The sequence below is a fragment of the Nostoc sp. FACHB-110 genome (assembly GCF_014697425.1).
GTDB lineage: Bacteria > Cyanobacteriota > Cyanobacteriia > Cyanobacteriales > Nostocaceae > Nostoc_B.
In genome coordinates this window covers 1-57671 of sequence record NZ_JACJRU010000042.1, presented here as the reverse complement: position 1 = coordinate 57671, position 57671 = coordinate 1, and the positions used below count along the sequence as shown (strand labels likewise).

The 57671-nt window shown below is 39.3% G+C and carries 61 protein-coding genes (1 of these 61 running past the window's edge); 19 read left to right on the top strand and 42 right to left on the bottom strand.

Going from position 1 to position 57671, the window contains the following annotated elements:
* Both tgt and H6G69_RS27270 read right to left on the bottom strand, forming a co-directional pair.
* Window positions 1-222, bottom strand: partial view of a tRNA guanosine(34) transglycosylase Tgt gene (gene tgt, locus H6G69_RS27275; protein WP_190692252.1) — the 5' end (the start) only. It extends 921 nt beyond the left edge of the window; only the first 222 of its 1143 coding nucleotides appear in the window; the start codon lies at window positions 220-222; its stop codon lies off the left edge, out of view.
* A 126-nt stretch (window positions 223-348) separates the two neighbouring features.
* Complete coding sequence (locus tag H6G69_RS27270; RefSeq protein ID WP_190692251.1) at window positions 349-801, bottom strand: hypothetical protein; 453 nt, start codon at window positions 799-801, stop codon at window positions 349-351.
* Window positions 802-1183: 382 nt separating this feature from the next.
* On the opposite strand from H6G69_RS27270, the gene cobS reads away from it, so the two are divergent.
* On the top strand, window positions 1184-1957 hold the full coding sequence (cobS, locus tag H6G69_RS27265; RefSeq protein WP_397327007.1) for an adenosylcobinamide-GDP ribazoletransferase: 774 nt from the start codon (window positions 1184-1186) through the stop codon (window positions 1955-1957).
* A 66-nt stretch (window positions 1958-2023) separates the two neighbouring features.
* On the opposite strand, the gene H6G69_RS27260 is transcribed toward cobS, so the two are convergent.
* The 4 genes from H6G69_RS27260 to H6G69_RS34540 all read right to left on the bottom strand — a co-directional run bounded on the left by H6G69_RS27260 (window position 2024) and on the right by H6G69_RS34540 (window position 3876).
* Entirely contained in the window at window positions 2024-2479 is a 456-nt protein-coding gene (locus H6G69_RS27260) for a PPC domain-containing protein (protein WP_190692250.1), read from the bottom strand.
* A 70-nt stretch (window positions 2480-2549) separates the two neighbouring features.
* Window positions 2550-3221 (bottom strand): ComF family protein, encoded by a 672-nt coding sequence (locus tag H6G69_RS27255; RefSeq protein ID WP_190692249.1) that lies wholly within the window; start codon window positions 3219-3221, stop codon window positions 2550-2552.
* Window positions 3222-3254: 33 nt separating this feature from the next.
* Complete coding sequence (locus tag H6G69_RS27250) at window positions 3255-3737, bottom strand: GNAT family N-acetyltransferase (protein WP_190692248.1); 483 nt, start codon at window positions 3735-3737, stop codon at window positions 3255-3257.
* A gap of 13 nt (window positions 3738-3750) precedes the next feature.
* A complete protein-coding gene (locus H6G69_RS34540; protein WP_277883476.1) occupies window positions 3751-3876 on the bottom strand; it encodes a hypothetical protein in 126 nt (41 codons plus the stop codon).
* A 47-nt stretch (window positions 3877-3923) separates the two neighbouring features.
* Between H6G69_RS34540 and H6G69_RS27240 the strand changes: the two genes are divergently transcribed.
* The 3 genes from H6G69_RS27240 to H6G69_RS27230 are packed head-to-tail and all read left to right on the top strand — an operon-like array spanning window position 3924 to window position 5031.
* The gene (locus H6G69_RS27240) at window positions 3924-4238 is read left to right on the top strand and encodes a HigA family addiction module antitoxin (protein WP_190692247.1); all 315 of its coding nucleotides are present in this window, start codon (window positions 3924-3926) and stop codon (window positions 4236-4238) included.
* A 53-nt stretch (window positions 4239-4291) separates the two neighbouring features.
* Window positions 4292-4708: a XisH family protein gene (locus H6G69_RS27235; protein ID WP_190692246.1), complete on the top strand. Its 417-nt coding sequence runs from the start codon at window positions 4292-4294 to the stop codon at window positions 4706-4708.
* The gene (locus H6G69_RS27230) at window positions 4696-5031 is read left to right on the top strand and encodes a XisI protein (RefSeq protein WP_190692245.1); all 336 of its coding nucleotides are present in this window, start codon (window positions 4696-4698) and stop codon (window positions 5029-5031) included. Before H6G69_RS27235 ends, H6G69_RS27230 begins: the two co-directional genes overlap by 13 nt.
* A 35-nt stretch (window positions 5032-5066) precedes the next feature.
* Here the strand turns inward: H6G69_RS27230 and H6G69_RS27225 are convergent, their stop codons facing one another.
* From H6G69_RS27225 to H6G69_RS27205, 5 genes are all read right to left on the bottom strand, one after another.
* Window positions 5067-5474, bottom strand: a complete 408-nt coding sequence (locus tag H6G69_RS27225; RefSeq protein WP_190692263.1) for a VOC family protein — start codon at window positions 5472-5474, stop codon at window positions 5067-5069.
* 71 nt (window positions 5475-5545) lie between these two features.
* Entirely contained in the window at window positions 5546-6145 is a 600-nt protein-coding gene (locus tag H6G69_RS27220; protein ID WP_190692244.1) for a tRNA isopentenyl-2-thiomethyl-A-37 hydroxylase MiaE, read from the bottom strand.
* 505 nt (window positions 6146-6650) lie between these two features.
* Window positions 6651-7367 carry an SDR family oxidoreductase gene (locus tag H6G69_RS27215; protein ID WP_190692243.1) on the bottom strand — a complete coding sequence of 239 codons (717 nt, stop codon included), beginning with the start codon at window positions 7365-7367 and terminating at the stop codon, window positions 6651-6653.
* 96 nt (window positions 7368-7463) lie between these two features.
* Entirely contained in the window at window positions 7464-8171 is a 708-nt protein-coding gene (locus H6G69_RS27210) for a diacylglycerol/polyprenol kinase family protein (protein WP_190692242.1), read from the bottom strand.
* 39 nt (window positions 8172-8210) lie between these two features.
* The gene (locus H6G69_RS27205; protein WP_190692241.1) at window positions 8211-8834 is read right to left on the bottom strand and encodes a hypothetical protein; all 624 of its coding nucleotides are present in this window, start codon (window positions 8832-8834) and stop codon (window positions 8211-8213) included.
* A gap of 142 nt (window positions 8835-8976) precedes the next feature.
* Between H6G69_RS27205 and H6G69_RS27200 the strand changes: the two genes are divergently transcribed.
* Entirely contained in the window at window positions 8977-9459 is a 483-nt protein-coding gene (locus tag H6G69_RS27200; RefSeq protein ID WP_190692240.1) for an MEKHLA domain-containing protein, read from the top strand.
* Window positions 9460-9888: 429 nt separating this feature from the next.
* On the opposite strand, the gene H6G69_RS27195 is transcribed toward H6G69_RS27200, so the two are convergent.
* The 12 genes from H6G69_RS27195 to H6G69_RS27140 all read right to left on the bottom strand — a co-directional run bounded on the left by H6G69_RS27195 (window position 9889) and on the right by H6G69_RS27140 (window position 19310).
* Complete coding sequence (locus H6G69_RS27195) at window positions 9889-10119, bottom strand: hypothetical protein (protein ID WP_190692239.1); 231 nt, start codon at window positions 10117-10119, stop codon at window positions 9889-9891.
* Between the two features lie 629 nt (window positions 10120-10748).
* Window positions 10749-11153 (bottom strand): peptidoglycan-binding protein, encoded by a 405-nt coding sequence (locus H6G69_RS27190; protein ID WP_190692238.1) that lies wholly within the window; start codon window positions 11151-11153, stop codon window positions 10749-10751.
* A gap of 267 nt (window positions 11154-11420) precedes the next feature.
* The gene (locus tag H6G69_RS27185; protein ID WP_190692237.1) at window positions 11421-12788 is read right to left on the bottom strand and encodes an NAD(P)/FAD-dependent oxidoreductase; all 1368 of its coding nucleotides are present in this window, start codon (window positions 12786-12788) and stop codon (window positions 11421-11423) included.
* 34 nt (window positions 12789-12822) lie between these two features.
* Entirely contained in the window at window positions 12823-13062 is a 240-nt protein-coding gene (locus H6G69_RS27180) for a hypothetical protein (protein WP_190692236.1), read from the bottom strand.
* Between the two features lie 26 nt (window positions 13063-13088).
* The gene (locus H6G69_RS27175) at window positions 13089-13757 is read right to left on the bottom strand and encodes a heme-copper oxidase subunit III (RefSeq protein WP_190692235.1); all 669 of its coding nucleotides are present in this window, start codon (window positions 13755-13757) and stop codon (window positions 13089-13091) included.
* A gap of 37 nt (window positions 13758-13794) precedes the next feature.
* On the bottom strand, window positions 13795-15468 hold the full coding sequence (locus H6G69_RS27170) for a cytochrome c oxidase subunit I (RefSeq protein WP_190692234.1): 1674 nt from the start codon (window positions 15466-15468) through the stop codon (window positions 13795-13797).
* Entirely contained in the window at window positions 15465-16382 is a 918-nt protein-coding gene (locus tag H6G69_RS27165) for a cytochrome c oxidase subunit II (protein WP_190692233.1), read from the bottom strand. Before H6G69_RS27165 ends, H6G69_RS27170 begins: the two co-directional genes overlap by 4 nt.
* A gap of 23 nt (window positions 16383-16405) precedes the next feature.
* Complete coding sequence (locus tag H6G69_RS27160) at window positions 16406-17011, bottom strand: DUF2231 domain-containing protein (protein WP_190692232.1); 606 nt, start codon at window positions 17009-17011, stop codon at window positions 16406-16408.
* Between the two features lie 2 nt (window positions 17012-17013).
* Complete coding sequence (locus tag H6G69_RS27155; RefSeq protein ID WP_190692231.1) at window positions 17014-17502, bottom strand: DUF2231 domain-containing protein; 489 nt, start codon at window positions 17500-17502, stop codon at window positions 17014-17016.
* Between the two features lie 261 nt (window positions 17503-17763).
* Window positions 17764-17955 (bottom strand): hypothetical protein, encoded by a 192-nt coding sequence (locus H6G69_RS27150; RefSeq protein ID WP_190692230.1) that lies wholly within the window; start codon window positions 17953-17955, stop codon window positions 17764-17766.
* Between the two features lie 76 nt (window positions 17956-18031).
* The gene (locus H6G69_RS27145) at window positions 18032-18805 is read right to left on the bottom strand and encodes a hypothetical protein (protein ID WP_190692229.1); all 774 of its coding nucleotides are present in this window, start codon (window positions 18803-18805) and stop codon (window positions 18032-18034) included.
* 97 nt (window positions 18806-18902) lie between these two features.
* Window positions 18903-19310 carry a hypothetical protein gene (locus tag H6G69_RS27140; protein ID WP_190692262.1) on the bottom strand — a complete coding sequence of 136 codons (408 nt, stop codon included), beginning with the start codon at window positions 19308-19310 and terminating at the stop codon, window positions 18903-18905.
* A 62-nt stretch (window positions 19311-19372) separates the two neighbouring features.
* Here H6G69_RS27140 and H6G69_RS27135 point away from each other — a divergent pair, with 62 nt between their 5' ends.
* Window positions 19373-20038 carry a class I SAM-dependent methyltransferase gene (locus H6G69_RS27135; protein ID WP_190692228.1) on the top strand — a complete coding sequence of 222 codons (666 nt, stop codon included), beginning with the start codon at window positions 19373-19375 and terminating at the stop codon, window positions 20036-20038.
* Between the two features lie 313 nt (window positions 20039-20351).
* Here the strand turns inward: H6G69_RS27135 and H6G69_RS27130 are convergent, their stop codons facing one another.
* The 9 genes from H6G69_RS27130 to H6G69_RS27090 form a co-directional block, all read right to left on the bottom strand.
* Complete coding sequence (locus tag H6G69_RS27130; RefSeq protein WP_190692227.1) at window positions 20352-20558, bottom strand: glycogen debranching protein; 207 nt, start codon at window positions 20556-20558, stop codon at window positions 20352-20354.
* 111 nt (window positions 20559-20669) lie between these two features.
* Window positions 20670-21074, bottom strand: a complete 405-nt coding sequence (locus tag H6G69_RS27125; protein ID WP_190692226.1) for a biopolymer transporter ExbD — start codon at window positions 21072-21074, stop codon at window positions 20670-20672.
* Between the two features lie 4 nt (window positions 21075-21078).
* The gene (locus H6G69_RS27120) at window positions 21079-21714 is read right to left on the bottom strand and encodes a MotA/TolQ/ExbB proton channel family protein (protein ID WP_190692225.1); all 636 of its coding nucleotides are present in this window, start codon (window positions 21712-21714) and stop codon (window positions 21079-21081) included.
* A 122-nt stretch (window positions 21715-21836) separates the two neighbouring features.
* Entirely contained in the window at window positions 21837-22589 is a 753-nt protein-coding gene (locus tag H6G69_RS27115; RefSeq protein ID WP_190692224.1) for a DevA family ABC transporter ATP-binding protein, read from the bottom strand.
* Window positions 22590-22603: 14 nt separating this feature from the next.
* Window positions 22604-23764 (bottom strand): ABC transporter permease DevC, encoded by a 1161-nt coding sequence (gene devC, locus H6G69_RS27110; protein ID WP_190692223.1) that lies wholly within the window; start codon window positions 23762-23764, stop codon window positions 22604-22606.
* 42 nt (window positions 23765-23806) lie between these two features.
* A complete protein-coding gene (locus H6G69_RS27105) occupies window positions 23807-25093 on the bottom strand; it encodes an ABC exporter membrane fusion protein (protein ID WP_190692222.1) in 1287 nt (428 codons plus the stop codon).
* A gap of 33 nt (window positions 25094-25126) precedes the next feature.
* Window positions 25127-25711 carry a TetR/AcrR family transcriptional regulator gene (locus H6G69_RS27100; RefSeq protein WP_190692221.1) on the bottom strand — a complete coding sequence of 195 codons (585 nt, stop codon included), beginning with the start codon at window positions 25709-25711 and terminating at the stop codon, window positions 25127-25129.
* Window positions 25712-26040: 329 nt separating this feature from the next.
* A complete protein-coding gene (locus H6G69_RS27095) occupies window positions 26041-26331 on the bottom strand; it encodes an aldo/keto reductase (RefSeq protein ID WP_190692220.1) in 291 nt (96 codons plus the stop codon).
* A 139-nt stretch (window positions 26332-26470) separates the two neighbouring features.
* Window positions 26471-26704 carry a Nif11-like leader peptide family natural product precursor gene (locus tag H6G69_RS27090; protein WP_190692219.1) on the bottom strand — a complete coding sequence of 78 codons (234 nt, stop codon included), beginning with the start codon at window positions 26702-26704 and terminating at the stop codon, window positions 26471-26473.
* 457 nt (window positions 26705-27161) lie between these two features.
* Here H6G69_RS27090 and H6G69_RS27085 point away from each other — a divergent pair, with 457 nt between their 5' ends.
* The 3 genes from H6G69_RS27085 to H6G69_RS27075 all read left to right on the top strand — a co-directional run bounded on the left by H6G69_RS27085 (window position 27162) and on the right by H6G69_RS27075 (window position 29314).
* On the top strand, window positions 27162-27752 hold the full coding sequence (locus H6G69_RS27085) for a TetR/AcrR family transcriptional regulator (protein WP_190692218.1): 591 nt from the start codon (window positions 27162-27164) through the stop codon (window positions 27750-27752).
* Window positions 27753-27831: 79 nt separating this feature from the next.
* Complete coding sequence (locus H6G69_RS27080; protein WP_190692217.1) at window positions 27832-28494, top strand: glutathione S-transferase family protein; 663 nt, start codon at window positions 27832-27834, stop codon at window positions 28492-28494.
* A gap of 178 nt (window positions 28495-28672) precedes the next feature.
* A complete protein-coding gene (locus H6G69_RS27075; RefSeq protein WP_190692216.1) occupies window positions 28673-29314 on the top strand; it encodes a hypothetical protein in 642 nt (213 codons plus the stop codon).
* Window positions 29315-29338: 24 nt separating this feature from the next.
* Here H6G69_RS27075 and H6G69_RS27070 read toward each other — a convergent pair whose 3' ends face one another.
* Window positions 29339-30310: a CHAD domain-containing protein gene (locus H6G69_RS27070; RefSeq protein WP_190692215.1), complete on the bottom strand. Its 972-nt coding sequence runs from the start codon at window positions 30308-30310 to the stop codon at window positions 29339-29341.
* Between the two features lie 833 nt (window positions 30311-31143).
* Entirely contained in the window at window positions 31144-31548 is a 405-nt protein-coding gene (locus tag H6G69_RS27065; protein ID WP_190692214.1) for an NIL domain-containing protein, read from the bottom strand.
* 104 nt (window positions 31549-31652) lie between these two features.
* Between H6G69_RS27065 and H6G69_RS27060 the strand changes: the two genes are divergently transcribed.
* Window positions 31653-32240 carry a thioredoxin family protein gene (locus H6G69_RS27060; protein ID WP_190692213.1) on the top strand — a complete coding sequence of 196 codons (588 nt, stop codon included), beginning with the start codon at window positions 31653-31655 and terminating at the stop codon, window positions 32238-32240.
* A gap of 233 nt (window positions 32241-32473) precedes the next feature.
* Window positions 32474-33325 (top strand): DUF4231 domain-containing protein, encoded by an 852-nt coding sequence (locus tag H6G69_RS27055; RefSeq protein WP_190692212.1) that lies wholly within the window; start codon window positions 32474-32476, stop codon window positions 33323-33325.
* A gap of 120 nt (window positions 33326-33445) precedes the next feature.
* On the opposite strand, the gene leuD is transcribed toward H6G69_RS27055, so the two are convergent.
* Window positions 33446-34051, bottom strand: coding sequence for a 3-isopropylmalate dehydratase small subunit (gene leuD, locus H6G69_RS27050; RefSeq protein WP_190692211.1), 606 nt, complete (start codon window positions 34049-34051; stop codon window positions 33446-33448).
* Window positions 34052-34149: 98 nt separating this feature from the next.
* Window positions 34150-35553, bottom strand: a complete 1404-nt coding sequence (leuC, locus tag H6G69_RS27045) for a 3-isopropylmalate dehydratase large subunit (RefSeq protein ID WP_190692210.1) — start codon at window positions 35551-35553, stop codon at window positions 34150-34152.
* A gap of 208 nt (window positions 35554-35761) precedes the next feature.
* On the opposite strand from leuC, the gene H6G69_RS27040 reads away from it, so the two are divergent.
* Complete coding sequence (locus tag H6G69_RS27040; RefSeq protein ID WP_190692209.1) at window positions 35762-36940, top strand: AGE family epimerase/isomerase; 1179 nt, start codon at window positions 35762-35764, stop codon at window positions 36938-36940.
* A gap of 91 nt (window positions 36941-37031) precedes the next feature.
* Here the strand turns inward: H6G69_RS27040 and H6G69_RS27035 are convergent, their stop codons facing one another.
* The 3 genes from H6G69_RS27035 to H6G69_RS27025 all read right to left on the bottom strand — a co-directional run bounded on the left by H6G69_RS27035 (window position 37032) and on the right by H6G69_RS27025 (window position 40736).
* Window positions 37032-37295 (bottom strand): hypothetical protein, encoded by a 264-nt coding sequence (locus H6G69_RS27035; protein ID WP_190692208.1) that lies wholly within the window; start codon window positions 37293-37295, stop codon window positions 37032-37034.
* Between the two features lie 136 nt (window positions 37296-37431).
* Window positions 37432-39045: a mechanosensitive ion channel family protein gene (locus H6G69_RS27030; protein WP_190692207.1), complete on the bottom strand. Its 1614-nt coding sequence runs from the start codon at window positions 39043-39045 to the stop codon at window positions 37432-37434.
* Between the two features lie 410 nt (window positions 39046-39455).
* Window positions 39456-40736, bottom strand: a complete 1281-nt coding sequence (locus tag H6G69_RS27025; protein ID WP_190692206.1) for an aspartate aminotransferase family protein — start codon at window positions 40734-40736, stop codon at window positions 39456-39458.
* Window positions 40737-41141: 405 nt separating this feature from the next.
* Here H6G69_RS27025 and H6G69_RS27020 point away from each other — a divergent pair, with 405 nt between their 5' ends.
* From H6G69_RS27020 to H6G69_RS27005, 4 genes are all read left to right on the top strand, one after another.
* On the top strand, window positions 41142-42206 hold the full coding sequence (locus H6G69_RS27020) for a TrkA family potassium uptake protein (protein WP_277883475.1): 1065 nt from the start codon (window positions 41142-41144) through the stop codon (window positions 42204-42206).
* A 483-nt stretch (window positions 42207-42689) separates the two neighbouring features.
* On the top strand, window positions 42690-44873 hold the full coding sequence (topA, locus tag H6G69_RS27015; RefSeq protein ID WP_190692205.1) for a type I DNA topoisomerase: 2184 nt from the start codon (window positions 42690-42692) through the stop codon (window positions 44871-44873).
* A gap of 392 nt (window positions 44874-45265) precedes the next feature.
* On the top strand, window positions 45266-45799 hold the full coding sequence (locus H6G69_RS27010) for a hypothetical protein (protein ID WP_190692204.1): 534 nt from the start codon (window positions 45266-45268) through the stop codon (window positions 45797-45799).
* A 159-nt stretch (window positions 45800-45958) separates the two neighbouring features.
* Window positions 45959-51625, top strand: a complete 5667-nt coding sequence (locus H6G69_RS27005) for an ATP-binding sensor histidine kinase (RefSeq protein WP_190692203.1) — start codon at window positions 45959-45961, stop codon at window positions 51623-51625.
* A gap of 68 nt (window positions 51626-51693) precedes the next feature.
* On the opposite strand, the gene H6G69_RS27000 is transcribed toward H6G69_RS27005, so the two are convergent.
* Both H6G69_RS27000 and H6G69_RS26995 read right to left on the bottom strand, forming a co-directional pair.
* Window positions 51694-53067, bottom strand: a complete 1374-nt coding sequence (locus tag H6G69_RS27000) for a cytochrome P450 (protein WP_190692202.1) — start codon at window positions 53065-53067, stop codon at window positions 51694-51696.
* Window positions 53068-53569: 502 nt separating this feature from the next.
* Entirely contained in the window at window positions 53570-54538 is a 969-nt protein-coding gene (locus tag H6G69_RS26995; RefSeq protein ID WP_190692201.1) for a terpene synthase family protein, read from the bottom strand.
* Between the two features lie 1036 nt (window positions 54539-55574).
* Here H6G69_RS26995 and H6G69_RS26990 point away from each other — a divergent pair.
* The 3 genes from H6G69_RS26990 (at window position 55575) to H6G69_RS34535 (ending at window position 56578) form a co-directional block, all read left to right on the top strand.
* A complete protein-coding gene (locus H6G69_RS26990) occupies window positions 55575-55772 on the top strand; it encodes a hypothetical protein (RefSeq protein ID WP_190692200.1) in 198 nt (65 codons plus the stop codon).
* Between the two features lie 83 nt (window positions 55773-55855).
* Window positions 55856-56365, top strand: coding sequence for a pentapeptide repeat-containing protein (locus H6G69_RS26985; protein ID WP_190692199.1), 510 nt, complete (start codon window positions 55856-55858; stop codon window positions 56363-56365).
* Between the two features lie 84 nt (window positions 56366-56449).
* Window positions 56450-56578 carry a hypothetical protein gene (locus H6G69_RS34535; protein ID WP_277883474.1) on the top strand — a complete coding sequence of 43 codons (129 nt, stop codon included), beginning with the start codon at window positions 56450-56452 and terminating at the stop codon, window positions 56576-56578.
* Window positions 56579-56600: 22 nt separating this feature from the next.
* On the opposite strand, the gene H6G69_RS26980 is transcribed toward H6G69_RS34535, so the two are convergent.
* Window positions 56601-57671 (bottom strand): response regulator (locus H6G69_RS26980; RefSeq protein WP_190692198.1); only part of this gene is annotated, 1071 nt, incomplete at its 5' end.

Genomic DNA, 57671 nt, shown 5'->3' with positions numbered 1-57671 from the left:
TGCTTCGCCTGGTTGCAAGTGGAGATGATAAGTATTAGATAACACCATCTGTGCGCCAGTATCTTGCAACTGAGCAGGCGTAACAGTTTTGACATTTGCCAGCGTCCCCACTGGCATAAATCTTGGGGTTTCAACCACACCGTGGGGAGTGTAAAACACCCCGACTCTAGCTTTTGTTTGGCTACACTGAGCCAGGGTTTGAAAAGAAAAATTATCGCTCAAGGTAAAAATAATACTATTTAACTAAATATGATGGTCATTTGTTGTTGGTTATCGCAAATTTCTATGATTATGTAGCCGCGAATTCCATTCGCTAGGGCTGAATTTTCCAAATGACCATTGACCATTCTAAAAAGAATCTGAGCAGTCATCATCAATTTCTGCATCCCATTTGGCGGAGAGAACTTGCTCCATCATCGCTTCAATGGCACTGACATTATAAGTCTTCTCTCGACGCTCTTGTATAGGAGTCGTTAAAGGAATCAGCCGTAAGCACATTCCCTCTTGCATTAAGTCAAAACAGGTTTCTTGTGCAGATAACTGTTTGAGTTCTAAATAGTCAAAACTGTAGACGTTTAAGTACAGCGCACTATTCGCCACTAATGTAGACCTTTGGGGGTTGGCGAATACTTCCATCACATCCCCGTCACCCTCGCTCACTACCTTGTCTTCGTGGGTGTAGATGTAGTGGACTCGACCTAAATCTGTCAACAATCGTCTCATGTCGAGCTTGTTTACAATTACGCCCGTGTCAACAATGCACGGCGCTGGTATCCTGGTGTCGGGTAGATGATGACTCATAGGAAAATTAGCGAGTGAGCAAAGATGAGAACGCAGCTAAAAACTTAGTTGAATAGCTTTGTAGTTCCCTACATTTAAAAAATATCAATTTTGTGGCGCGATCGCTCAAAAAATATCAATTTTCTCAGGCGATCGCTGCAATACTCTTGATTTAGTTTCGTAGCTGATAATTACAAAGCATTGCTATTCTAATTTTACCTTGCTAAATCAACTATTTTGTGTTAAGATTGCCAGTTAAAAAATTTATCTAACCGAGACAAGCATAACAAAGTTTTGGCGAAGAGTCTCTAAATTAAAAACTATCTTATCTAAAGCTTTAAAATTTTTGACTGCCACTCAGAGCGAGAATTATCAGCGTTATCTCTTAAATAGCTGCTTAATTATGATGAAATTTTTACAGAGTTTGCAATTATCTCTGTATAATCTCTTAGCTAGTATTATATTCTATACGGTTATTCCTCTGCCTCATATCAATGGTCTGGATTTCTCTAAATTAGCACGTTCAGCCCCATTAGTTGGGTTAATTATTGGCGGAATTTTAGGTTTATTTGACTTGGGGTTAGATTATTTAAACGTATCAATTTTAACTCGTAGTGCTTTAATTGTGTGTGCCTGGATAGGAATTACAGGCGGATTACACTTAGATGGGGCGATGGATACGGCTGATGGTTTAGCAGTAGGAAATCCTGATAAAAGATTAGAGGTAATGGCCGATAGTGCTACGGGCGCATTTGGCGCAATGGCCGCGATCGCCATAGTATTGTTAAAAACAGTCGCCTTAACAGACACCGAAGCCAACCGTTGCTTAATCTTCATGGCTGCTTGTGGCTGGGGACGGTGGGGACAGCAACTAGCAATACTGCGATATCCTTACCTCAAGCCTACAGGTAAAGGTGCGTTTCACAAACAAGCCATTCGTTCCTTCAAAGATGTCATCCCTTCTTGGCTATTGTTAATCAGCTTGAGTGCTTTACCTGGGCTGTTAAATAGCCAAGACAAATTGCTCGCACTGGCAATGATACTGAGCGGAAGTGCGATCGCATTTCTCACAGGTGCATGGTTTAATCACAAACTAGGTGGACACACAGGCGATACCTACGGCGCAGTCGTCGAATGGACAGAGGCTTTATTTCTGTGTGTGTTAACTAGTTTTTAGATGAAAAGGGAGAATAAAAAGAATACTTACTCAGCACTCAGCACTCAGCACTCAGCACTCAGCACTTCATTTAATCGGTTGTAATTTTGTCACCTTTAGTTTAAAATTACCTACCCCAGTTTCCCCAAAAGAACGAACACGAATTACATATACTCCTGTTTCGTTGATGCGGGTAAATAGCAAAGAATTGCTAGTACCATCGGGGCCATCATCATTTTCTGCCAGTGTGGAGCCATCAGGGCCTAACAGGGTAATGATACTGTCAAAGTTGTCTGAAGATAAATCAACAGCTAAATTATCCCCTTTAGTTAACTTAACTTGATAGTCACGGGCAAATCCGCCCTGTCCTGTGGGTATATCTTTGTCTGATAGCGTATCAGAAAGTTCAGTTAGATTAGTTAAAGGAATTGGACTGTACAACTTATTTTGAGCCAATGCGACTGTTGTACTGGTAGCAATTGCCAAAAAAGTAGCAGGAAGAATGATAATTTGTTTAAAACTCGCTGCAAAAGCTTTACTCATAATTTCAGGTACTTTTCCCACCAAACAGGGTAGTATTCGCTTTATTATAGATTTGGCCAGGATGGCTCGGCTAGGAATTAGTCTGTTGGTCTTTGATCGCAATCGCTACTGCGGCTAAACCCAAGACTGTAATTCCCGACTGGCGAAATGTTTGCACAGCAGATTTAGCAGTAGCACCAGTGGTATAAATGTCATCTATTAATAACACTGGAACTTGGGGACGATGAGTGGGAAATTTTGACCCAACTGTAAAAGCTTGGGCTAAGTTTTTTTCTCGCTCAGACATCGATAAGCCAAATTGTGCCTTAGTTTCGCGTACCCTGGACAAACCATTTAGGCTTAATTCTAACTTAGTTATTTGGCAGAAACTTTGGGCGATGATTGCGGCTTGATTGTATCCCCGTTGCTGTTGTTTTTGCGGATGCAGAGGAATCGGGACAACAACAAGTGGAGTATGACAATGTGGCGAATTGAGTAACCATGCTTCCCCTAGCCATTGTCCTAAAACTCGACCAAGTTCTGGCTGATTTTCATATTTCATGACTGCAATTGCCCGTTTGATTGGCCCGCCATAAATACCCCAACCAAATACAGGTATTTCACCATGCCAAGACGCACAAGGATTTTTTTGACCACAATTTTTTAATTGTCTAGCACAATATTCACACAAAGCAGCAGATGTACTGCGCTGACACAAAGGACAATGAGATTGTAAAAATAGGTTGAGAAAGGATTTGAGCATTTGTCCTTTGTCATTCGTCCTTTGTTAAGACTACTAAATTAAGTTTTTCACATAAACGCGATCGCACCTAGCTGTTTCCACACCTGTAGCTGGTTGATAGCCGTTGCTTTCGTATAGCTTGACGGCTTCTACTAAAATGCTGGCTGTTTCAATCCAAATTTGCTGAAAACCGCGATTTGCGATTGCTATTTCTAGCTGTTGTAACAAATATTTTCCTAAACCTAAACCTCTGACGCTGGGTAAAAGGTACATTTTGCGGATTTCAACGGCATTTTTGCCGCGATGTATGGGATAGTATGCGCCAGTTCCGACTATTTGGCTTTGGTGTTCAATTACCCAAAACTCGCCGCCTGTTGCTAAGTAACATTCCTCTACTTGCAGCACATCCCTATCAGCACCGTTGGGTTCCCAACCCAAACCGTATTCTGATAGTACATAACTAATGACTGCGGCCGCTCTGGTGCGATCGCCTTTTTCCCAGTTACGAATCAAGAAATCTTGATAATTTTCTCTCATTCCGATGTGTGGGTTAGGTTTGTACAGAAAAGTCTTCTGGATCTATATCCCAATTTATCCACCGAATCGCAACTCTAGCAGAGATAATCTTAGGTGGTACTCTGAGTGTATGTATTCTGCCCGTGCTAGGGCAAGTCATCTTCAATAAATGAATTGGTTCGACATCAACGATGCAGATTAATGTGTATGCTTGCCAAGAGTCCAGTACTTTGGCTTGTAATTCCTCACACATGTGATCATAACCGATCGCTTGAATTAACACTCGTCGCACTTGCGAGTGATTTAGCCCGTGTTCTCCATGTTCCTAAAAACAGAATTACCGAAATTATCAATGGAAAAAGAGGCATAACTGCTGATACAGCTTTGCGATTAGGTCAATATTTTGGGACTGGTGGAGAATTTTGGCTAAATCTTCAGAAAAATTATGAGTTGAGGTTAGCTGAACAAACTGTAGGTAAAGAAATTCAAAAAACTATTATTCCTCGCGTTTTAGCATCTTGAGTCACACAATTAGCATCAATTAAAAGGTACATGAAGGCATAGTATATAAATCTATGGCAGCAAAGGATATTTTTCATGATGCAGTCAGACACGCATTAGAGAAAGAAGGATGGCATATTACTCATGATCCTCTTTTCCTGCGTTTTGGTGGATTAGATATGTACATCGACCTTGGTGCAGAAAACATTCTCGCGGCGGAACGAGGTGAAGAAAAAATTGCTGTGGAAGTCAAAAGTTTTGTCAGTCCATCTGCTACAACTGAGTTTAGTACAGCTTTGGGTCAATTTCTCAAATATCAATTAGCACTGGAAGAAGAACAACCAGAAAGACTTTTATATTTAGCGGTTCCTTTTGATACTTATCGTGCCTTTTTTACTTTAGAACTACCACGCTTGCTAATTCAACGCTACCAAGTGCGATTGATTATTTTTTCTCCAGACGAGGAGGCGATTATTAAATGGCAAAATTAGAACAATATCGGCAAATAATTCAAGAACTTTTACAAAGTTATAGCGAAATTAAAGCTAGTAATGAAGAAGTAGAAGCTGAAGTTATTTTTGATCGAGAACGCGATCGCTATCAACTAGTTCATGTCGGCTGGTCAAATAAGCGGCGCGTATATGGTTGTGTTTTACATCTCGATATTAAAAACGAAAAAATCTGGATTCAGCACGATGGTACTGAAGGCGGTATTGCTTATGAATTGATTAGTCGAGGTGTACCAAAACAAGATATTGTCCTGGCTTTTCATTCTCCCTTTAAACGGCAATTTACTGAGTTTGCTGTCGGCTAATTACCCAATTTTGAATAGTAAGTGTTAGAAAAACTCTAATTTACCGTTCCCAGATTGCTGAAAATTTCAATTAAGTTACCATCAGGGTCACGAAAATGGGCGGTACGCAGTCCCCATACAGGTCTATCTAAAGGTTGGGTAACAACTGTGGCGTTACTTTCTTTGAGTCTTTCAAACACTTGATCAACGTTATCGACTGCAAAAATCAAGGCCATTTTATTTTGGCATTCCAAAGCCGAAGGTAAATAAGCACTAGGAATTGCTTCAGCCATAAAGTCTTTTCTAAATAAAGCTAGCTTGAGATTACCACCTGTGTGTAATTCAGCATACCCAGTAGTTTCATCACCCCAATCAATCCCAAAGCCCAACACATCACGGTAGAAGAGAAAACAGTCTTTATAGTTGGTTACTAGCAGCCTGATATGTGTTAACTGAAGCATAATAACTATTACAAGTATTACGTAATTATATTGTTTTATGGCTTACACGGCTTACGCACGGTGCAAGAATCATCCTAACTGTGAATTCTAGGTTCTGGATGCAGGTTTGTTAGCAGTTCACTTTCAACAATTGCTAATTCATCAAGTCGCTGCGTGACAATTTCTCGGTCAAAATAAGTATCTGCTAAAACCCAATATGTACCAAAGTGCCGTGCTTCAGAAGCCATCAAGCCTTGATAAAATTTAGCTAACTCAGGTTCAGGACAGTGCTTTGCTAAAAGTCCGAGGCGTTCGTGGCTACGCGCTTCAATTAAGCCTGTAACTAGCAAGGAATCTAAAAAGCGGTGGGGTTCGTTGGGACGGACAGCCGCTTTTAAGCCTGCACCATAAGGAGGCGGCGGTAATGGTGCTAGGGGAATATTGCGGCGTTCTAGCCACTGGTTGACGAGTTCAAAGTGTTCTAATTCTTCACGGGCGATCGCAGTTAATTCTCTTACCATTTTGGTATTAGAAGGATAGCGAAACATAAAATTTAACGCCACGCCTGCTGCTTTGCGTTCGCAGTGAGAATGGTCAAGTAAAACAATATCTAAATTTGCTAGTGCTTGTTCTACCCAAGCATCAGAGGTGGGTTGCTTTAGGGCGTTGATAGTCGGTAACACGGAAGTAACCACAGGCAGACAATTTAGCAATTACAATTTTGCTGAGTATCCCAGCAAATCGATTGTAATGGCGAATGGGGGAATTTTGTATGCGCGATCGCCCAATCAATGGACAGGAAGTATCAAGGGTGAAGTGTGAAATTGCTTTTTAGAATAAGTAAATCACCAAAGCGTAGTAATTTTCCTGCATGAGTAATTGTAACATTTGGTTGATGTTGATCAACCCTATTCGAGCAGGTGTAATTATCTATGCTTTGGTGCTTTTTTTAGCGGATATTTCCGCCATAAGGGTAAAAGTAAAGGGCTTTGAAAAGCATATAATAGCTATCAAGAAATTATTGTATCAGCCCACACAGTTTGCCCTCGATTCTTGAGATCATCTCACCCACGATCGCCATGTCAGGGAAATTTTATAAATCATCTGAGTTGGCAATATTAATTATTATTAAAAACAAAATATTTTTACATATTAAACAGCAATTTACTAAATCAATTTTTGATGATGATTGCCCAAATTTTACCAATCTATGGGTTGGCGATCGCGGAAAAATCCTCCAGTCGTGCCATCATCGGGAAGTGTCGCCAACCATACCATTGTATCCACGCCTTGCTCTGGAGTACGTGGCGCATTGGAACCACCCATATCAGTTTTTACCCAACCAGGACACATCGAATTAACTAATATATTTGTACCTGATAATTCACTGGCAAAAATTCTGGTCACGGCATTTAAAGCTGTTTTAGAAATGCGATAGCCTGGTGAACCACCTGTCATATCTGTTAATTGTCCCATTCCCGAAGAAACATTGACAATTCGCCCGTAATTTTGTGCCTGCATTAATGGAATTAATGCTTGAGTTACACGCACAACACCAAAAACATTTGTCTCAATTGTTTTAGACAAAGTGTCAATTTTGGCATTTAAAATGTTATTGCTGCCTGTTTGAGCATCAATATATATAGCTGCATTATTGACTAATACATCAAGCTTGCCAAATTGCTGATGAATAAACTGAGCTAAATTTTGACTGCTTGCTTCACTTGTCACATCCAGAGGATAAGAAATTACATCTAATCCTTCAGCTTGTAACTTGTTAGCGGCGGCTTGACCTTTATCTTCATCCCTACTCGTGAGAATTACCTTATATCCTTGTTTAGCCAATTGACGAGAGGCTTCAAATCCTAACCCACGATTTCCCCCAGTCACAACAGCAACTCTTTGACTTGTACTCATACTGATTTTCTCCAAATCATATTTTTATAGTTGCAGATTCTTTAAGATACTTGGGGAAAACGGAGATAACACCCATCGTTTGGCACAGACAATAAATTAAACCTGCATCAATACCCAAATTACCCCAGATGCAACTAACGGTACACTCAAATTATCCGTTCCGTGGGGCGATATTGCTTCTACTAAAGTGGCAAAACTAGCACTAACTAACGCTATTGATAAAGCCTTTGTCCCACTCAGAGAAACAGCTAACGGACTAAGAAATGAACCCGGTAACAACAGCAACACTAAAAACATTGCTGTTCCACTAGCTAAGAACATCGCCACCGAACCTTCCCAAGAACGCACAGATGAACCGACTTGATATTGATGTTTGCCAAAACGCTTCCCAATTAATGCAGCCAAAGCATCACCCCAAGTCATCGCCATCACTCCAGCTACCGCAATGGGGACATTATCAACTGCACCATCCGGCCGCCACAGTAAAGCAAAAAGTAGCGTCACTGAAATTGCAAAATAAACAGTACCCGGAGAACTATCTTCCGTATCCATTGCACCGACAACGCGATAACGGTACAGCAGATAATTAACGCCAATAAAACTGGCAAAAGGAATAATCCCAATTTGCCAATGTTGAAATAGCGACAGTACGCCAAACACCCACATCCCCGCACTAATATGGATAAACTTGCGGGTTAAATCAGGCTTAATTCCCAACAGCCTACGCAATCCTTCTCCCAAAACCAGTAAGCTGATGGCGTAAGTGTAAGATGCTAATAATCCGAGTAAATCACTGTTAGTCATTAATTTAAATGGATGCGCCGAAACTGGATATTTGATCAATTATTTCAACCATTTTCGCAGTTTTGTATGCACCGTTGCTAAATACCACATATAATCATCAATTTTGTAATTATTAGCCGCTTTGACTATATATTCTTGCGCTAAATCTGCCTGATTCTCGGCTTCGTAATACAATCCTAAATAAAGATGGCTATAAAAGTTACCTTTAACTCCTTCTGACTTACCAATATTTAATAAATCATCTGGTGTGCAATTTCTAGCAAATAAATCATATACATACCGCATGACACGCCGAGGATCATTATTTACAGTTAATAAGGAATTATATGCAGCTTCTACACCTGCTAAACGAGCCATACAAAGATATCGCCACACTGTTTCTTCAACATCATGACCATTAACCGTTAAATCTATTTCAAATTGTTGAACTCCTGCGGTAAATTCTTCGGCATAATAATAAGATAAACCGCGCTGCCAAAGGTAGGGAGTAAGGCGATTATCTAATTTTTCCGCCAGATCAAAATCTTGAATAGATTCATCAATTTTGGCTAGCTGAAATTGCACCATCCCCCGCCGAACATAAGCCTGGGGATTATTTTGTTGACTGCGGATGATATTGTTCCAGTATTGCAGTTGATTTTCTAAAGAATTGCGAAAAAACATGAACTAGCTAAAATAATGTGGATTAATTGGCATCATTTCAGCTTGAGTGAATCATCGTCAATCTCTATAGCTGAGGAAATTTGCGGCTAAAAGTGCCAAATTTTGACATACTAAATTCTGAGGATTATATTTTCGCTTTTTTATGTCCAACGCGATCGCCTTTCCTTGGCAACAAGCACGCATCATTCGCCACAGTCAACGCTTACTCAACAGTTTTCAGCATTGGACAGGAAGTTCTTTGTTAGATTTAGATGTGAATTTTACCCCAGAAGCAGTAGCAGAGAAATTATTTGCAGCACCATTTGTCTTAGTTTCTCACGGCACAGGAGCAGACCCCATCTTTAACTATGGCAATCATCAGGCTTTAACACAATGGGAAATGACTTGGGAAGAATTTACCCAAACGCCTTCACGAAAATCGGCGGAAGAGGTAGAACAAACAGAGCGCGATCGCTTATTATCTGAGGCAGCTACTAAAGGCTTTTGCTATTACTCCGGTATCCGCATCACCAGCACAGGTAAACGTTTCTATATCGAAGATGGCATTCTTTGGAATCTTGTAGATGAGCAGCATCAATATTGTGGTCAAGCTGCAATGTACGCTAAATCTACATTTATTACATAACTTGGGGATGAATCTTGGGCAGGATCTAGTTAGCTATGCGGAGAATCTTGCTGCTTGATATATTTTTTCAAGCTCTACCTGACTTATGATGCTAAGTTAATTGTCTGTGAAGCAGCACAAGTCAAAGATTTGTTTGGCTCTCATTGATGACTTTTATCGAGCAATTTTACTTATGGAATATCGAAACTACATCGATTATTAGCATAACCATCAAAATTTGCAAACCTTAGTTTTACTAAAAAACCAAGGTTTGCATTCCTAGTTAATGATTGAGAATGGCTATACATTTTTAATGCTCAAATAACTAAAAGCTGAGATTGGCAAATTAGCTCAAATATATTCTATTGCCATAATCAGCAAGTTAATTTTAGGTAATTTTGAAATGGGCGGATATGAGAATCTGCGAACATGAGATAATTCAATGCTCGCTCATGCAGAGCGCGCTTGCGCTAAATCCCGTATTAGCAAAGTTTTGGAGTAAATATATTCAGTCAAAGTGCTGGTTTCTTCATGATTTAGAGTTTTGTTGTTCTCAATCTGACCTAACAACAGTTTGACTAAATCTGAATCATTCAGTCCGAGAAGGGTGCTGCTTTGAGTTTGCTCGACTATAGACCAAAATTGGCGTAATATTTTGGAATTGATGAGGTTGATGTTCATTACTCTAGCTCTATCTGATGATAAGGATGTATCCGGGGCTTTGAGAATCTAAAGAAAATATTAAATTAAAAAGCCATAGGAAAAACTACAATATTACAAAAGCTTATTAAATATATGTATTTTTATATGTTCGATTAGATTTTGTCATAGAAACGAGGTCAGCCTTTGGACATTTATATGTTATGTCATGTCCGGCCAATCAGTTATGATTCAACACATCTGTGGAGAAAGATAAAACTCTTCCTCTCCTTGCCCCCTGCGGTCTTGAGGATAAGTCTTTTAGTGGACATGATATTGTAAGGATTGTCAGGCGATCGCATTTTCCCTAGACTAAGTGTCGTGACGCTGATTTAACAGCCCCAAAAGAAAATTACTCGTTCTCAAACCTGTTGAAAACGAGCACAGATGTACTTAGATGCGATACCAGAGAAATTCAAAAATCAGAAAAAAGGATAAGTACAGCACTTAAAATGTGCTGAATTATTACTCAAAACTTAAGATGTAACTCTAATTCTTCTGCTTAATTGTTTGTGACATAGTGATAAATTTACCCACAAACATGACATACTGAAAATTTCGGTATTGAGTGGGTTAAATTTAAGGTTCAGAAAGAAACTGAGTCAACCTTGTTATTGAAGAGCGGCTAAAGTTCTACTACCAATTATTCCGTCTGCTCTTAATTTTTTCGACTTTTGGAATTTAATTACTGCTGCGCGAGTATTTTTATCAAATACACCATTAACCTCTCCGGTGTAAAATCCTTTTTGCTTTAACAAATTTTGTGCAGTTTTAACTGCTTCTCCCTTACTACCTACCGTCAGTACAGTACTACGTTTAGCAACATTAGTAGACTGCTTTTTGACAGTAGTCTTTTTCACAGTATTAACTTTTTTAGTGCTATTTGCTTGGATAGTTGGTGCTGCGTGGGTAGCTGTTGTAGCTTGATTAGGTGTTTGACCTTTAGTTACAGAGTATGCGGGTAAAGCAGTAGCTATAGCTATAGCAGGAAGCAAAGCAATTACTTTCCAATTCATATTGGACTCCTTCTCAAAATGAGGAATTTTGCCATCTTATTTTGAAGAGTTATTGGAAATTTAATTTGGGCTTTCTTAAACTCTTCTGAAGACGCTGGAATGTCTTTATGTATCAATCCAGAGCTATAGCATCACACGTCTGATTGACAAATTGATTACAAAAATATGACAAAAGTATGAACTATGTATTAAAGATTGTGTCGCCTACACCATCTTTAATATATGGTTTATCCCAACCTATAGCCAATAGCCTTTTTATACTTTATACTAGTCTTTTTTTGCTTCGTTACCCAACATTTGTAATAATTTCCTCGCCACTAAAACACCGACAACGCCAGCACCGACTAATTCCACAGCCTGCACCACTTTTTTCCCAATCCTATCACTGTCAAGGTGGTGATGAAATATTTCTTCATCTAACCATTCTGTAGTGGCTTGAAAGTCATGAATTGGGGTTGGTAATAGTGTTAAATAAGTGGCTTGACGGATTAAATGTGCAGGTTCACCGACAACTTCAAAAATATTAAATAAGTTAGCAGCAGCATCATTTAATCCTAATTTTAACAGAGTGCCTCGGATATTAACTTGAGCGGGTTTGAGGTCTTCTCCGAGAGCCTGTGCTTTCAAATTGTGTGCGATATTTGCTCCTTGTTGATAAGCTACTTGGGCAGTTGGGGGTAGAGAAATATCTTCAATTGCGGCACAATCACCACCAGCAAATACTTCTGGAAAGTCGAGCAATTGTAAAGTAGGAGTAACTAAAGGTCGATGATGATGATCTCGATGTTCTGGAGGAATTGGCAACTCTTGAATTAAAGGATGAATCGAAGTGCCGGCATTCCAGATTGTCGTATAGGTTGGCAGTATTTTAGTTTCATTATTGCTTTGATATTCAACGGCGTTTGGATGAACAGCCGTAGCTTCTGCTGCGGTGATAATCTCAACTCTAATAGCACGTTTTTGTAATTCTTTCTCAGCGATTGGACGTAACGGATCGTTAATATCGCCATCGAGAATTTTTTGACCATGATTGAGAATTATAATCCGAATTTCCGCCGCATTTCCGCCTAAAGCATCGTACCAATGTGGCAGAAAATCTGCTAAAGTGGCTGCCATTTCTACACCCGACGCACCACCGCCAACTATCACCACTGTTAATAGTTGGCGACGTTGTTCTATATCTTCTGTTTGGATGGCTTTTTGCAAACAATCACGTAAATGTTTATCTAGGGCAATTGCATCTGCTTGTGTCCAAAAACCAAAGGCATTTTCTTTAGCACCTGTAACCCGATGAAAACCAGAAACACTGCCTAAAGCTAAGACTAAATTGCTGTAGTTGTAAGAGCTACCAGAAACTAATTTAACTTCTTTTTGATGTAAGTCTATAGACTGTACTGTATCTTGGACAAAGATGACTCCACTACCTCGCAGTAACTCGGAAAAACGCGGTACAACTTGTACAGAATCCATCTCACCATCAAAATATTCATACAGCAACGGCTTAAAGCAAAATCGCTCATTTTGATCGATTAAAATTACCGATCGCGGATAATGTTCGTGAGCTAAATGTAAGGCTGTAAATAATCCGGTAAAACCACCACCGACAATTACCGTTTGATAAACTGGAGTGTTCATAAAAACTCTAAAAATGTTAATTGATGATAAATGTCTATATAAAGAAAAAGAAAGCAATTAAAACTGCACTCAAAGCAATAGCAAACATCAGTGCATATTCAAATCTTCGGCTAAAAAATCCAACAGCCGCAACTAAAGTGATCGCCAAGCCAATAATCCCGACATATTGCCCTTTTTGTAAGTTACGTGCAATCAATGGGTCTTGGTTTCCCCCTGATGCTGGAGTTTCTTGAATTGCTCTTGGTGATGGTAATTCTTGAGCTAATAATTTCATAAATTTACCCTTAAACATTAAAACTTTTAAGCTCGCCATAAGTAAAGTAATGAGAACAAAAATATCCAAACAACATCAACAAAATGCCAAAACAAAGTAGTTGCACTTGCCCCAAAATGTCCGTGATTGTAATTATCGGGAATAAAAGAGCGCCCCAGCATAATTAGCTGAAGCGTCACCCCAGCTAGAACATGAAGACCATGAAACCCCGTTAATAAGTAGAATGTTGAACCAACTAATCCCGTACTTAAGCCAAAATTGAGATTATGCCATTCGATGACTTGAGCAATTAAAAAGTAACTTCCCATTGCGATCGCCATTAACCAAAGCCAACGAAATTTATTGAGATTTCCACGTTTAAGTGCATCTTCGGCTGGTTGAATTACAAAGCTACTGGAAAGCAAAACCACCGTATTAATTATCACAAATGTAGATAATTCTGGGCCAGTTATACCAGCAGGTAGCCAATCTTTGGAGTTAGTTAATCGCAAAGCAATATATGTCAAAATAAAACTCAAAAAAATTAAGCTTTCTGACAACAGAAATACGGTGAAACCAAACATTCCTTTACCATGATGGTCTTCAGTATTACCACCACCACTTGGCAAAAAACGCTGCAACCAATTTGGTAAATTTCTTCGCCACTTCTCAAACCGAATTGGACTTTCATCTATATGGATAGTACTACGGTTCATAATTTTCGTGAGTCATTTTTTCTCAGGCACAACCTACTTATACAGGGTCTTCTCTATCAGAATGTTCAATCACCGAGTATTTAGGATCGCCGTAATCGTATGGGGGTCTTTTCACAACTGGAATTTCTGTAAAATTATCTTGTGGTGGTGGCGAGGTAGTCGTCCATTCTAATCCCGTAGCGTGCCAAGGATTATTAACTGCTCTGGTTCCGTATAGCCAAGAACCAACAACATTGGCGATAAAAGGCAATGTAGATACTCCCAACAAAAACCCCCCAAGACTAGCAATCACATTCCATCCTTGAAACTGAGGGTCATAGGAAGAAATGCGACGCACCATCCCTTGTAAACCGAGTGGATGCATCGGTAAAAATGTCAGATTAGCACCCAAAAAAGTTAACCAGAAATGCAATTTTCCCCAGCCTTCGGCGTACATCCTGCCTGTTATTTTGGGAAACCAAAAGTAAATGGCTGCATAAATAGCCATCGTAATTGTATTGAAAACAACGTAGTGAAAATGTCCCACTACAAAGTAAGTATTGTGGACGTGAATATCAAACGGAGTTGCGGCCAGCATCACTCCAGTAATTCCAGCAAAAATAAACATTGCCGCACCTCCCATTGCAAATAGCATTGGTGTTTCCAGATGCAGCTTACTTTTCCAAATCGTAGCAGTCCAACCAAACGCCTTCACCCCAGTGGGTACAGCCACCAACATTGATGTCGCCATAAAAGTCATCCGCATCCAACCAGGCGTAGCACTGGTGAACATATGATGTACCCAGACAAAGATGCTAACTAAAGCAATACCCAAAGTAGCAATAGCTAGGGAGCGATAGCCAAATAAGGGGTTACGAGAAAAAGCAGGCAAAACCTCGGCAAAAATCCCAAAGGCTGGTAACGCCATAATATAAACTGCTGGGTGAGAGTAAAACCAAAACAAGTGTTGATAAATTATTGGGTCGCCATGTTCTAATGGTTTGAAGAAATTTGTCCCAAAATTCAAATCAAATAACAACAAGACCAATGCACCTGTTAAAGAAGGTAAATTAATTAACTGTAATAACTGGGCGCTAAAAACTGACCACACAAAAACAGGCATTCGGAAAAATGTCATCCCAGGGGCGCGCATCCAAAAGATAGTAGTGACAAAGTTGACCGCACCCATAATCGAAGAAATACCGATGAGTAACAAACTGACTATCCAAAACAACTCACCGTTAATCATCTGACCAGGCGGAATTTGCAGACTGACTGGTGGATAAGACCACCAACCAGACTGTGCAGGCCCATTAGGCAGCAAAAAGCTAGATATTAGCAAAATTCCCGCAGGGGGAATCATCCAAAACGAAATCGCATTGAGCAGGGGAAACGCCATATCCCGCGCGCCAATCATCAGTGGTACTAAGTAGTTAGCCAGACCCGCATTAAAAGGGATAATCCACAAGAAAATCATGATTGTTCCGTGGATAGTAAACAAAGCATTATAAAGCGGACGGTCAACTAAATTAGATTCAGGAGTAATCAGTTCGCCACGAATTAGCATGGCTAACAACCCACCAATCAAAAAGAAAACAAAGGTTGTCACCATGTATTGAACACCGATAACTTTATGGTCGGTGTTAAAGCTGAAATATTGCCGCCAGTTATTGGGAGATTTATTGTGAGCAGTTTCAGAGTCACTGACATTAGTAATATTTTCTGTACTCATGTGTCTTTACTCACTTTTTTTGCATCTGTAATAACTGAAGTTGGTGCTGGTGTGACGGTGTACCAGCTAGTCTGAAAAAATGTCTTTGGTGGTTGATTATGTTCAACAAATGCTTGACTTGTGGTTGATTTTTCCGTAGCGGTGTGAGTCAGCCATTGATTGTATGCCTCTGGAGATTCGACATATACATTGGCATCCATTAAAGAAAAGTAAGTGCCACTAAATAAAGAATCTTTTAAATGATATTTGCCTGTGCGCATGGGTGTTAAAACTAAATCGATATTGCGTCCAGGCACTATATACTGCTGCAACCGGAATTCCGGCACGTAAAAACTATGCAGTACATCTTTAGCGTGCATATTTAACCGAGTACGCCGATTTACAGGCAGATGTAATTCATTACTATTGATATTATTCGGATAATGGAAAGTCCAATCCCATTGTTTAACGAAAACCTCGATAGTTTCATCTGCTGTTTTAGGTAAATCGCTAATCTCTGTGGCATAGGCAGCTGCTTCTAAAGGCGTATGTAAATGGACTATTTGTTGCAAACCTAAAATATTTAATTGCTGATAAATATTAAAGCTTTGCAAAGCAATCCATAGGACTAATAAGGTTGGGGTTGCTGTCCACAAAATTTCTAGTCTGACATCACCTCTAGCAGGATGCCCTTCGCTGTAATCTTCTTTGGCGGCGCGAAAAAAAATTACCGAATACAGCATCATGCCCACCAACCCCAGGAATATGAAAGTTCCCACGGAGACTAAAAAGCTAAATAAACTATCTACTTTTTGTGCTTCTGTTGTAGCTTCTAATGGCATCCAAGCATAGGCTAACTGCCCCACCCAGTGACTCACAACGAGCAATACTGCAATATAAACAGCTATTAATAAATACTCTAAAAATCTAAACATAAACTCGATAAATTTGCGTTGAGTTATTTGAATAATAAATTTGGGTTAGTGCCGTTTTTAATTAACTGAGCCGCAGTCACATGAATCCCAAACTGTTCTCCTAGATGCGCTCCTAAAGTTCCGTGGACATACAAAATACCTAACATTGCTATACCTGCTAATAAGTAACTCCACTGCACTTGTTGAGCATTATTCTTACGCCAGCGATAACGTTGTAATCCTCGCCATACAGTCATAGCCACAATAACTGCTAACAAAAAAATACCGCCTAAACCATGCAACAGCATTGTCCAAGCAGCACTCAAACCCCAATCACTTTTTTCATTAACTGAGGGATTTGCTAGTAGTAATTCAAAAAAACCAAATGCAACTGTGAAAAAAGTCACAATAGCTGTGCCTAATAAGTTGTACCAACCAACATCAAAAAAGCCAGCACGGATAGCCGTTAGACCCAAAAATTTGAAGATTGGTTTTTCTAGAGGAAAAAATACTCCTGCTATATCAAACAAAATAGCGATGATAAATAAGCCTAGTGTGAGATGTACTAACTGCGGATGTATAGGAATTTCATAAGGTAGTCCATTTGCGCCTAATTGCAATTTTAAAGAGTCAATTAATTGGGAGTTCACAATCAAACTCCTTGCTTCATTGCTTGAACTAAAGGCTCGACGTGCAGTCCGTATACCCAAAATAATTTGCTGCCTAGATATACTTGCAACAAAACCAGACAAACTAAAAATGTGGCTACGCCAAGGTAAGCAGGTGGTACTTTTCGGGGGTTGCGGTTACGAATGACAAATCGCCAAGCAGCAATAGCCACAACTAGCACAGCTAATGACCAACCGATAATTGTATGAAAGTTCAATGTTGATTGAACTGCTGTATAAATTTGTGCCAGTCCTGCTTCAAACTGACCAAAAATCACTGCGAGAAAAATAGCTGCTGAAGCCACTAAAAGATTCCAAAAGCTGACTTCAAATAAACGAGAATTGTGAGTAAAATAACCGACTACATCAAAGACAAAAGAAAATAATACCATCGCAATGACAAAATGAACGATGATTGGATGTAGAGGGTCGGGATACGGGAGATTTTGGCTGTTGAGAGGCAGAGCAAGCATGGTTTAATTACTTACTTGTTTAGCAAAATAAATAAAATGGTAGATTTTTACTAGTTTTTAAATCTAGTCATTCTAGTTATTAAATAGTTTCTAAATACATGATTTTTAGACACTATCTTAGGGATGATTTCTTATAAATTTATAAATTTGGCTTTACTATCTAGTTTTTGATTTACGCCGTTATTTTTATTAACTATTATTAAGTAGATGCTCTCATGATTTCAAAGAATAATGAAATTAAAATGAAATATTTCTCATTCTTTAGTTAGAGGCAAGAGCGATCGCTACACTAACCCTTTGTATCAATATTTTCAGCGTGGCGATCGCTCTGATATCATGTCCTATTAAAGACTTATCATTAAGGGCGTATGGGAGATGGTTTTGTCGTTTCTGCACAGATAGATGTGTTGAATCATAACTGATTTGCCGGATATGATATGAAATAACAGCCATCCTTGATTCTGTAAAAAAAACAGCATGTTAAAATCATGCTGTTTGCTGTTTTATATTTATATAGGGTCTGCTGAATTTAAGCGGTCTTAAAAAATCGGATAATTTCACGCACATGATCGAGAAATTGTCCATCAGTGGAAAGTTGCGCGATCGCATTTCTGGCTTCTCGGCTTAAACGCTCATGTTCTGTTTGATTTGTCGCCCGGAGTTCTTCTAAATTAGCGAGAATTCTGGCTAATTCTTTGCGGGTTTCTTCAGCAAAACGTTGTTGGCTTGCTGGTAGTGAATAAGCCTCTTCTGGATTAAGTTGATGTTCTAAAGATTGGACTTTTTGTTCTAATTCATAAAAGCGATTTCGTAGTTCAAAAATATCTTCGCGGGGATATTTCAACTCTTGGCTAATCATAGTTAGTCTGGCGTACCAATATTCATAAGCACGAATAGCCGGACGCAGAATTGTTAATAGCAAAGCTGCACCAGAACTAACATAACCCACAGTGCTAATCCCAGTTGCCGCCAGAGTATAAAGTCCAATAGCTGAGAATAAGTGTAAAGCTAGTGCCACCCAAAGCGATCGCTTGGCTAAAATTTGCACGTATCTTACTTGTTTTCCATCTACGGTAATGCCTTTTTCCGCAGATTGCGCGGCTTCGGCTAATACTTCTTTAGCTTGAAAATGCACGTTCCAAGGTACGGTGACAATTACCAACAACCACCAAAAACTTGCACCACCAATCACCCAATCAAGAAAGCTACCCGCCGGAATATGTAACCATTGCAGCAGTCCAAAAGATACGAATACGATGGTGACAATTCCGACAATAGAACTGATAAAAAAGTTAATATACATTTTGCCCATTCTCTAGTAGAAAGATAACATTCATCATTACTTTGACTGGGCATTTACACTGAATAGATGTGCTGGTTTGATTACTTACACATATTAATTACGGGATAAGATAACTACGCCAAAGTGGTTGCTCCTGTTTGCTATTCTTATCTGGTAATAGTAGTCGCCAAGTTTTGCCTTCTTGCTGAATTTGCAAGTAAAATTCAAAAGGTTGTTCCGGTTGCGTCAACTGTCGCTGCGGTAATTTGATTGTTAAATCGTATTTGCCCTTAACGCGGAAGGCTGGTAAATTTTGAATTGTTAACGGCTTTTCTTCAATAATTTTTAGCTTTTTGACTTCCCAGCCTTGAAAGTCTAAATCAACTTTTTGACTTAGTTCTTGTTGAGTTTGTTCTAGGGCAACTGCGATCGCTTTTTGCACTAACTCTTTAGTTGGCAGTAGCCCAATACTACCACAAGCTGTTAACAGCACTAGCAAAATCGTTATGATAACCAGCCGCACCATATTTGATATTTCACTCTCCAGCGATAGTATAGCTGTATATGCTTTAAATTCTGTCATCTACCATGTCAAAACAGACTATTGGACTTGATAGCCAACTGTACAACTATTTATTATCTGTTTCGTTACGCGAACCAGAGGTGCTCCAAAAGTTACGCTATGAAACTGCCAACCATCCAAGAGGCAATATGCAGATTTCCCCAGAACAGGGACAATTCATGCGTTTATTGATCCAGCTTTTGGGTGCAAAGAAAACTCTAGAAGTTGGTGTGTTTACTGGTTATAGTTCGCTCTCTGTTGCTTTAACACTGCCTGCTGATGGTAAGGTGGTGGCTTGCGATGTCAGTGAAGAATATACCGCGATCGCCGGGAAATATTGGCACTTAGCTGGCGTTGCCGATAAAATTGACCTGCGGATAGCACCAGCCATAGAAACTTTAGACCATCTGTTAGCAACAGGACAAGCCGGAACCTTTGATTTTGCTTTTATCGATGCCGATAAAGAAAATTATGATGGTTATTACGAAAGATGTCTGCAATTGATTCGTCCGGGTGGATTGATTGCAATTGATAATGTTTTATGGTCTGGAGATGTAGCAAACCCGCAAATCCAAGATGAAAGCACTCAGGCTATTCGTGGTATTAATCAAAAGTTACGCGATGATGAACGCGTCAACCTCTCACTTATTCCTATAGGTGATGGGCTAACTTTAGCACTGAAGCGAGGTTAAGAGCAAAGTGCTGAGTGCTGAGTCAAAATACAAGTTTCTAGTTTTTAGAACTTAGAATAGTTATTTAGAAGACAATACGCTTGGGTTAAGACTAAAAACCAATTCTGGCGTAGGTTGGGGAGCCAGTGCGTTGGGCGGGTTCCCCGACATGAAGCAACTGGCGTTTGAGGAACGAAACCCAACATCCGAGCATACTTTGTTGGGTTACGCTATCGCTACACCCAACCTACTTTTCTAGTACTTTGTTGGGTTACGCTATCGCTACACCCAACCTACTTTTCTGTATTGGAATATAGTGCGATCGCTCACTAGATTAATCAAGTTTTAAGGCATTAACTGGTACTTCATCCCAAGATTTCACAGTCCGCAATGTTGCTGTCCAACCGTCTGATTTTTGTTTCTCAGTCAAATTTTTATCAAAGGATTCATGACAATCTTTGGCCTGAGACTCGTTACAACAGGCAATGCAGGCATAAATCATCCCAGATGGATCAATTTGCTCATTTACCCAAATAGTCATGGATTATTCCCTCGAACAGTCATTTTAGAATACTACCAAAGCTCAAAAAGACTTAATTGCAGCCCTAAAGAATTCTTCATTCCTCAATTCTTTTGTTGTTCAATTACCCAGTTACGGTTTTTGAGTAGCGATCGCTAATTTAGCACCTTGCACCTGACGCAAGCGATCCATTACTGCTACAACTTGACCATGATGGACTCGCTCATCAGCATTAATAATGACTAACGCTTCAGCCTTCTGTCCTTTTAATATACGTACTTCTTCAGCTAAAGAATTGAGGTCTACAGATTTGCGGTTTAAGCTAACTGTGCCTGTTTGGTCGATGGTGACGGTAATTGGCGCGCTGGATGCTTGCTGTTTTGCCATCGCCGCTTTTGGTAAATTCACTGGTAGCCCTTCTGAACGCGTTAAATACAGTGTTGACATGATAAAAAAGGTCAAAATGGCAAATATCACGTCAATCATCGGCACAATGTTAATCTGGGCTGGGATATCTGGCTCATCTGGCAGGCGCATAGTTTTATTTATCCCCTCTTTCATAGCGATGGCGGTAAAGTAATTCTAACTGTCCTCCATATTCTTGAATCCACGCGATTTGTCGCTGATAAAGTCCGCGAAAGGTATTGGCAAACAACAGTGTAAAAATAGCTACAACTAATCCCGATGCGGTGGAAACTAAGGCTTCACTAATCCCTGCTGTCACACCTGCTGTTTGCGTCCCGCCCACATCGCCAATATTCAAGGAAGCAAAGGAAGCAATTAACCCTAAAACTGTACCCAAAAGACCTAACAGTGGTGCAAGACCAATGATTGTCTCGAAGATGTTTTGAAAGCGTTTGAGTAAAGGTATTTCGGCTTGAGCTTCACTTTCTAACGCCAAGCGAAATTCTTCTGGGGTTGGTTGTTCTAATTCTAAAGCGGCTAAAAAGATGCGGGCGATGGGTAAATCTGGATTTTGCTGCAACATATCTAAAGCACCAACCACATTGTCTAGGCGATAAAGCTTTAGCACTTCTTTCACCACGCGATTTTGCCGATTATGAATTTTCACCCAAAACAAAATTCGTTCAATAATCAACGCCACTGCTAACAAAGAAAACCCCAACAGGGGCCACATGACTACGCCACCAGCTGCGAATAAATTACTAATCTGCATCTTTGTTGAGAGTCAATGGTCAATAGTCAATTGTCAATGGTTAATGGTCAATTGTCATTAGTTTTTTTCTGCGCTGCCTCTGCTTGCCCAAATGTATGAGCCGGAAACTGAAGCAAGATAACTCAGTGCATGGTTGTGGCTATATCTACGCCGTCACTTTTAAGTATTCCATCTTCCATATAAATGATGCGATCGGCGATATCTAAAATTCGGTTGTCGTGGGTAACTAGTAAAATTGTACAGCCTTGTTCTTTGGCGAGTTTCTGCATTAATTCCACTACATCACGCCCAGATTTTTTGTCGAGTGCGGCTGTGGGTTCGTCGGCTAAGACTATTTTAGGATGACTGGCTAAGGCGCGAGCGATCGCAACTCGTTGTTTTTGTCCGCCAGATAGTTTCTCTGGATAATAGTTTACACGCTCTCCCAAGCCGACTGTCTCTAACATAGCGATCGCTTTTGCATCGATATCTTGATTGAGATATTCATCGTGTAATTCTAATGACATCCGCACGTTTTCTTTAGCTGTTAAAAATGTCATCAAGTTATGCGCCTGAAAAATGTAGCCAATCTGACGACGCAGCACTGTCAATTTTTGTTTACTCGCTCCACAAATTTCTTCGCCTAAAATTTTTAAGCTTCCTGCTTGGGCAGAGCGTAATCCCCCTAATAAGGTCAATAAAGTAGTTTTACCGGAACCTGAAGGCCCGGTCATAATGACTATTTCTCCTGGATATATGGCTAAATTAATATCAAATAAAACTTGTTTTTTCAGCGTACCTACACCAAAATAATGGTTCAAGTTATTGATAGTAATTACAGGTTCAAGATTAGCAAATGAAGCAGAGTTGTTTACTGACAGAGATTCTGGCAACATAGTATTTTATGGTTCTAAAAAATATCCGCAGGGTCAGCAGAGCGCAATTTTCGCATAGCGATCGCCCCTGAGACGCTACACATAATGATGGTCATAATCAACACATTCACTGCTCGCTCTACCTTCATAAATATAGGCAGCATCGTAGCGGCATAGGTGAGTTGATACAATCCAAAAGAAAAGAAAAATGCCGGGATAAAACCTAAAATAGCTAATAGTAATGCTTCTTGCAGTAAGACTACCAATAAGTAGCTATCTGTGTAACCCATTGCTTTTAAAGTTGCGTATTCTGGTAAATGTTCGGAAACATCGGAATACAAAATTTGATAGACAATGACTATACCAACAATAAAACCAACTCCCACACCTAAACCAAAAATAAAGCCGATACCTGTACCACTAGCCCAGTAACTTTTTTCAATTTGAGCAAATTCTTCTATCGTCAGAACTTTGATATCATTGGGTAGTCCGGCTACAAGTTGCGATCGCACTTGTTCAAGATTTGCATCTGGTTTGAGAGTAATTAACCCCACTTCAATGCGGTCTGCTTTGCGTTCGGGAAAAATTTGTAAAAATGTAGAATCACTGGCGATAACATTACCATCAGCCGCAAAGGAAGCACCGTTACTAAAAATGCCCTTAACGCTAATTGCTTTATTATTTAATTCTGTATTGAATTGGCCAGTTTTTTGAAAAATCTCTCCTACAGCCCCATATTCTGGACGACCTGCTTGGTCAAACAAAACTTGATTTAACTGTTTAATAGAGTCTAAATTTTGTTGAATTTCGGGAAAGTTAAATGCCGATTTCGCCGGGTCGATACCCCAAACTAAGATGGCGCGTTCTAGACGTGTTTCGGGGTTACGCCACTGTCCTGTGCCGATATAAACTGCATTCACAGACTTTACGCCATCATAACCCAAAGCTTGATACAGTCTTTCTCTGGAGAAGTTTTTCACAGAAAATAAGGTTTGAAATTGCGGATTAATTAATACTAAATCCGCATCCAAACTGCGATGAGGTTTCACAGCCGCATCAAATAATGCTCCCTCAAATCCCATCTGAATAAATATCAGCATATCGGCAAAGGTAATACCTGCGACTGCTATTAATAGACGCGTTCTTTCTTTTAATAACTGCCGCCATGCTAACGGAGTTTTACGTAATAGTTTCATATTTGATTAATAGTCAATGGTTAAAAATCTTTTCCCCTACTCCTAAATTTCAATTGCTGTTTGCACTTGCAAATTAGTGAATCCTGTAACTTTTTTGCTGTCTTCAGGATTGAGGCGAATTTTGACTTCAACAACTCGGCTATCTAAGTTCTCACCTGGTTCGTTGCTAAATACGTTTTGTCTGTTTACTTGCAAACCAATGTAGTAAACTTCTCCGCGCAGTTCCCCATTAAAGGCTTGACTAGTAATCATGGCTGATTGTCCTAGTTTAATTTTGCCAATGTCACTTTGATAAACTTCTGCAACTGCAATCATCTGTTCGGTTTGCGCCATATCTGCAATACCTTGATTGCTAATTTTTTCGCCCACTCTGGTATGAATTTTGAGTATTTGTCCGGTGATTGGGGCTTTGATATAAGCTGCTTGTAGGTCGGTTTGGGCGCGTTTAAGTGCAGCGATCGCATTTTCAACTTCCATTCTTGCAGCTTGCACATCTACAGGCCGCACTTCAGCAATACTAGTTAGTGTGGCTTTAGCTTCACTGACTTGTTTAGTACCAGTAGTGTTGATTCGCGTTAAGGAAACTTTCGCTTCGGCTAGTTGTCTACTGGCTGTAGAGTTAATTCTGGCTAAAACTGCTTTTGCTTCGTCTAATTGTTGTTTAGCAGTTTCTACACTTAATCGCTTAGTGTCAAACAGCGAGTTAGAAATTGCGCCTTCAGCATAGAGTTTTTGATAGCGTTCGTATTCGGCTTGGGCGTTATTTAATTCGGCTTCTAGTTTTTTAATTGTTGCCGATTGCGCAATTCTATCACCTTCCCACTGGGCGGCTATACGGGCGATCGCTTCTTGTTGCCCAATTGCATCACCTTGAGATTGAGCTTGGAGGCGTTCAATATTGGCTTGTTGTGCTTGAATCTCTCCAACTTTCGCCCCAGCTTTGACTTGATCGAGTTTTGCTTGAGCGACTCGCACTTGTTTTTGGGCTTGCAGAACGGCAGTTTCTAAGCGATCGTGTGCATCTAAAATAGCTACTATCTGCCCAGCTTTGACAATATCACCTTCTTGGACGCGCATTTCCATAACGCGATCGCCATCCAACACCAACGGCGCAGATAAACTAATCACTTCTGCTTCTGGTTCTAATCTGCCTAAAGCTGTGACCTTTGGTTTTGATTGAACTGTTATCGCTTCTGGTGAGGCGGTTCGACCAATTTGTCCAAACTGAGAAACGCCATAAACCACAATCCCACCTGTAATTGCAGTTGCAGCAATTACTAATCCAAATAATTTTTTATTGTCAGGTTTAAATAGCAGATTGTGTCCCATATTCCCCCCTAAAAAATCTCCGCCCCGAAAAGATTAGTTAACAGAATTATTTGAATTATTCTGTAAGTAAGCCGTTAACATTTTGCCTAATAAGACGCATTGCTCAACAAAATCAATCGATTCATCACCCCACAATTTTTCTAAAATCAAACCATTCACAAAGCTCAATACAAAAGAAGCTAAAACTTCATCCTGAATTCCCAAAAACTCGCAAGCTGCTTGCTGATACCGCTTATTAGCACGTTTAAAAACATTGTTATTTTTAATATCCGCATCTTGATGTTGACAGAAATCAACCCAAACAAACGTCCATTTAATAAAGTAATCCTCATTTTTTACTAGATATTTTCCTAGTGCTAACATTGCTTCTTGCAGTGTTTCGGCTCCTTCTAACTCTGCCAATGCTGCACTCACATCCTGTTGCGAAATCTCTTCGACTAATTGCTCAAATAAAGCTTCTTTGCTCGGAAAGTAGTGATACAAAGTTCCGGTAGAAACCCTCATTTCTTGGGCAATTTGCCGCATAGTCACAGAGCCGTAGCCTTTTTGAGCAAATAAATCAAAACATTTGCTGAGTAACTCCTTGCGATATTGGTCATGGTCAACGATTTTGGGCATAGTCGGAATTTATTTATATCGAACGTTCGTTATTTATAACTTACGCTCAAAATAGGCAAGCAGTCAAGAGACAAATAAATACACCATCAAAATCAGCAAAATGCCTAGATTCAGCGTTGTTTAGCTATTACTTTGCTGTTGACCTAAACAGTTTCTCAGTGTTGAGAAGGTTATTAGTTGTAATTTGCAATTTTATACTTGTATACACTTCTTAATGTAGGCTTTACAGTTCTTCCTGTCAAGTTTAATTGCAAAAGGGAGTGGGGAGTAGGGGAATCAGAACTTTGCGTCACCCAGATTTCTCACTCTGTTCCCTATCCCCTACTCCCTTAACGGTTCACCGTACTCATATCTGAATAACGTTCCCCGGCGGTGAAACCTTTGGGTGCAGTTGCGGTGATACGACTCAAATCTTCTGGTGTCAGCACAATTTGGGCGGCGGCGATATTTTCTTCTAAATAAACGCGGCGTTTTGTTCCAGGGATAGGAACAATATCGTCACCTTGGGCTAAAAGCCATGCTAGAGCTAGCTGACTGGGGGTTACACCTTTTTCGGTAGCGATGGCTTTTACTTGCTCGACTAATTTTAAATTCTGATAAAAATTCTCACCTTGACACATAATCTAGATAAATGTTCACCTACCTATTAATAAATAAGTAGGTGAACATTTACCAAAACTATTACAGCACTTTTCATCTGCATGAGGTACATTCTTCTAGTCTCTAACCCCTAGCCCCAGTCAGTGATTTTTTAAAAAACTATCTTGGATTAATGTGTCGTCTTGGCCCCCAACCAGGATTAATAATGGCTGCTAAATCTTCTGGCGATAATCTATCTATTTCTGCGTCTAGTTCTTCGGGGGTAAAATCATAGCCGCGTTCTTTAGCAATCTTGAGAAATGCTGCGGGATCTGCTGTAGCTTTTAGTTTTTGCTGTAATGCTTGGTCTTGTTTGACAGCTTTAAACAACTCTGCGGCGTTTTGCTTGGTCATGGCTATTTATCTCCTATATTAAATTTTAAATTGGTCAGTAACAAGACGTTTAGCAACATCCATAATTGACGAAATTTACCCTACTTTATTAATTCCACTTTTGTAATTAATTAGTCTTGTACCGTAAGGAGTAATAATTTGTCATTTTTAGGTGAGCTACTGTTACTTTTGGCTTATTTTCTTAGATATATAAATAAAATTTATTAGGTTCAATTATCCTGTGATAGAAAGATAAGTTATGGATTATATTTCTGCTTTCAAAGTAGAATTAACTATGATTTTGTCGTTATATTTTTGGCAATAATTGGCTGCGCGATCGCAAGTCATAATTCCGTATCTTTACTAATACTTTTGGTAATAAATAAGATAGTTATAGCTAAAAATCATTATTGTTTGACCTCGGCTGAAAATGATGCTAATTTAAAACAAACCGTTCGGTCTGCCATCTCGTAAAGCTATGTCTAAAGGCGAAGAAACAAAAACGCGAATTATCCAACAAGCGGCGGAACTGTTTAATCAACAGGGATATGCAGGTGCTTCGATATCCGACATTATGCGTGTAACGGGATTGCACAAAGGCGGTATTTACAACCATTTTCCTAGTAAAGATGACTTAGCTTTGCAAGCGTTTGATTTTGCGATCGCGCGTGTGACTCAACACACTACAGCCGCAATTCGCAGTAAACATCATGCAATTGAACGCCTAGAAGCAATGATTGAAGTATTTGCTGGCTTTGTCGATAATCCACCTATTCAAGGTGGCTGTCCGTTATTGAATACTGCGGTTGAGAGTGATGATGCTCATCCTGCACTACGCGATCGCGCTCAAAAAGCCATGAACGCCTGGCGTAACCTGATTTCCCAAATTATTCAAAAGGGAATTACAAAAGGAGAAATTCGTTCTGGAGTTGATGCTGATGAAATCGCCACTATTATTATTGCCACCTTAGAAGGAGCCATCATGATGAGTAAGTTATATGGTGATGCAATTTATATGCAAAGAGTTACAAATCATCTCAAACAGTACATATACAGTTATAAAAATTAATTTTTAAATGCAAAATCTCAACTAATTTTTTTTTGCAAATTTACAGACCGATTGGTTTTTTATTTAGGAGGAATTAGCGATGTTGCAGTTTTACTATAATCCCATCTCGCCTAATGCTCGGCGTGTCTGGTTAACTCTATTAGAAAAAGGAATTGATTTTGAGCCAATATTGATGAACTTAGATGGCGATCAATTGCAAGAAAATTTCTTAAAAATTAACCCATTTCATCACATTCCAGTTGTAGTAAATGATGGATTGCGAATAGTAGAATCGCTGGCAATTTTGGACTATTTAGAAGCGAAGTATCCCCAACCAGCCATGCTACCTAGTGAGCCGCAAGCCTTAGCTAAAGTCAGGATGGTACAACACATCACAGCTAATGAGTTATTTCCCAAAATAGTCACATTGATTAGTGAAAGTGCAGACTCACCACAATTTTTAAAAGCTAGAGAACATATAGATACAGTGCTGCAATTTTTCACAGAAATCTTGAGTACTTCTCAATATTTTGGTAGTGACGAGTTAACCTTAGCAGACATTGTTGCGGGTACTGCTGTACTTTACTTGCCTAACTTAGGTGTCAATTTGAGCGATTATCCCAAAATATATGAATGGTCTGAACGCCTTATGCAACGTCCAGTCTGGGAAAAGACAAAGATTAGCCCAGAAGACTTTGAACAGTTTAAGCGGCGAGTCAAAATTTTAGTCAAACTGCGTCTGCGTGAGTTGAGCCGAAAATAAACTATAACTCTCTGCGTCCTCTGCGCCTCTGTGGTTAGTTTCTTGTCTGTGCATCAACTCTGACAAACTTACCTCACATCCCCCAAGCCAAACTGCATAAACCAACAACCCCAAACCTATTGATTAAGTGAAGGGACTTAAACCCCTAGTAAACACTCAAATTCAAAGGTAAACGGTTATGAAAACCCAAACATTATTCAGCTTGGCTTGCTCTATCTCCTTGTTAGGTGCAGTTACATTACCTGCTCATGCTCAACCAACGCCCCCACAACCATCTCAACCACAAGCAGTCAGTTCAGAAATTGCTATACCTCAAGACACCGCAATTATCGTTTCTTTTCCCGCGCCTGTTACCGTTGATGTTGGACAAAAGAAAGATTATCCGTTGACTGTTCCTTTAGCTAGTGCGATTAAAGATGCTCAAGGTAATGTTATCGCCCCAGAAAATACCCCAGTAAGTATAGTGTTAAAACCAAAAGAAGGTGGTGCAAAAATTATCGCCCAGTCTTTAGTTATTAACGGTCGAATTGTGACAATTCAAGCATCTAGCCAAGTTATTCCTGGTACTACTATTACCCACAAGCGAGCTAATGAAAAAGCTGTGGAAAATGGCTCTGTTTGGGGTAGAATCGGCGGCAGTACTTTTGGCTTTTTAAGTCAAGGAGATCCAGATCAATTTGACCGAGGAGCGATGCTAGGAAGTGCTGTAGGATTGCTGACAGGATTGCGCTCGGCTGAAAATACTCGTGTTGTCCAAATTCCCCAAAGCAGTGTTTATGTATTATCTCTAGAAGCTCCAATTAGTTTGTCTTCTCGATAGTATTCGTCACTTGGTAGATTAATTTTAGACTTCGCACTTCAGTATTGCTAAATGAAAATTCTGCCTATGTTCAACCTGTAAATAACGTTCTTGTAAAGGTTGCCACTGTTGCCATAATTGATAACGATTATCTGCTAATAAATTGCTAAGAGTTGGCAAATGAGTGTCAAGTTCTGATTTGAAAACATCCATTAACCACTGTCCCATCACTACACTATCTTGGATACTGCCTAAGATGTCTTGGATATTTTTTACATCTGCAATATAACTTGCGTAAGATTCTCCATATAAGTCTGTAAATAAGTCCATTTGATAACGTACACGTTTAGCTTGTTTGCGTAAATCATGAATGCTTTCACCTTCATTAGTTAAATGTTTTTCTACATCTTGAGATTGCCAGTCTGTAGAAATTTTCAATTCAGATTTACTACTTTGAGTCCCAACTAGCCAACCCGGATGTAAGAAAAAAATACTAACTTCCGGTAATAATAAATCAGGTAGTACTTGCTGAATCGGAATAGATGCTAAAGAGTAATAGCTAGGTTCTTCTAACCAATCTTCTAATGTTTGTTTAAACGATTTATACAGTTCATCTTTGAGAGTTTTCTGGACATGAGAAAAGGCATCTTCTCGTTGTTTGGCTAACACATGAAAAGCTTTTTGGAGATTTTTCTGTTCTTTATCTGGTAATTTTGGTTGATAATCTGTTTCTAAACTTTCTTTTAATACATCTAAGTCGCGCAGACTCCCAAGACGACGAGCGATTTTCCCAATATTTTTATCACTAGCTGATTTTGGTAAATCTAGAGCTAAACCAAACCTACTTACGGCTGTACGCAGACGACGCATTCCGACACGCATTTGATGAAGTGCTTCGGGGTCTTCATCTTTCTTAACAGTTTTTTCCCACTTGAGGCTTTTATGAAAGTGCTTTTGAATAGCTTGGTAGGCGTATTCTCCTAGGGTTTTTATTGTGATTTTTGTATCTAATTTCATGATTGATAACAATTACATACTTAGTAATGTTCTTGCATAATAGCACTAGTTAAAAATTTTCATCTATCTTTTGATATTTTTTTAAACCTCCTAAATATGTTCCTATGTATTAGTATTAATCTTTCAACTTAGTACTTTTAAAAAGATATATAAAATTAACCATAAATGGCTCTTTCTTTGGGGTAATTGAGAAAAATTTTTAGATATATCTTTTGTCTAGGTATTAAATTGAACACAATAATGTTATGATTTTTATTTTTGTAAATAAATATTTCCAACAAATATTTATGTAGGCAAGTTTCTCTCAATTTTAGAGATACCAGGACTTACGCAAAATTATGAAGAAACGAACCACAAAGGACGCAAAGGACACGAAGTGATAAGAGCTTGAGAGAGTTCTTGCGTAAGTCCTAGATACTTTTAAAGTCATGTGGTTCAGTTAAGAAAGCTTCTCGATTGAGGCAAGTAAATAGGGAAATGGAAATAGCAAAAGAAAAAATACTGATCTGAACTGTATTGAGTTTTATTCATATCTTGCACTGGGCGACTGAAGTCGCAGCTACACAGACAAAACCCCTGACGCTCCTTCTCCAAAGGGAGACGCTACGCGTAGCTTGCTTCTCCGAAGGAGTACGTCGCTCTAAGCGAAGCCATACCGTCAGGCTTTACGCAAGACGCTCGCAGGCTGGCTAACGAAGGGAACCGCCAAGACTGCGTGCGACCCCCTCACCGCCTGCGCGGGTTTCAAATCCCAGTTTTTTCATCAGTCCACGCAGGTGGACTTTGCTTGTTTAGTAGCGAATTCTATTCGCCCAATACTTTTCAAACATCCTCTAAAGATTGGTGGAAATTGCTTGTACCGGACAAGTAGGAATACACTGTTCGCAGACAATACAACGCGATCGCGTGAATGTCAGCTTGAATGTTTCCGGGTTGAGACTGAGTGCTTCTGTCGGACATACCCCAGTACACAAACCACAGTCCACACAGATATCTTCATCAATCACAATTTCGCCTAAGCTAGAAGAAACATTAATATGACGCGATCGCATCCACTCAATTGCTGCGTCTAACTGATCTATGTCTCCTGAGAGTTCCACAACCAATTTCCCGATTTGATTGGGGGCAACTTGGGCGCGGATAATATTTGCAGCCACATTAAAATCTTTCGCCAGTACGTAAGTTACGGGCATTTGGATAGCGCGTTTGGGAAAGGTGAGAGTAACTCGTTTTTTCACAGATTTAGCAGATATTTTTCTAAGTGTTTGCAGATAGATGTGTCAAAGAAGGAAAACGATAAACTAAATATTGGCAATACTTAATAAGTTTTAATAAATTTGCTATGTCACAAGAAGCACCTGTTAATTCTTCCGCCAAGCCAGAATCGACATTTGGGGCGCGAGTGAGAAACTTCTTAATTGTAATTGTAGCGATCGCCTTGAGCGTTGCCCTCTTCTTAGGGTTACGCACGGAAACAAATTCTATCTCTGTTGCTGAATTAGGCAAAAATTCTCTACCCCTAGACGTTGCTTTAAGTAACGGCAAACCGTCAATAGTAGAGTTTTATGCTGACTGGTGTACTGTCTGTCAAAAAATGGCTCCTGATATTGCCCAACTAGAACAGCAGTATGCCGACAAAGCTAATTTTGTCATGCTGAATGTAGATAATACTAAATGGCTGCCAGAAATGCTGAAATATCGCGTCGATGGCATTCCCCATTTTGTATTTTTATCTAAAGATGGCAAAGATATAGCCCAAGCGATCGGTGATGTACCTCGTACTATCATGGCTAGTAATATAGAAGCGTTAGTAACTGGTTCATCCTTACCCTATGCCCAAGCTAGTGGTAAAACTTCTAAAGTTTCTAACTCTGTTGCACCAACGACTCAAGTTGACCCCCGGACTCATGGGAGTCAGGTAGTGAATTAACAGGATAGGGGCAGCTTAATATTGAGCGATGTGTCTACACGTATGCAGAATTGCTGTGTTATAACATACTAAATCTTTACGCAGAAAGTGTTTTAAAGCACTTTCTGCTAATAGAGCCTTGAAATTGTTTTTCTAAAAGCATTTATTTATTAAGCTTTACAGACGAAACGAGCAATTTCTAGTCCAGACGTAAAGTATTTTATTTTACACAACAATTTATTGCGTACACTATCATGATTACTTCCGACATTTCTACCTTTGAACAGCAACCACACAGAGAGATTTCTCCTAATTTAGATTTATCCCTACTAGCAGAGCGGAAAACATTATTCATATTAAAACTATTGGAATATTTATTGGCTGCTGCTTTTGTCTGCTGTGGGATATTACTAACTGTTTATGCAAATAACAAAAATCTGGTAATTACTGGAGTCATTACTTTAACTATTCTGATTTTCCTGTTTCTGTTTAACAGATATTTATTTCAGGACTCGCAGAATGCTGCTAATCGTCAATATCTTACCAAAAAAGCTGAAATATATAGTTATTTACTAGGCAATAATAACGGTTTTTTAGAAAACAACCCGATGATTCCTGCCAGAGAGAAAGCTTTGCAGTATTGCCAAGATTTAATTGATGATTATAAAAAAGCTCGTAATCTCTCTAGAAATCTTTACTATATTCTGCAAATTTCTACTGTTATTTTATCTGGAGTTACACCAATTTTAGTTTTGGTGGATAAATTAGAAGTAGGACAAGTTTGGCTGAAATGGTTACCAGTAATTTGTCCAGCTATTGCCTCAATAGTTGCTAGTATTGTCACCTCATTTCCTTTTCAAAAAAAATGGGTAGCAGCTAACACAACTTTAGAATTATTAGAGGCTGAACAAGAAAAATTTATTTTGGGTGTGACTCCAGCTTATCGTTGCTATGACTTGTCTGATACAAGCGAGCAGCAACAAAAAGCCAGCCAAGCAATTGAACAATTTATTTTGCAAGTGAATAATATTCACATTCAACAAGTACAACAAGCTAGTGAAATACAACAAGAGAAAAAGGAATCAGAAAAAACTGATACTAAATAATTCTGAACGACGTGAAGCTAATTAATTTGTAATACCTAGTACTAACGCACGGAAGCTTGAAACCATTCTCCCCCTTCACCTTTAAATAAAGGGGGAACATCATCAAGCCATTAGGTGAATCTAACTGGCTAACTTACCCCAACCGATATAAGGCAGCTTTGCAGCTGTTTCTCGAATTTTTTCCGCGTTAGCGACTAACTGGCCGCAAGCATCCCAACTGCCAGAAACAAACATATTTCTGGAACCTTCGCCAATGAAAACAGAGGCGGTGAAGTCACCGATTTGTACTTGTAAGGTTTCTAAATTAACTGTGATTGCTGCTTGGGGATTCGCTGCTACTAATTCTTGGAGTTTTTTAATCGTCTCCGTCTCAGCAGTTACACAAGGTACACCAATGGCGACGCAGTTACCAAAGAAAATTTCCGCAAAGCTTTCGCCGATTAAAGCTTGAATACCCCATTTTGAAAGAGCTTGAGGTGCGTGTTCCCGCGATGAACCGCAGCCAAAATTACGGTTGACAATTAATACCTTTGCCCCTTGGTATTGGGGTTGATCGAAGGGATGCTCACCTTTTAAAGCTGTGCGGTCATCAATAAAAGCACCTTCGCCTAAGCCGTCAAAGGTGATGGCTTTTAAAAAACGCGCTGGAATGATGCGGTCTGTATCGATATCATTACCAACTAAGGGTATACCGCTACCGGATACTTGTTTAATTTCGCTGACCATAGGTTTCTCTAATTCGTAATTTTTTTAAACGCAGAGTAGCGCGGAGGTAAGCGCGGAGGTACGCTGAGTATGATTTTCTACCTCCTGCCTTTTGCCTCCTACAGCAATTCCCGCACGTCTGCTACTTCGCCTTTAATGGCCGCAGTTGCCACCATTGCTGGACTCATAAGTAAGGTGCGACCGGAAGATGAACCTTGTCGGCCTTTGAAGTTGCGGTTTGAGGAGGAAGCACTGATTTGTCTACCTTGGAGTTTGTCGGGGTTCATCGCTAGACACATCGAACAGCCTGGTTCGCGCCATTCAAAGCCAGCTGCTTCAAAGATTTTGTCTAATCCTTCGGCTTCGGCTTCTTGCTTGACTCGTTCGGAACCAGGGACGACAAAGGCTTTGACTCCTTCGGCAATGTGGCGACCTTGGGCAATTTTGGCTGCTTCTCGCAAGTCGCTGATGCGGCCGTTAGTGCAGCTACCGATAAAGCAGACATCGATTTTTGTACCTTTGATGGGTTGTCCAGGTAACAAATCCATGTAGCGATATGCTTCCTCGGCAACGAAGCGGTCTTCTTCGGGTAATTCTTCGGGTTTGGGGATGAATTGATTGATCCCAATACCTTGACCGGGTGTAATACCCCAGGTAACTGTGGGGGGAATTTCGGCTGCGTCAAAGACGACTACATCATCATATTCGGCATTAGCATCACTCTTGATAGATTCCCACCAAGTGACTGCTTGATTCCAATCTTCACCTTTAGGGGCGAAATCTCTCCCATTGAGATAATCATAGGTGACGCGATCGGGGTTGACGTAACCGCATCTTGCACCACCTTCAATTGCCATATTGCAAACGGTCATCCGTTCTTCCATACTCATTTGTTCAAAGGTAGTTCCGGCAAATTCGTAGGCGTAGCCTACACCACCTTTAACACCGAGGGTACGGATGATATGCAGAATCACATCTTTAGCGTAGACACCGGGGTTGAGTGTACCGTTGATTTCAATTTTACGGACTTTGAGTTTAGCTAAAGCCAGGGTTTGAGAGGCAAGAACGTCGCGTACTTGGCTAGTACCAATCCCAAATGCGATCGCACCAAAGGCCCCATGACTAGAGGTGTGACTATCACCACAAGCTATAGTCATTCCTGGTTGTGTTAAGCCTAATTCTGGCGCAATGACGTGAACAATACCTTGATTGCCAGAACCTATATTATAAAAAGTTAAATTATTTTCTTGACAGTTTTGTTCCAATGCTTGAATCATGGCTTCCGCCACCGTATCAGCAAACGGACGCGCCTGATTATCTGTTGGCACAATGTGATCTACCGTAGCAACAGTGCGTTGCGGAAACAAAACTTTTAAACCTCGTTCCCGTAACATAGCAAAGGCTTGGGGACTGGTGACTTCATGAATCAGATGCAGCCCAATAAATAGTTGTGTCAGTCCAGAAGGAAGCGTTCCAACTGTATGTAAGTCCCAAACTTTATCAAATAAAGTACCTTTACTCATACGTCTATCGTTATGTAACGAGTCAGAGCCTTCATCCTATCAAAAAAGCGACGAAAGTTTGAAGTATGAAATTATTGTGATACTTGCGATTTTCCCTAGTAGTTGATTAATTTCATCAGATTGCCGCAACTTTCTGAAAAACTTGTAGTCCATTCCCGTCAAGGTGATAATTGACGCTGTTGCTGTTGGCATAAAAGGGGAAAAATATATGGGGCAAGATTTTCCAGCACTGGCGGAACTTTATCAGAACGCACTTTTCCATGATGTACTTCCATTTTGGGAACAACATTCAATAGATTGGGAACACGGCGGTTATTTCACCTGCTTAAACCGTCAAGGTCAAGTTTACGACACCGATAAATTTATTTGGTTGCAAAACCGTCAAGTCTGGACTTTTTCGATGTTGTGTAATCAGCTAGAAAAACGCGAAAACTGGCTCAAAATTGCTAGTAACGGTGCGGAATTTCTGGCCCAACAAGGCAGAGATGCCGACGGAAATTGGTATTTTTCTCTGACTCGTGAAGGTCAGCCTTTAGTACAGCCTTACAATATATTTTCTGATTGTTTTGCCGCGATGGCATTTAGTCAATACGCTTTGGCCTCTGGCCAAGAGTGGGCTAAGGATGTGGCATTGCAAGCTTACAATAACGTTTTGCGTCGCAAAGATAACCCCAAGGGTAAATATACTAAAACTTATCCGGGCACACGCCCAATGAAATCTCTAGCTGTGCCAATGATTTTAGCTAACCTGACACTAGAAATGGCATGGCTGTTACCCAGCGAAACCCTAGAGAGTGTTTTGGCTGAAACTGTTAAGGAAGTAATGACTGATTTCCTCGACCAAGAACGAGGGTTAATGTATGAAAATGTTGCCCCTGATGGTTCCCACATGGATTGTTTTGAAGGGCGGTTGATTAATCCTGGTCATGGCATCGAAGCTATGTGGTTTATTATGGACATTGCCCGACGCAAAAACGACCATCAAACTATTCACCAAGCTGTTGATGTGGTGTTGAATATTCTCAACTTTGCTTGGGATCAAGAGTATGGCGGTTTGTATTACTTTATGGATGCAGCAGGGCATCCACCACAACAACTTGAATGGGATCAAAAATTGTGGTGGGTACATCTAGAATCTTTAGTTGCATTGGCGATGGGGTATCGTCTGACAGGACGTGCAGCTTGTTGGGAGTGGTATCAAAAAATGCACGATTACGCCTGGAATCATTTTGCAGATGCCGAATATGGTGAGTGGTTTGGTTATCTAAATCGGCGTGGAGAAGTGCTGTTAAATCTCAAAGGCGGCAAGTGGAAGGGGTGTTTTCACGTACCGCGCGCGTTGTATTTATGCTGGCAGCAGTTTCAGGCTTTGAGTAATCAGTCATAAATTTAAGAACCCCAACTTTTCTCAAAAGTCGGGGTTTTGTGCGATCGCACCTTTTACTTTTCAATTTTCTGAATGGTGATAATTCCCCTAACTAAGCCGCTTCCCTCATTGGCGACTGCACAGATACTTCGGGAAAAGAAAGCGACAATTGTTCCGCTTGCGGGACAGCAGCTTGTTCTAACACCTGAACTTCGATATTCACACTAACTAAATAACTCCCCGTATCCGCACCAACCGCTTCAGCAATTAAGCGGGGTAAATCTGGACGTTTTGCAGTCAGTGGGTCACGTAAAATACAGCGATCCCATTCGTGCTTGGCAGTTGGATTGAGATTGAGAATGTAATGCTTGATCATAATTGCACTGCACTAGGATTTGTGGACGCTGTACATATTATAGTACATTTGTACTGATTGTGCCAAGCGGCAGGCAAGACTTGTACTGAGCTTGCCGAAGTATGCCCGCACCACAAGACATACAAATCACAAATGACTAATCGCCCTTACCATTCGTCTGTGCATTCAACAACTGTGCATCGTTTACCCAAATTGCTTGTTGTGGTACGGGGATAGCAATTCCGGCTTGGTCGAGGGTAATTTTGAGGCGGCGGCGGTATTCGCGGGCGACATCCCATTGCTTGAGGGGTTGGGTTTTAATCCAGACACGGATGATTAAACCGCGATCGCCAAAATTATCAATTCCTAAAACTTGCGGAGTTTCCACAATTTGTTGCTGCCATTTTGGATCTTGATCCATTTCTAAGGCTACTTTTTCAATCAATTTTAAAGCATGGTCAACATCAGCCTCATAAGCAATTGGCACTGTTAAATCAGCCCTTGACCAACGACTCGAAAGGTTAGCTACAACTTTAATCTCACTATTAGGAATAGTAATCAAGCGTCCCTCCGAATCTCGCAACTGTGTCATTCGCAAGTTGAGATTTTCTACTAAACCGCCAACATTGCCGACATTAATCACATCACCTAAAGCATACTGGTCTTCTAAGATAATCAAGAAACCATTAATTGCATCTTTAATCAGGTTTTGAGAAGCCAGAGAAACAGCAACCCCCACTAAACTTACACCTGCAAGTAATGGCACGATATCTACACCAAGAGAAATTAGTCCTAGTAAGATACCAACGACCATCAAAATAATAGTGATAATACTTTTTGTGACACCCGAAAATGTCGAAACTCGTAATCTGAGGCGTTCAGAAGTATCTGAGCTTAATAAAGCCCCACTACTGATAAGTGTTGAAGCAAAACGATCAATCAGCGCATAACTCAAACGTGCAGCTACATAAATGCCTAGCCCCACCACAGCTAACCGCACAGGAATTTGAGCAGCCGTCAAAAATACTACCTGAAGCGGTCGGCTGTAAGGAAATAAACCTAAAATAATGTAACTTCCACCGCCCCAAATTCCAGCTTGTGTTAGCTGAAATAATCTTTTTTTGGCTTCTTTAATGTGTTGATGTTGCTGTTGTGTAAGTTGAGTAGCAATTGGTTGAGCTGTGGGAGTGGTTAAAGGAATAGAGTGTACAAAATCTCTTCGAGAACGACGTTGGTAGTAATAAACGCCACCACTCGCAAGCATCATGAAAATGCCGATACCCGCAGCGATTTTACCTTGACTGATTAGATATTGAGTTTGGCGTTCTTGTTTTGCTCGTGGTAATTCTTCTTGCAGTAATTCGGCAAGTTGATCTGCTGATATTGACTGTTCTTCCTGTCTGAGTTTGGCATCGTCAGCAGTCACACTCATTAAGTATTCGCCATTAACCTGAATTACTGGTATTGCATTAACTGAACGGACTTCTACATTGACTTTTTGTGCAGATGATTGAAAATAATTCTGGCTAATTTGGTTCAAATTGCGTTGAATATTTTGTAAACGCTCTGGAAAATTGCTTCTATTTGCACCTATCTGAAATAAACGGCGACCGTCTAAATAAACCCAGCCAGAAACAATGCGATTATCTGATTCATTACTGGGACTGTTAGGAGTTTGCAACAGTGGTAAAAGCGGAATCTGGGCTGTCACAGGTAATGCCACAGTAGAGACAGTGATTGAGCAAAAAATCGCCAAAAATCGCAAATGCACTCTAACACCTCCTTGAGTAAAATTCACTTTTGACTATTGCTTTAGTCATGTTCCAAAATTGATTTTAGTAAATCTACTTAATTAACAACTACACTAAAAAAATAGAGAATGAATCTATCATTAGCATCAATATGAATGTTGCCAACTCTGCTGCTATGGGCAAATCAAGCGCAATCAGATACCCGATTTCTCTAAGACATCGGGTATTTTTTGATTAATCAATGATTGAATATTTATATATTTAAAAATAGAGAGATAAATTATTTAAAATATTCTTTTCAAAAAATAGGCAACTTTAAATTGCTTTTAGCGATCGCACCCAAAAAAATTCCTCAAAATCAAGGTTAAAAAAAGGGATGTGGGGTATAAGTGAGTCAACCCTACACCCTAACACCCTCATCTTTACCTGATTAACCTGTGATTTTCGCCAAAGCTTTTTCTAGCATTTGTAATGCTAAATCGATTTCTGCTTCGCTAACAATCAAAGGTGGGACAAACCGTACAACCTTGGGGCCTGCGGGTACAAGTAATAAACCTTCTTGAATAGCTGCATTGACGACATCAGCCGCAGTTAACGGGATGTCTGCTTGCAATTCCATACCATTGATTAAACCCCAACCCCGAACCTCAGAGATGTGATTGGGATATTTAGCTGCGATCGCATTTAATCCTACACGCAACTGTTCACCCCGTTCTTGGACATTCTGCAAAATATTCTCCTGTTCTAAGGTTTGGCACACACTCAACGCCACACCACAAACAAAAGGATTACCACCAAAGGTGCTGGCGTGTTCTCCTGGTTGGAAAACATCGCAGAATTTTTTGCTCATCATTGCGCCGATGGGGATACCGCCGCCTAAGCCTTTCGCACTGGTAAAGATATCTGGTTCTACACCGAGATGTTCATAACCCCATAACTTACCACTACGTCCCATCCCAACTTGCACCTCATCAAAAATTAATAAAATGCCCGTTTCATTACAAATCTGCCGCAGCTTTTGGAAATAAGCCACATCACCAGGGCGCACACCACCTTCTCCCTGCAATGGTTCTATTAAAATCGCAGCTACTTGATAGTCACCTTCATCTAATTCGCTAATAGCAACTTCTATAGCAGAAATATCGTTGTAAGGTACGTAATGGAACCCAGGCACTAGGGGATCAAAATATTTTTGATACTTTGCTTGCCCAGTAGCAGTAATTGTTGCCAAAGTCCGCCCGTGGAAACTAGCATTAGCTGTAAGAATAATGGGCTTTTCTATTTCTAGAACTGTATGGGCATATTTGCGTGCGAGTTTAATCGCCGCTTCATTAGCTTCCGCACCAGAATTACAGAAAAATACGCGATCGGCACAGGAATGCTGGATAATCCATTTGGCTAATTCACCTTGTTCGGGAATATAGTACAAATTAGAAACGTGATGCAACTTCTGAATTTGACGTGTCACAGCTTCAACCATAGCTGGGTGGGCGTGTCCTAGTGTGCAAGTGGCAATCCCCGCCACAAAATCTAGGTACTCCCGCCCCTGTGTATCCCAAACCCGGCAACCTGCACCCTTTTCTAGGGCTAAAGGAAACCTGCCATAGGTAGACATTACAGCTTCGTTAAAGCTATCCGGATCAAAGGGGATAGATGACACTGTACCTGATGGGGGGATGCTGGCTTGTTCAACTAGAGTTTGTAAGCTCACTACCGCTCCTCCTGAAAAATTTTTAATCTTACACTCACTTACTAGTTTCCTCGAAATTGTTAAAAATTTCTTGTGATTTATCTTTCTTCGGGAGAGGAAATAGGTAATAGGCAAAAGAGAGATTAGAAGATTATAGGATTTACGCACAAGTTATGGAAAAACGAACCACAGAGAGAAGTTGCGTGCGGAGGTTCCCTCCGTTGAGCAAACTTCGGTCGGCGCAGAGGTCACTGAGGAATGAGAGTTTGAGAGAGTTCTTGCGTAAGTCCTAGATTATATGAGAAGGTTTATAGCCTGTTCGTTTCTTCTGACTGGTAGGTTTAAGTAAAAACCCCTGTTAAGAGTTCCCCTAAGCCTGTTCCCTTGTTACTATCCTTAAACGAGAAACACTGGTGAAAAATAACCTTGTATTCCACACTTGAGAGAAAATATCAACGTATTCAAAAAGAGTTGATGGTAGGAGCATTAGCCCTGGGCGGTGTGTTCTTCATTGGCACTTTATGGTACAGAGTTGTAGAGGGGTGGTCATGGGAAGATGCTGCTTACATGACAGTGATTACTTTGGCTACGGTAGGATATGGCGAAACGCATCCACTAGGCAGCCGAGGACGCTTGTTTACCATTGCCCTGATTTTGTTGGGTGTGATCAATATTGGTTACATTGTCAATAGATTTACAGAAGCAATCATTGAAGGCTACTTTCAAGAAGGAATTCGGCTACGACAACAGAGGCGGTTAATGGAATCCTTGACAGGACACTATATAATTTGTGGATTTAGTCGTACTGGTCGGCAAATTGCCAGGGAATTTCGGGCTGAGAGTGTACCTTTTGTAGTCATAGATTCGGAGTTTGAATCTGTGCAACGAGCGCAAGGAGAAGGTTATATAGTATACCAGGGTGATGCAACCCTAGATGATACGCTGTTTCATGTGGGGATTGAAAGAGCAATTTGTATAGTCGCAGCACTACCTTCAGATGCAGAAAATTTATACACAGTGTTATCAGCAAAAACTTTAAATCCGAGTATTCGGGCGATCGCTCGCGCCAGTACAGAAGAAGCGTTACAAAAACTACAGCGAGGTGGTGCAGATGCCGTAATTTCACCGTATATCACGGGGGGAAAGCGGATGGCGGCGGCTGCCCTCAGACCACAGGTTTTAGACTTTGTAGATGGGATTCTTTCAGGTGCAGACCGTCAGCTATATATGGAAGAATTTTTACTTGATCCGGCTTACTGTCCGTTTGTGGGTCAAACATTGCAAAAAGCGAAGTTGCGATCGCAAACTGGGGCATTAGTCTTAGCTATTCGCCGTATAGATGGTAATCTCATTGGCGGCCCCACTGGCGAAACTGTTTTAATGCCAGGAGACACGCTCATTTGTATGGGTACAGCTGAACAGTTGCGGAGTCTTAACCAAGTTCTCGTCCCAATTGGTTCGCAAAGATTACGCAAGCCGAAAAAAAGCTGATATTACCTAAAACGCCAAGGCTTGCTCAAGTAAAGGCAAAATGACACAGAGTTTTGCTAAGGGATTTCCAAGAAATAAGTAAGTCGATGCAATAAAACCAAACTATGTGAAGAAAAGTAAATAAGGCTCAAACGCTTTTTCCCCCCTGCTCCCTGCCCCCTGCCCCCTGCCTTATTCCAACAATACTTATTTACACCGACTTACTTAAGTTATTCATCTTGTGGGGTGAGCATACTTCGGCAAGCTCAGTACAAGTCTTGCCCGCCCTCAGGATTTGACGGGTGAGGACACCCATCCCACAAGAAAATTTTGGAGATTTTTTTACTTGGAAGTCCCTAAGTCCAATATAAAATCTTGGCATTGGGAAAACGCCTCTGAATTTCACTTCTATGGGGAGATTGAGCGATCGCAACCATTCGTATATCTGCGCTTCATATTAAATTGGTATTATCCCTTTCATCTTTGAGTCTTCAAAACAGTGTCATGTCGAAGCGGCTTCTTGTTGTGGAATCACCGGGTAAAGTCAAAAAACTTAGCCAAATTCTGGGTGCAGATTGGATTGTCCGTGCTAGTTGTGGTCACATTCGGGAATTAAGTAACTCTGGCGATGATTCGCTGGGTTTTAGGATGGAAGGGCAGAGCGTGAAATGTGACTATGTAGCGCGGGATCAGCGTGCTAAAGAAACCATTCAACAACTTAAAGCAGCCGCCAAACAAGTTTCGGAAGTCGTTTTGGCAACTGACCCAGACCGAGAAGGGGAAACCATCGCTTGGCATTTAGCGCAAGTGTTGGGATTGAAAGAACCCAAGCGGGTAGTCTATACAGAGATTACAGCATCAGCAGTCAAAAGTGCGATCGCTCAAGCCAGAAAACTTGATTTCAACTTAGTCGGTGCAGGGTTATGCCGAGATTGTCTAGACAAGTTGGTAGGCTACAAAGGTAGTCCTTTAGTTTGGGCATTAAACAACGGAGCCAAAAGCGTTGGCAGAGTCCAAAGTGCCACACTACATCTTATCTGTCAGCGAGAACGCGAAATTCAAACGTTTGTTCCGCAAGATTATTGGAACGTTTGGGTTGATTACGCCCAAGGATTCCGGGCTTTTTACAACGGCACAACTGACTCACATCAAGAAGCACAACCGCAAGAAGCAGATACTAATGATGATGCAGCAGCTAATAAAGAGCAAGTCAAAGAGAGTAAGCGGGTTTTATCTGAAGCGGAAGCCACAAGGTTAGTAGAAGAAGCACAAAAATATCCCCATCAAGTGATGCAAGTCGAGGGCAAAACTGTTTATCGCCAGCCACCGCCACCATTTACCACTTCCACCCTTCAGCAAGCCGCAGGTTCTAAGCTGAGATTTTCCCCCGATAAAACGATGCTGTTGGCGCAAAAGTTGTATGAAGCGGGGCTAATTACTTATATGCGAACAGACTCAGTAATGTTGAGTCCTGAATTTTGTCAAAATGCGCGTCAGTGGTTAGAGCAAAATGACCCGACAAATGTACCGCAGCAACTTGCTAAACATCGCAGCAGTAAAACCGCCCAAGAAGCCCATGAAGCAATTCGCCCTACAGATATTTTTCGACCCAGTGTCCAGTTAAGGCAAGAAATCCCAGACGATGAGTTTAACTTATATGTGATGATTTGGAAACGGGCGATCGCTTCTCAGTGTAAATCTGCCCAACTTCGGAAAACGCAAGTAATTACTGCTTCTGGTAATCTATTATGGCTAGCTAGAGGGCAGGTAATTGAATTCTACGGCTATGCAAAGTATTGGAATAATCTCAGTAAAGACTCAGTTTTACCGCCACTGCAACAGGGACAAGCACTAACTCTCGAAAAAGCCGCATCAGAGAAAAAACAAACCCAACCGCCACCACGTTATAGCGAACCGAAGTTAGTCCAACTGATGGAACGCAAAGGTATTGGTCGTCCTAGTACCTATGCTCCCACAGTGGCTACACTCAAAAAGCGTGATTATGTGCAGTTAACTAAAGACAGCCTCCAGCCGACAGCTTTGGGTTTAGAAGTAGACGCTTTTTTACAAAAAGCATTACCAGATTTATTAGAAGCCGAATTTACTGCGAAAATGGAAGATGCTTTAGATGCGATCGCACTTGGTAAACACTCTTGGCAGCAATATCTGACTACTTGGAATCAAGATTATTTTGTCCCTGCACTTTCTCAAGCCAAAACTTTAATTGCACCTGCATCTGTGAATAAAACCACAGTTGAACGCAAGTATGAAACTTCCCGTACTAAATGCCCTACGTGCAGTCATTCCCTGTCTAAAATTCCAAGTACAAAGCTCAAGAAAAAATACTTTCTCAAGTGTACAAGCGGCTGTGATAATGTGGTGCTATTTTGGAGCGATCGTACTAAATCTTGGTCAGCACCTCACAACCAAGAAAGTAACGTTAAACAAAAGGCTCCTAATAAGTTAACCACCCATCCTTGCCCTGTATGTCAACAGCCTTTAGAAGAGTACAGCTACACAAAAGATGGACAAGAAAAGACGATGTTGCGGTGTTCTCATCCTCAATCTCGTCAAGATAAAAAGCATAAAGATGTTGCTTATTTTAATACAGCTAAAGGTTGGTGGAGTCCAAAATTTGGCGAATTATCATTGCCTCATCGCTCAGATAAAAGCAAAACTAAAGATTAATAAACTAAAAAACATCTATTTTGCATATTGCAATTACATCACACTCTTGTGGGGTGGACATCTTGTCCGCCCATATTATGCAAATTAAATATGGAAAAGCTGACCAATTAAAAAAATGATTGAGACAGATGGATTAGTAGAAGCCAGACTTAGACAATAATTTCCAATCCATCTGGGCAAGTTTTCCGAGTTATTACGCAAAACGTAACAGCAAAAGTGTAGCTAAAATATATCAAGTATCGAGTCAAAGTGGTTTACTTATACTCAGGCAAGCTCCAGTTTTTTAATTTATCTATGACTCGTATTTGATTTGGCAAAAAACTCAGTACAGTTTCCAAACCCTGTTACCTACTTTCACAAGTAAGTTCAGAAATCAAATCAGATTGCTATATATGCGTTTAAATTTTACCAAAAACTCAATTTTAATAGTTTTATTAACAGCGTTACTATTAACTCAATTTGGTTGTAAATCTAGTAAAGGATATACAAGAAGAAACACCTTAAAAAAGACAAATATTGTGCATAAAACTCAACCAAGGTTATCAAGAAGTTCTTATAGTAGAAGCAGAACACGAAAACAAACTAGAGAAAATACTGCTACTTGGAGTACTCTAGTTAATGCTATAAATACTGGTTTAGCAATCAAGACAGAAGCTAGAACATATACAGGTTCTCAACAGAAAAAAGAAGTTTTTTTGAAGATTTATATACCCAACAATAAATCAAATAATCTTACCCAGTATTTAAGCCCAACCTATAAATCTAAGTATGCTTATGTTACTTGTCCAAATATTAATAAAGATGTAGCTCTCATTGAGAGAAATAGAATTAATAACGATGATATTACCTTACTAAATTCCCAAGAAAAAAGAACATTAGTAAGTTTTATGAGAAAATCTGCTTTTCCTCAGTGTCAAGAAATTTAGTGTACATTGATTAAATACACTTAACAAATGGTTACAATACTCACGATTAAAAGGTATAAATACCTTATCAGTCTAATACAGTAAAAAAATTTTTGACGTTAACCAATCTAAATTCAGGGGAATACTAAATCTAGTAAAAATATTATTTACATTGCTGCAATGTTAATCTCCTCTGATAAAGTGTTTTCCCTGATTGGCTATCAAATTCTCGAACAAATTTATTATGGCAGCAAAACATTAGTTTACCGAGGCATTCGAGAACAAGACCAAATGCCTGTGGTAATTAAATTGATACGCAATGAATATCCTACCTTCAGTGAAATTGCTCAATTCCGCAATCAATATACAATTACCAAAAACCTCAACGTACCTGGAATCATTCAACCTCTGTGCTTAGAAAACCATCGCAATGGCTATGCCTTAATCATGGAGGACTTTGGTGGGATATCTCTCAAAGAATGGGTAAGACATCGCAAAATTGCAGCAGAATCAGAGATTACACTCAAAGAATTTTTTCCGATCGCTATAGCGATCGCCTCTATTTTAGGAGAACTGCATCATAATCGTATCATTCATAAAGATATTAAACCAGCAAATATTTTAATTAATCCTGATACTTTAGAAGTTAGAATCATCGACTTTAGCATTGCAACTCTTCTACCCAGAGAAATTCAATACCTGAAAAATCCTAACATCTTAGAAGGAACGCTAGCTTACATATCACCAGAACAAACAGGGAGGATGAACCGTGGTATTGATTATCGCAGTGATTTCTATTCTCTAGGTGTAAGCTTTTTTGAACTCCTAACGGGCCAGTTACCCTTTAGCGCAACTGAACCGATTGAATTAGTCCACGCTCACATTGCCAAACAACCACCAAGCCTACACCAAATTAATCCAAATCATCCATCAATATTATCGGCAATTATTAGTAAGTTGATGGCTAAAAATGCTGAAGACCGCTATCAAAGTGCCTACGGACTAAAATATGATTTAGAAACTTGTTATCATCAATTGCAAGTAGATGGTAACGTTCAAAACTTTGAGTTAGCAACTAAAGATATTTCCGACCGTTTTCTCATATCAGAAAAACTTTATGGTCGTCAACAAGAAGTCGCTACTTTACTTGCAGCCTTTGAGCGTGTAGCCAGAGGTAATACAGAAATGATCCTCGTTGCAGGCTGTTCTGGAATTGGCAAAACCGCTATAGTTAATGAAGTACATAAACCAATTGCTAGACAGCACAGTTATTTCATCAAAGGTAAATTTGACCAATTTCAACGTGATATTCCCTTATCAGCATTAGTGCAGGCTTTTCAGGATTTGATCGGACAAATTTTAGTAGAAACCGATGCTCAAATTCAACAATGGAAAGACAAAATTCTTGCCGCTTTAGGAGAACAAGCGCAAGTAATTATTGATGTAATTCCTCATCTCGAACAAATTATTGGTAAACAGCCAGCGATTCCTACACTATCTGGTAGTGCTGCTCAAAATCGATTTAATTTATTATTTCAAAGATTTATTCAAGTATTTAGTAATCAAGAGCATCCTTTAGTAATTTTTGTAGATGATTTGCAATGGGCAGACTCAGCTTCTTTGCAGTTTATTCAACTATTGATGAGTCAAGCTAATGTTAACAATAGAAATTCTGCTCTTGGTTCATTAGCAACTCAAGAAAATGCTTGGATTCCTATATTTGAAGGTGAAGCTTGGGAATTTGAAACAGCAGCAAATAATAATCAAGATAATGACAGTCTTTTATTAATTGGTGCATATCGAGATAACGAAGTTTCTCAAGCACACCCACTTTATTTAACTTTAAAAGAAATTGCCGCAGCCGGAATTAATATTAATCAAATTACTTTAACACCGCTTACTCAAGAAAATTTAAATCTTTTGATTAGTGATACCCTTGGTTGTCAGGAAGAAGTTGCTATTCCTTTGTCTCAAATGGTTTTCGCCAAAACCAAGGGAAATCCTTTTTTTGCAACTCAGTTTTTAAAATGTTTACATCAAGATGGCACAATCAAAATTAATTTTGATTTAGGTTATTGGCAATATAATTTGCAAGAAATACAGGCATTTGCCCTGACAGATGATGTAGTAGATTTTATGGCACAGCAAATAAAAAAATTGCCTATTGCTACACAAAATGTTTTAAAGTTAGCCGCCTGTATTGGTAATGAATTTGATTTAAAAACCTTGGCGATCGTCTATGAAAAATCTGTAGTCGATACGGCAACTGATTTATGGAATGCTTTACATGAAGGGATAATTTTACCGCAAACTGACCTGTATAAATTATTTCAAATTGGTAATAATTTACCAGAAAATCTCAACAATTATCATAATCCAGAAAATTTAAATATTAGTAATCAAGTACCTAAATATAAATTTATTCATGACAGAGTACAACAAGCTGCTTATTCTTTAATTTCAGAAAAACAGAAAAAACAAATTCATTTAAACATCGGCACATTACTGTTTGAAAATATTCCCGAAAACCAAAGAGAAGAAAATATTTTTCAGCTGGTTAATCAATTTAATACAGCCTTAGAATTACTAACTTCTCAAGACCAGCGTAATGAAATAGCACAAATGAATTTTATCGCTGGACGTAAAGCTTTATCATCAACAGCTTATACAGCAGCAATTAAATACTTAATAACCGCGATCGCACTGCTTTCTTCTGATAGTTGGGAAACACAATATGAATTGACTTTATCTTTATATGAAACAGCAGCAGAAGCAGCATATCTAGCTGGTAAATTTAAGCAAATGGAGCAACTAGTTGATGTTGTGTTAGCCAAAGCTACAACATTACTAGAAAAAGTCAAAGTCTACGAACTCAAAATTAAAGCCTACGGCGCGCAAAACAAAGCATTAGAAGCAATTCAAACGGCACTAATTGTATTGAAACAATTGGGTGTAGATTTTCCCGAAAATCCTACCCAATATGATGTTCAGTTAGCCATGACAGAAGCAATGTCAAATCTCACTCAAAAAGGTATTGAAGAACTAATCAACTTACCAGAGATGACAGCAGCTTGTTCATTAGCAGTGATGCGGATTTTATCGAATGCACTGTTTTTTGCTTATTCAGTCAGCCCTGAATTATTTCCTTTGATTGTCATCAAACAAATTAATATCTCACGCCAAAATGGTAATGCTCCCTTGTCAGCTTTCGCCTATGTTCTCTATGGCATGATTTTGTGCAATGTAGTTAAAGATATTGAATCTGGTTATCAATTTGGCAAGCTAGCTTTGAGCTTATTAACTAAGTATAATGCCAGGGAAGTTGAATCAAGAGTTAAGCAAGTATTTAATGCTGGTATCCACCATTGGAAACAACATCCTCAAGAAATTTTAAAACCTTTACTAGAAAGCTATGCTATTGGGTTAGAAACAGGAGATTTAGAATTTGCCGCTTTATCTATTCAATCTTATTGTCTCTCATGTTATTTTGTTGGCAAAGAATTAATCTGGCTAGAACGAGAAATAGCCTCTTACAGTCAGGCTATTAGTGAAACTAACCAAGAACGCGCCTTTAAATGGAATGAAATTTATCGTCAAAGTATTTTAAATTTATTAGGAAATGGGGAATATCCTTGGATTTTAATTGGTGAAGCATACGATGAAGAAAAAATGCTCCCAATTCATTTAGCAAATCAAGATGGCATCGGGCTTTTACATTTATACGTCAATAAATTATATCTATGCTATTTATTTCAGCAGTACCCACAAGCCATTGAAAATGCCAACATAGCAGAAAAATATTTAGATAGTGGTACAGGACAATTACACGTTCCGCTTTTCTATTTTTATGATTCATTAGCCAGGTTAGCCGTGTATAACACAAGCACGACAACTGAGCAAAGCTCGATTTTGGATAAAGTAAGAGCTAATCAAGAAAAAATTCAAAAATGGGCGGATCATGCCTCCATGAATTATCTCCATAAATTTTATTTAGTGGAAGCAGAACAATATCGCGTTACAGGTAAATATCTAGAAGCCATAGACTATTACGAGCGTGCCATTGTGTTAGCCAAAGAAAATCATTACATTAATGAAGAAGCTTTAGCTAATGAACTTGCAGCTAAATTTTATCTGGAATGGGGTAAAGAAAAAATTGCCAAAACTTATCTTACCGATGCTTATTATTGCTATGTTCGCTGGGAAGCCAAAGCCAAAGTTGATGATTTAGAAAAATGCTACCCTCAACTATTAATGCCCATACTTCAGCGAGAAAAAATTAGCATCCAACTAGCTGAAAAAATTGCTGTTTCTACTTCTCAATCTCTATCTCACCAAACTAGTAATCAAATAGTTAATAGTTCTAAAACAAGTATTTCAGACTCGCTAGATTTAGCAACTGTCATCAAAGCTTCTCAAGCTCTTTCGGGAGAAATTGAGATGGAGCAATTGCTTTCTAAATTAATGCAAGTTGTTATGGAAAATGCTGGAGCTTCTAAATCTGCATTGATTTTGAGTGAAGCAGATAACTTAGAATTAAGAGTGACTGCCACTAGTTCTGATATAAACTTAGCACCTATTACTACACAATTTCCATCAATTAGTGTCGAACCTAGCAATGATATTCCGATAACATTGATGAAATATGTGAAACGTACAGGAGAAGTTTTCGTAGCGGATGATGTTAAGACTATTGCATTTTTAGCAAGCGATCGCTACATTATTCATAACCAACCTAAAAGCCTGTTGTGTATCCCAATTGTTAATCAAGGTAAATTATTGGGAATTCTTTATCTAGAAAATAATCTGACTACTGGCGCATTTACCCGCGATCGCATCGAAGTGATCAAACTCCTGACTACTCAAGCAGCCATTTCTTTAGAAAATGCCATCCTCTATGAAAATCTAGCTAAAGCAAACCAAAGTTTAGCAGAATACAGCCATAGCTTAGAAGAAAAAGTAGAAACAAGAACCCAAGAACTTTACCATAAAAATCAACATCTGCAACAAACTCTCCAAGAACTGCAACGTACCCAAGCACAACTCATTCAAAGCGAAAAAATGTCTTCCTTGGGTCAAATGGTGGCGGGAATTGCTCATGAAATTAATAATCCCATCAACTTTATTCATGGTAATATCGCTCATACGACTGAATATGTCCAAGACTTACTAGATTTATTAACTATTTATCAGGAAGAATATCCCCATCCTTCAGATTTAGTTCAAGAAAAAGCAGCAGAAATTGATATCGATTTTTTAGCCGAAGATTTGCGAAAAATTCTTGATTCGATGAAGCTTGGGAGTTCCCGAATTCGCAATATAGTTTTGAGTTTGCGTAACTTCTCCCGCTTAGATGAGTCAGATATGAAAGTAGTTAATATCCATGAAGGTATTGACAACACTTTAATGATTTTGCGTCACAGACTTAAAGGTAAGAATGATTACTCTGAGATAGAAGTTATCAAAAACTATGCACAGATTCCCGCAGTGAGTTGTTATCCCGGCCAACTAAATCAGGTATTTATGAATATTTTGAGTAATGCGATCGATGCTTTGGATGAGTCAATTGTCAGCCAGCACGTAGTTAAACCACAGATTCGCATTTCTACTGAACTAATCAGCACAAATCATCTGCGAATTTGCATTGCGGATAATGGTGTGGGAATGCCAGAATCAGTCAAGCAAAAAATATTTGATCCATTTTTTACGACTAAACCCGTAGGGAGTGGTACAGGTTTAGGTTTATCTATTAGTTATCAGGTAATTGTAGATAAACACAAGGGTCAGTTAACTTGTAATTCTACTGTTGGCCAAGGAACTGAACTTGTGATTGAAATACCTATCCACTAAATAGGTAACAGGAACAGAGAATACAGTTAAAGTCTTTTATTGATATCTTAAGCATCTTGACTACTGCCTTAACTTTGGCAAACTAACTTTCTATGTTCTCGTATTCCTGTAATTAACATTTTGACTCCACGGGCTGGAGCAAGACTGATAGTTCTGCGTCCGGCTTTTTCTGGTCGGCGAGTGCCTAACGTAAGTTGATAGCTGGATAAAACTTTTGCCAAGACCAACTTCATTTCAAATAAAGCCAAAGCTTGACCAATACAAACACGCACACCACCACCAAATGGCATAAATTCAAAAGGAGAAAACTGACGTTCTAAAAACCGTTCTGGCTTAAATTTCTGAGGTTCTGGATATAAATCTTCTCGATGATGAGCTAAATAAATACAGCCTGCTACCACCGTACCAGTTTCTAGGCGATGTCCCAGTAAATCCACAGGTTCTTGTACTATTCTGGGGAAAGTTAACATCACAGGAGGACACATCCTTAAAGTTTCATTGCACACAGCTGTCAGATAAGGCAACCGAGCAATGATTGTCACATCGGGTGAATCACCAACAGCATCCAATTCTTGGAGCAATTTCTCTAAAACTTCAGGCTGACGATGAATCCAATATAAAGCCCAAGCCATTGATGTTGCGGTAGTTTCATGTCCAGCCAGCAAAAGCGTGATTAATTCATCACGCAATTCAGCATCTGTCATTTGTTCCCCTGTTTCATCCTTAGCTGAGATCAGCAATGAGAGAATATCAATCCGGTCTGGATTAGATTGTTTTCTGGACTTAGCAATTTCAGCATACAAAAATTCATCAATTTGCTGTCTGAGGCGTATAAACTTTCCCCAAGGACTCCAAGCACCCAAATTTTGTTGTAGAACAGGAAATAACAACAAACTAGAAGACATTGCAGAATTAAATACATCCATCAGCAAACCCAGCAAATGCCTAAGTATTTGAAAACGCTCACCTTCATACAAGCCAAATACAGTTTGTAAAATCACTTGTAAGGAAATTTCTTGGAAGACAGTACGCGCTAAAAATGTTTGATTTACAGGTAACTGAGCAAATATTTTTTCAGTGATATTAGAGATTTGTTGACCGTAAGCTTTGAGGCGATCTCCATGAAAAGAAGGCATCACCAATTGTCGCCGCCACTTGTGACGATTTCCATCTAACATCAGAATTGAATTTTCCCCAGCTAAAGGCTGCAAAATTTTGTTGAGTTCGCCAGCAGCTACGAACTTTTTTCTATCATTATTTAAAACTTCCTGAATTCCCTTGGGATGATTGACAAACACTACAGTATTGCCAAAACTAACTATTTCGCCAGTAAAAATATCTGGATATTTCTGGGCTGCATTTTCCATATAAGCTATGGGGTCAACAATCCATTGATACTTTTGTATAAAAGATGGCATTGGCAGATAATTAGGTAAAGGCATCTAAGCTTCACTCCTGAATTTTTTGTCTTATGCTGCTCAATTAATTTAGTTTTTTTAAAATAAGTTTTTCTAGAAAATATTTAATTACAACTAATGTATGCTTACCGATAAAACGCATCAATAAATATATAGCGTTTCCTAGTCTGCTGAAGTACAAATTTCTGCGTACCTCTGCGCTTAACTCTGCCACCCTCTGCGTTTCAAAATATTACCTGTACCTCACTTAACTGGGAATCGCTATATATCTAAAAGATAATTTCATCTGAAATTATTATATTGGTATTAATGACATTATAAATAGATAATTTTATCAATTAAAATTAGTCAATACAGCAGAATTCAGGAATTAGACTAAATCAGTGGTGGAAAAAGATCCACCACTAATTTTAGTCCACTAAATTTTAAATTTTGCGGGAGTCTTAAACCCACTTATTCATCTCCCAGCAGCACAAAATACACAACGTAATTCTGGCTTCTGACTTCTGAATTATATTTTGAGAAATTACGATGTCACCAAATCTAATTTTTCTTGAGTTTGATAGCGTTCAGATTTAAAATACCAATCAAGGTTTCCACGTATCCAACTACGCATTCCTAATATATAAGCTGCTAACTCAGCATCTAACTCTTCCCCAAATGAAGGAAGAGACAGTTCTAAATTCATCATGCTTTTTACTTCTTGATTATGGATATCAGCAGCACGTTGCATCGCTATATCCAGCGGAATTTGTTGTTGTCGATGTAATACAATTACTAAATTATGAACATCATTACTTGCCATTTCCCTAGGTACTGAAAATATGTCATTACACCAAGCCAGAATATTAATTGTCCTCTGTTTGAGTTTCTGCACAATTTCATGTTTTCGTAAAACATCAGGAATCGTCAAATGATTGCAAAATTCAATCAATTCAACAGTCATATCTCCAGCCGAACTAAGACTGCGTGTCTTGATATAACTTTCAATATCAGGTGTAATACCTTGTGCGCGATTAGCCGCTTCCTGAACACATCCGTCAAAATATCCTTGAAAACTATTGATAAAGTGACTAAACCATTCTGTGCTTGCTGTTTTGAGCATTCGCTTTCTTAAGTCAGCTAGAGCATAACTCAGTGATATATCATTCCTTGTAGGTTCATCCCCTTTTAAGATTTCGATAAACCTCTGTTGAATTGCTGCTAAAACTTCAGGTTTCTCTCCTAAATCAGACATATCACATTGATCATCCCAAATAAACAGCCAGCTAAATAAATCATTGGCAATGTTTAATTCTTCAATTGGACAAAAAGGATATGCGCCTGCAACGAGTAAAAAGAAATTCGATTTACAAAAACGTTTATAAGATGATTCATTGGCTAAGAGATTGAACTGAATTAGCCATTCGATAGCATTACTTTCTAGAAGATTAGCATACCTATTGATTTGAGATGGAAATGGACAGTATAAATCTGGGAAAATGAAATTTTCCATACAACGCCTCTGCAATTTTAGTAAATGCTAAATCTCTGAAGTTGCTGATAGTTATTAGGTTGATTACTACACTTTTTTGTGAATTGATCATGCCTTAAATATCAATTCACTGTTGTCTGCAATATGGCAAAAACAATTAGATTACTTTGAGCTTTAGCACAAGTAATTTTTGAGAGTTTTATCCACAGCAGGAATTATTTGACAGTCTAAGATTTCCGATCAGCCAAAAGTTTGTATATGTGGAATTTTGGCAAAAATTGACAAAATTCTTATAGGCTTTGAGTCTTAATTGAGTCGCCACAAAAGTATTATGATTAATACTTTATTTTTTTCGTTACTAAAAAAATAATAACAAAAGATTTACAAATTTCCGCAATTATTTTTGAAGATATGCTTTGATGTCTGCATAGTTTCCATAAACTTAGCATAAAGTATAATTTTTTATTCTTAGATGCTATTTACTGTGTAATAGTACTGTGATATTTATGAAAAATACTGTTGCTACTGGTACTACTTTGCATATTTTGCGGGATTTTTAGTTTTGTGGATACCATTAAACTTCAAGTCAATCTATAATATCTTGAGTTAAATTTAATACTCAAGACTTATATATCTTTAGTATTGCTTCAGACTGATAGAAAAAGATAACTGTAATTCTGCGTAATTTAATAGCAACAGCAAAAATGTATTAAAAATAACATTTTAAACGAGTATTTATAACTAAATTAAATTTCTATACTTAAACTAGGCAATTAGGGGAAGTGTTCTGATCAGAATTTCCATTAATACAGTATTGAATTAGCAGTTATTCTCATCTTGCCCTCGTGCAAGTGAAGTCGCAAATTCGATTTGTTGGGGCTATGTACAAGATATACGTTTAGAGTCAAACTATTTATCTACGTCCATAGTTGCAAAACTAGTAATTGATTTATTGCTTAAGTAGGAAGTTGATTGAACAAAGAATGTATCATGCTAACAAAATACAATTCAATGTAAATGTAGCTGACTTAAATAATAAAAAAACGAGGTCATAACTATGAACAATATCCGAGAAAAAGACATAGTGAGACTGACTCGCCAGGTGAATAATGAATTGCATCAAGGTTTATTAGGCATAGTTTTACATTGTCATCCGGGTAGTTTTGATGTTCATTTTCCACTTCAAGGTAAAAATCTCTATGCTCAACTTACGCCAGAAGATGTGGAATTTTTAATCGGAAATAAAGTCTCATAGCATTCAATTTTTGATTTCTAGATGGTAGAGTGCTGCTCTGCTGGAATAACCTGTGCTGTTGAAAATTTATAGGAGACAAAAGCATGAAAGCAGATGAGTTATTAGCACAATACGAAAAAGGGAAAAGAGATTTTACAGGAGTGGATCTGAGTGAAGCATCTTTTGTAGGGGCTAACTTGAGTGGAATAATTTTAGATAGAGCAATTCTGGATGGAGCAGAACTCAATCACGTTAATCTCAGTCAAGCTAGCTTGATTGAAGCAGATTTGAACGGCGCAAATTTGACACAAGCTAATTTAACGGATGCAAATTTGAGTGGAGCTATTTTAGATGGTGCAATTCTTGAAGCAGCAACTCTAGATGGTGCTAATTTAAATCAAGCAGACTTAACAATAGCTAAATTAATTGGTGCTTCTTTGAGTGAAGCTGAACTAAAAGAAGCTAAACTCAAAGGTGTTTCCTTGAATGAAGCTGATTTGAGTAACGCTGATTTAGCCAAAGCTGATCTGAGTCAAGCCGATCTCAGCCAAGCCGAATTAAACAATATTAATTTGAATCAAGCTAATTTGGAGGGTACGATTTTAGAATCGTAGCGTGTGATATCGAGTTATCATCAAGCCTACAGGGGTGGGGAAAAAGAGTATTTAGCAAATCATGACTGATTAACTAGAGATGATATGATTGACGAATGCGATCGCTCACCACACAAACAAGCGATCGCAATTTGTCTTCAACGTCAAACTTCACTGAGCCAATGTAAAATACTAGTTTTAATACCTGCTGCTATCGCTTTGATTTTTCGTTAATTAATGCTAAGTGTAAATGTTTTTACCTGAGTAAAAGTTGTTGAATAGTGGTGACAAGGTGTTTGAGTTTGACAGGTTTGGTGAGATATTCATTAGCACCAGCCGCTAAACAAGTTTCCCGATCTCCGGGCATAGCTAAAGCTGTCAAGGCAATAATCGGTAAATGCCCAAACTCCGGCTCTTTACGGATGTGGCGTATCGCCTCTAACCCATCCATCCCTGGCATTTGAATATCCATAACAATTAAATCGGGGTGTTGAGCTTGAACTTGGTCAATCGCTTGTTGACCATCGTGAGCCATAATCAAATGATATCCCCGACTTTCAAGATAACCAGACATAGTATCAATATTGGCTTGGTTATCTTCTGCTAACAAAATCACCGGGGTTTTAGGTAATCCATTGAGATTTTGCGCTGGCGAAGGAGCAGCAGTTTGCAATTTATCTATAGCGGCTTGAAGTTGGGCGCGGATAATGGGTTTAACCAAATATTCAAATGCTCCTTGGGCCAAGCCTTGATCCTGCTCATCAACCACAGAAATGATAATTACGGGAATATCTTTGGTTGCGGAATTTGACTTGAACTGCTCTAGCAAATCCCAACCTGATAGATGGGGTAATTGTAAATCTAAAACAATCAGTGCCGGTTGCAGACGTAGCACTTCTTTTAAGGCTCCTTCGCCTTGCGGGTAGACAATAGGTTGAATTCCCATATCACTGAAATAACGACTAATCTGTTCTGCCGCAGCTACAGAATCTTCGATAATTAAAACTTGAGCATTGTCAGATAGTAAACGATAGCTAGGTGATGAAGAATTGACTGGTGTTTTGGCTTCACCCTCAATAGGACAATAGGGAATGCAAACACTAAAACAACTGCCCTGGCCAACTTGACTATTAACGGAGACAGTACCACCATGCAAAGTGACAATTCGATGGACTAATGCCAAGCCTAAACCCGTGCCATTGTATTGGCGGTTCAGGCTACTGTCAAGCTGTACAAACGGCTGAAATAACTTACCTATCGCTTCTGGGGCAATACCTATACCTGTATCGATGATGTGAAAGCAGATGTTTGCGGCCTCTAGGCGCAC

Bases quoted from the DNA above. Each gene is read 5' to 3' on its own strand.
- H6G69_RS27175 (WP_190692235.1), bottom strand. From the start codon at position 13,757: ATGAACCGTAGTACTATCCATATAGATGAAAGTCCAATTCGGTTTGAG.
- leuC (WP_190692210.1), bottom strand. From the start codon at position 35,553: ATGAGTAAAGGTACTTTATTTGATAAAGTTTGGGACTTACATACAGTT.
- H6G69_RS27185 (WP_190692237.1), bottom strand. From the start codon at position 12,788: ATGAACACTCCAGTTTATCAAACGGTAATTGTCGGTGGTGGTTTTACC.
- H6G69_RS27235 (WP_190692246.1), top strand. From the start codon at position 4,292: ATGGCAGCAAAGGATATTTTTCATGATGCAGTCAGACACGCATTAGAG.
- H6G69_RS27130 (WP_190692227.1), bottom strand. From the start codon at position 20,558: ATGACTATTTGGGTAAATGAGCAAATTGATCCATCTGGGATGATTTAT.
- H6G69_RS27145 (WP_190692229.1), bottom strand. From the start codon at position 18,805: ATGTATATTAACTTTTTTATCAGTTCTATTGTCGGAATTGTCACCATC.
- H6G69_RS27035 (WP_190692208.1), bottom strand. From the start codon at position 37,295: ATGATCAAGCATTACATTCTCAATCTCAATCCAACTGCCAAGCACGAA.
- H6G69_RS26990 (WP_190692200.1), top strand. From the start codon at position 55,575: ATGAACAATATCCGAGAAAAAGACATAGTGAGACTGACTCGCCAGGTG.
- H6G69_RS27140 (WP_190692262.1), bottom strand. From the start codon at position 19,310: ATGGTGCGGCTGGTTATCATAACGATTTTGCTAGTGCTGTTAACAGCT.
- H6G69_RS34540 (WP_277883476.1), bottom strand. From the start codon at position 3,876: ATGACTTGCCCTAGCACGGGCAGAATACATACACTCAGAGTACCACCT.
- cobS (WP_397327007.1), top strand. From the start codon at position 1,184: ATGATGAAATTTTTACAGAGTTTGCAATTATCTCTGTATAATCTCTTA.
- H6G69_RS27155 (WP_190692231.1), bottom strand. From the start codon at position 17,502: ATGCTTGCTCTGCCTCTCAACAGCCAAAATCTCCCGTATCCCGACCCT.
- H6G69_RS27215 (WP_190692243.1), bottom strand. From the start codon at position 7,367: ATGAGTACAAGTCAAAGAGTTGCTGTTGTGACTGGGGGAAATCGTGGG.
- leuD (WP_190692211.1), bottom strand. From the start codon at position 34,051: ATGGTCAGCGAAATTAAACAAGTATCCGGTAGCGGTATACCCTTAGTT.
- H6G69_RS27000 (WP_190692202.1), bottom strand. From the start codon at position 53,067: ATGCCTTTACCTAATTATCTGCCAATGCCATCTTTTATACAAAAGTAT.
- H6G69_RS27135 (WP_190692228.1), top strand. From the start codon at position 19,373: ATGTCAAAACAGACTATTGGACTTGATAGCCAACTGTACAACTATTTA.
- topA (WP_190692205.1), top strand. From the start codon at position 42,690: ATGTCGAAGCGGCTTCTTGTTGTGGAATCACCGGGTAAAGTCAAAAAA.
- H6G69_RS27095 (WP_190692220.1), bottom strand. From the start codon at position 26,331: ATGTGTCAAGGTGAGAATTTTTATCAGAATTTAAAATTAGTCGAGCAA.
- H6G69_RS27200 (WP_190692240.1), top strand. From the start codon at position 8,977: ATGTCCAACGCGATCGCCTTTCCTTGGCAACAAGCACGCATCATTCGC.
- H6G69_RS27260 (WP_190692250.1), bottom strand. From the start codon at position 2,479: ATGAGTAAAGCTTTTGCAGCGAGTTTTAAACAAATTATCATTCTTCCT.
- H6G69_RS27165 (WP_190692233.1), bottom strand. From the start codon at position 16,382: ATGTTTAGATTTTTAGAGTATTTATTAATAGCTGTTTATATTGCAGTA.
- H6G69_RS27180 (WP_190692236.1), bottom strand. From the start codon at position 13,062: ATGAAATTATTAGCTCAAGAATTACCATCACCAAGAGCAATTCAAGAA.
- H6G69_RS27240 (WP_190692247.1), top strand. From the start codon at position 3,924: ATGCTTGCCAAGAGTCCAGTACTTTGGCTTGTAATTCCTCACACATGT.
- H6G69_RS27255 (WP_190692249.1), bottom strand. From the start codon at position 3,221: ATGCTCAAATCCTTTCTCAACCTATTTTTACAATCTCATTGTCCTTTG.
- H6G69_RS27250 (WP_190692248.1), bottom strand. From the start codon at position 3,737: ATGAGAGAAAATTATCAAGATTTCTTGATTCGTAACTGGGAAAAAGGC.
- H6G69_RS27230 (WP_190692245.1), top strand. From the start codon at position 4,696: ATGGCAAAATTAGAACAATATCGGCAAATAATTCAAGAACTTTTACAA.
- H6G69_RS26985 (WP_190692199.1), top strand. From the start codon at position 55,856: ATGAAAGCAGATGAGTTATTAGCACAATACGAAAAAGGGAAAAGAGAT.
- H6G69_RS27090 (WP_190692219.1), bottom strand. From the start codon at position 26,704: ATGACCAAGCAAAACGCCGCAGAGTTGTTTAAAGCTGTCAAACAAGAC.
- H6G69_RS26995 (WP_190692201.1), bottom strand. From the start codon at position 54,538: ATGGAAAATTTCATTTTCCCAGATTTATACTGTCCATTTCCATCTCAA.
- H6G69_RS27125 (WP_190692226.1), bottom strand. From the start codon at position 21,074: ATGCGCCTGCCAGATGAGCCAGATATCCCAGCCCAGATTAACATTGTG.
- H6G69_RS27040 (WP_190692209.1), top strand. From the start codon at position 35,762: ATGGGGCAAGATTTTCCAGCACTGGCGGAACTTTATCAGAACGCACTT.
- H6G69_RS27075 (WP_190692216.1), top strand. From the start codon at position 28,673: ATGAAAACCCAAACATTATTCAGCTTGGCTTGCTCTATCTCCTTGTTA.
- H6G69_RS27195 (WP_190692239.1), bottom strand. From the start codon at position 10,119: ATGAACATCAACCTCATCAATTCCAAAATATTACGCCAATTTTGGTCT.
- H6G69_RS27205 (WP_190692241.1), bottom strand. From the start codon at position 8,834: ATGTTTTTTCGCAATTCTTTAGAAAATCAACTGCAATACTGGAACAAT.
- H6G69_RS27210 (WP_190692242.1), bottom strand. From the start codon at position 8,171: ATGACTAACAGTGATTTACTCGGATTATTAGCATCTTACACTTACGCC.
- H6G69_RS27070 (WP_190692215.1), bottom strand. From the start codon at position 30,310: ATGAAATTAGATACAAAAATCACAATAAAAACCCTAGGAGAATACGCC.
- H6G69_RS27105 (WP_190692222.1), bottom strand. From the start codon at position 25,093: ATGGGACACAATCTGCTATTTAAACCTGACAATAAAAAATTATTTGGA.
- H6G69_RS27150 (WP_190692230.1), bottom strand. From the start codon at position 17,955: ATGGCTGTTATTTCATATCATATCCGGCAAATCAGTTATGATTCAACA.
- H6G69_RS27100 (WP_190692221.1), bottom strand. From the start codon at position 25,711: ATGCCCAAAATCGTTGACCATGACCAATATCGCAAGGAGTTACTCAGC.
- H6G69_RS27120 (WP_190692225.1), bottom strand. From the start codon at position 21,714: ATGCAGATTAGTAATTTATTCGCAGCTGGTGGCGTAGTCATGTGGCCC.
- H6G69_RS27080 (WP_190692217.1), top strand. From the start codon at position 27,832: ATGTTGCAGTTTTACTATAATCCCATCTCGCCTAATGCTCGGCGTGTC.
- H6G69_RS27115 (WP_190692224.1), bottom strand. From the start codon at position 22,589: ATGTTGCCAGAATCTCTGTCAGTAAACAACTCTGCTTCATTTGCTAAT.
- H6G69_RS27085 (WP_190692218.1), top strand. From the start codon at position 27,162: ATGTCTAAAGGCGAAGAAACAAAAACGCGAATTATCCAACAAGCGGCG.
- H6G69_RS27005 (WP_190692203.1), top strand. From the start codon at position 45,959: ATGTTAATCTCCTCTGATAAAGTGTTTTCCCTGATTGGCTATCAAATT.
- devC (WP_190692223.1), bottom strand. From the start codon at position 23,764: ATGAAACTATTACGTAAAACTCCGTTAGCATGGCGGCAGTTATTAAAA.
- H6G69_RS27270 (WP_190692251.1), bottom strand. From the start codon at position 801: ATGAGTCATCATCTACCCGACACCAGGATACCAGCGCCGTGCATTGTT.
- H6G69_RS27010 (WP_190692204.1), top strand. From the start codon at position 45,266: ATGCGTTTAAATTTTACCAAAAACTCAATTTTAATAGTTTTATTAACA.
- H6G69_RS27170 (WP_190692234.1), bottom strand. From the start codon at position 15,468: ATGAGTACAGAAAATATTACTAATGTCAGTGACTCTGAAACTGCTCAC.
- H6G69_RS27190 (WP_190692238.1), bottom strand. From the start codon at position 11,153: ATGAATTGGAAAGTAATTGCTTTGCTTCCTGCTATAGCTATAGCTACT.
- H6G69_RS27055 (WP_190692212.1), top strand. From the start codon at position 32,474: ATGATTACTTCCGACATTTCTACCTTTGAACAGCAACCACACAGAGAG.
- H6G69_RS27060 (WP_190692213.1), top strand. From the start codon at position 31,653: ATGTCACAAGAAGCACCTGTTAATTCTTCCGCCAAGCCAGAATCGACA.
- H6G69_RS34535 (WP_277883474.1), top strand. From the start codon at position 56,450: ATGATTGACGAATGCGATCGCTCACCACACAAACAAGCGATCGCAATT.